Here is a 57,671-nt window from a genome sequence, read left to right on the forward strand (position 1 = left end):
CCTCCTTGACGTGCTTGCCGGCCTTCGGCACGGCCAGGAAGGAACCGCCCCAGTTGCCGACCTGCGGCGGCGTCGCGACGTCCCACTTGCCCTTGCCGGCGTCACCGGAGTTGTTCTGCACGAGGCCGACCATCCAGCTCGGGCAGGTCACGGTCGCGAACTTGCCGGTCTTGAAGGCCGCCGACCACGCGTTCTGCGGGTCCAGCTGCTGGTAGCCGGCGGTGATGCCGGCCTCCACGGCCTCCGTCGACAGGTTCCAGGCGGTCTTGACGCCGTCGCTGCTGTCGTAGATCAGCTTGCCGTTCTGGTCCGAGTACTGCGTCGACTGGCTGGCCAGGATCGCGTTGAACAGGCCGCTGCCGGAGTCGGAGAACTTCATCCCCTTGGGGGCCTTCTTCTGGAACTGCTTGCCCAGGTCGATGAACTTCTGCCAGTCGCCGTTCCACTGGGCCGCGAGCTGGTCGCGGTCGGTGGGCAGGCCGGCCTGCGCGAAGGCGGCCTTGTTGTAGCAGATCGCCGTCGGGCCGGCGTCCGTGCCCAGGCCGATGATCTTGCCGTCGCCGGTGGTGGCCTGCTTCTCCTTGTAGGGGAGCCACGCGTTGGCGTCGAAGCCCTGGACCGTCTTGAAGTCCACGAACTTGTTCGCCAGGTTCGGCTGGATCGCCAGACCGATGTAGCCGACCTCGATCGCCTGGATGTCGGCGAGGCCGCTGTTCTGGGTCAGGTGCAGCTTCAGCTTGTCCCAGTACTGCTGGCCGTCCGAGACGTTGTCCTCGACGATCGTGATGTTCGGGTGCAGCTTGTGGTACTCGGCGTAGAGAGCGGCGCCGTTCTTGTCGTCGTAGCCGAACGAGCCGAAGTCGCCGACGTGCAGCGTGATCTTCTCGTTGGACGAGCCGTCCTTCGAGTCGTTCTTGCTGCCGCTGTCGCTGTCGCTGCTGCAACCGGTGATCAGGGTCGCGCAGGCTGCGAGACCCGCGACCGCGATGACAGCGGCCTTGCGGGTTCTGCCGGAAGTGCGCATTCCACTCTCCTTGTCAGGGTGGGTCAGCGTGCTGGTGGTGCGTGGTCCCCGGGGTGTTACGAAAGTTGGCGCTGTGGGAGCGCTCCCACGTAGGCTTTCCGGAACATTCACGCCTCGGAGGGGTCAGTGTCAAGATGTGAAGTCCATTTCGTTGCCGGAACGTGTCCGGAGCTGAGTCGCGATTACTTCTTGAACGGAAGCCCCTGCCTGGGGCTTGTAGTGTGGGAGCGCTCTCAGGTACCGCTCCTACGGGGAAGGACCGGGCGCTAAGGTGGCGCGAAATGAGTACAGGAGGCGGCAGTGGCCATGAACGGACGGCACAGCGGACGTCCCACCCTTGAGGAGGTGGCGCTGCGCGCCGGAGTCGGGCGAGGCACGGTCTCCCGGGTGATCAACGGATCGCCCAGGGTCAGCGACCGCGCCAAGGCCGCCGTCGAGGCCGCCATCGCCGAGCTGGGCTACGTGCCCAACCGCGCGGCCCGCGCCCTGGCCGGCAACCGTACCGACGCGATCGCCCTGGTCATTCCGGAACCGGAGACCCGGCTCTTCGCCGAGCCCTACTTCTCCGACATCATCCGCGGTATCGGCGCCGAGCTGGCCGACACCGACATGCAGCTGCTGCTCACCCTGATCCGCACGCCCAAGGAGCGCGCCAGGTTCGCACAGTACCTGGCCGCCCACCGGGTCGACGGCGTGCTGCTGGTGTCCGTGCACGAGGACGACCCGCTGCCCGACCTGCTGGAGCAGCTGGAGATGCCGGCGGTGCTCAACGGCCGCCGCAGCGACCTGGAGTCCGTGTCCTACGTCGACGCCGACAACGTCGGCGGCGCCCGTGCCGCGGTCGCCCACCTCCTCGCCCGCGGCCGCCGCCAGGTCGCCACCATCACGGGCCCGCCGGACATGTACGTGGCCCGCAGCCGCCTCGACGGCTACCGGCAGGCGGTCGAGGCCGCGGCCGGCGGCTTCGACACCGCCCTCGTCGCGCGCGGCGACTTCACGGAGGAGGGCGGACGCCGCGCCATGCGCGAACTGCTGGTGCGCCGCCCGGAGATCGACGGTGTCTTCGCGGCCTCCGACGTGATGGCGGCCGGCGCCCGGGCGGTACTGCGCGAGGCGGGCCGCCGGGTGCCCGAGGACGTGGCGCTGGTCGGCTTCGAGGACTCCGCGATCGCCCGCCACATGGACCCGGCGCTCACCAGCGTCCGGCAGCCCACCGAGGAGATGGGCCGCACCATGGCCCGGGTGCTGCTGGAGGAGATCGCCGAGCGCAAGTCCGTGCGCCGGCACGTCGTGCTGTCCACGGAGCTGGTGCAGCGGGAGTCGGTGTGACCGCGCCGGCAGCGGTGGACGCGGCAGCGGCCGCCGGGCGCCGTGGGGGGCGTCCGGCGGCCGCGGGGCCGCGGGGCGGCCGGTAGGGCGCCCGGGACGGTCGGACCGCCGGGGGCGGGGACGGTGCGCATGGCGTGCGCACCGTCCCCGCCCCCGGCCTTTGTGGGGGGTGTGGGGGGTCCGGGGGACGTGGCGGAGGCCGCGGGTGGGGCGCCGGCTAGTAGCCGACGGCGATCTCCATCCACTGCGGGTTCTGCTGCGAGGCGTAGGCGGCCTGGCCCGCCACGTCGTCGTACGGGAAGCCGTAGGCGAGGTGGTTGATGCCGTGGTCGTGCCAGTACTTGGCGTACCAGTTGGCCGGGTCGCCGCCGTAGAACCTGGCCGGGTCCTGCTGCTGGTCGGTGGGCAGGGTGGCGGTGTGCCGGTTGAGCGCGGCGCACTTGGCGGCGTCGGCGGCCATGGAGCCGGCGCAGCCGAAGATGTTCGAGGTGGGCTCGTTGACGCCGACCGACTGGGCGTAGGCGGTGAAGTAGTTGGCGTTCACCCCGCCCTGACGGAAGCTCGGGTCGCTGCCCGGGGCGATGATCCGGTAGGGGGCCTGGGTCTGCGCGAGCACCTTGAACTGCGAGGGCACCGCGTTCTGGAAGGACTGGAAGACCTGGTCGCGGCTCATGGTGAACAGGTCCTGGCTGTCGCCGAGCTGGATGTCCTGGCCGTCGTGCGAGTGCAGCCGGATGGCCAGCGGCAGGCCCCAGGCGTCCACCCGGGTGGTGTTGCCGTTGAAGACGTTCGCGCCGATCGTGAACTCGATGAAGTCGTAGTACTGGCTGTTCGGCGAGCCGACGTAGAAGTACATCCGGCCCGAGGAGTTCGCCGGCATGTCGAAGTACGGCTGCTCGGCGATCGAGTGGACCTGGCCGTTGAAGCTCCAGTAGACCTGGCTGTCCGGGTAGGCGCCGTTGGTCCGGTTGAGGATCTTCAGCTCCATGACGTTGTGCGCGGCGGGGATGTCGCCGGTGGTGCCCCAGAAGTCGTCCGGCGGCGTCGTGCCCCCGGTCGTGCCGCCGGTGCTGCCGCCCCCGTCGGTCGTGCCGCCGGTGGTGGTGAAGACCTGGAACTCCCACAGGGACGCGCCGTACGCGGTGGCCCGCGCGGTGGTGTTGATCCGGACGTAGCGCCCGGTGCCGGTCACGTCCAGCTTCTGCACGCCGCCGGTTCCGGTCGTGGTGGAGTAGACGGCCGTCCACGGGCCGTCGGCGCTGTCGGAGACCTGGATCTGGTAAGCGGTCGCGTAGGCCGCCTCCCAGTTCAGCCCGATGCCGCACACCTGCTGCGACGAGCCGAGGTCGACCCGCAGCCACTGCGGGTCGCTGAAGGCGCTGGACCAGCGGGTGGAGGTGTTGCCGTCGACGGCCGCGGAGGCGGGGGTGCCGGCGTTCTCGGTGGACGACGCCGCGGCCGGCCTGCCCTGTGCGGCATCGGTGGTGGCGCAGGCGCCCGGCTGGGTGCCGCCACCGCCGTAGACCTGGAACTCCCACAGCGAGTAGCCCCACTGCGTGGCCCGTACGGTCCCGGTCATCCGGACATAGCGGCCGGAACCGTTTACGGCGAGCGTCTGCACGCCGCCCGTTCCGGTCGTGGTGGAGTAGACGGTGGTCCAGTCCGTCCCGTTGGCGGACGTCTGGATCGTGAACGCCCTGGCGTACGCCGCCTCCCAGGTGAGCGTCACCTGGCTGACGGACTGGCTGCTGCCGAGGTCCACCTGGAGCCACTGGGGGTCGGCCGCGGCGCTGGACCAGCGGGTGCCGGTATTGCCGTCGACGGCCGCGGAGGCGGGGGTGCCGGCGTTCTCGGTGGACGAGGCGGTGGCCGGCCTGCCCTGGGAGAGCAGGGTGCCCGCCGCGCGGGCCGGCGACTGCGAGCCGACCACCAGGACGAGCCCGCCCAGCAGTGCGAGCAGGGCGGTTAGGACGAGGTACGGCTGGTGCCCGCGGCGGTGCCCCGCGGGCCTGCGCACCAGCAGGGGTGTGCTGCCTGACATGTGTTCTCCTCAACCGGGTGGGGGTCCGTGCCGGAGGCCGGCGGAGCGGGATGAGAGCGCTCTCTCGGCGAGGTGATGTATACAAGGCGGCCCTGGGCGCGTCAATGAGTCGTTCAATAATGGCCGGTTGGCGCCTGCGAGGGGTACGAGACCCGAACGGACGCGCGCAGTCCGGGAGCAGGCGTCCGGCCCCAGCTCAGGCCCTGTCCGCCGGGCGGGGGACGCAGGAGGGGCGGGCCCGTGCACGCCATCCATGCACGGGACCGCCCCCGTTCCGGGGTGCCGCCGGCTCAGCCGAGCGACGCCAGGTGGTTCTTCAGGCCGAGGCCGTACGCCGTCGCGGTGCCGTCGTAGTTGGAGATCAGCGACGGGCCCGACGAGCAGTCCCAGGTGTTCCACGTCCAGCCGAGGTAGCCCACCTGGTGGCTGTCGAGCCAGCTCATGAAGCTGTCGACGAAGGAGTGCCCGCAGGTGTTCTCGCCGATCTCACCGGCCACCAGCGGCACCTTCGCGGCGACCGGTGCCAGCTGGGAGTCCCAGCAGGAACTGGCGGCGCATGAGTTGAAGTTGTAGACGTGCACGGCCGCCGCCAGGTTCCCCGTGGGGTCGGCCGGCTCGTGCGCCAGCCACCCCGTCAGGTCGTTGGAGTAGGCGAGGCCGCCCATCATGACGACGTTCTGCGCCCCGGTGCCGCGCACGGCGTCCAGCATGTCCTGCATCCCCGCGACCTCGTAGCCGATGCCGGGGCAGGTGCCGCCGTCCTTCCAGCAGGCCCACGCCTGGTCGGTGGAGGACGTCGCGCGGTCCGGGTAGGGCTCGTTGAACAGGTCGAAGACGATCGACGTGTTCGACTTGAAGGTGTTGGCCACGCTGGTCCAGAACGGGATCGCGTACTGCGCGTCCGGCATCGGCTTCTGGCAGGTGGCGTTGACGTCGGTGCAGCCCGCCGAGTTGCCGCTGTAGAGGCCGTGCGTCCAGTGCAGCTCGACGATCGGCGTGATGCCGTGCGCCACCAGCCGGTTCACCCAGCCGGTGATCGCCGCGACGTAGTTGGCACCGCCGTCGGCGGTGGGCACGTAGCTCAGGCCCTCCCAGCAGTCCTCGTTGAGCGGCACGCGGACGGCGTTGACGCCCTTCCAGCTGGTGATGGCGTTGATCGCGGTGTCGTCGACCGGTCCGTCGAAGATCCCCTTGCCCTGCGCGCAGGCGAATTCGGTGCCGGAGCGGTTCACGCCGTGCAGCACGACCTGCTTGCCGGTGGAGTCGACCAGCTTGTTCCCGGACACGTGCAGCTTGGGCGGTGCCGTGTCGCCGCCGGGCGGTGTGGTCGGCGGTGTGGTCGGCGGGGTCGTCGGGGGAGTGGTGGGCGGTGTCGTGGGAGGCGTCGTCGGCGGTGTGGTGGGGGGAGTGGTGCCGCCGCCCGTGGTGCAGGTGGTGCCGTTGAGCGTGAAGCCCGTCGGCGCCGGGTTGCTGCCCGACCAGCTGCCGAGGAAGCCGGCGCTCACCGTGCCGCCGGTGGGGATCACGCCGTTGTACGACTCGGATGCCGCGGTCACGGCGGTCCCGGACTGGGTCCAGGCGGCGTTCCAGCCCTGGGTGACCTTCTGTCCGCCGGTGAAGGTGAAGCCGAGCTTCCAGCTCGTGGTGGGCGCGGCGTTGTTGGTGATGACAACGTTGCCCTGGAAGCCGGAATCCCACTGGTTCGTCACCGAGTAGGACACGGCGCAGGCCGGTGCGGCTCCCGCCGCGGTCGCGCCGAGTGTGGGGAGCAGGGCGGCGGCGGCCGCCGCCGTGCTCACTGCCGCGACGGCGAGCGCCGCGGTGCGCGTGGGTCGTCGCATGAGCGACTCCTCGTGATGTGGGGGGATCGAGGAAGTGCCGCCCGCGGCGCCCCGGAGGGCGGCGGCGGGCGTCGACAAGAAGTGGACGCGCTCCCACTGGTCCGGCGAATGACCCTAGCGTCAAGTGCCGTCCAAGGGTAGGGGGACCGTACCGGCCATCCGCCACCCCTGCGCGGTGCACATCGACTCGTGCACATCGCAGGCCCTCCAGCAGGGCTTTGTGCTTCACCTCTTGACAGGTATTCGGCAAGGCCTTGATGGTGGGAGCGCTCCCATTGGTTCACAGCTTAAGAAGCACCACACCATCCCCCCACACACCAGCGCGAGGAGGACCTCCCGCATGGCAAGAGGAAGACCGATCCTGAGAAGGCCGGGACGGCGCGTCACGAAGCTGCTGACGGCCCTGGCCGCGGCACTCGCCCTGCCGCTCGGCATGACGGTGGCCGCCGGCGGCTCCGCGCACGCCGCGGGCCTGTCGTGCAGCGTCGACTACACGACCCAGGACTGGGGCTCCGGCTTCACGGCCAACGCCAAGATCACCAACCTCGGCAGCAGCTCGATCGACGGCTGGACGCTGACGTACTCCTACACCGGCAACCAGACGCTCCAGAGCGGCTGGAACGGCACCTGGTCGCAGTCCGGCAAGGCCGTCACCGTCAAGTCGCTGGACTGGAACAAGACGATCGCCGCCAACGGCAGCGTCACCACCAGCGCCAACTTCAACTACAGCGGCACCAACACCGCGCCGACGTCCTTCAGCGTCAACGGCACGGTGTGCGGTGGCGCGCACCAGCCGCCGCTGCCGGTGCTCACCAGCCCGTCGGCCGGTGCCACCTACAGCGCGGGCGCCACGATCCCGCTGGCCGCGACCGCGGTGGCGGCGGACAGCGCGACGATCACCAAGGTGGAGTTCTACAACAACACCACGCTGCTGGGCACCGACACCACCTCGCCGTACACGTTCGACTGGGCGAGCGTCCCGGCCGGCGACTACTCGGTCTACGCCAAGGCCTACGACAGCCTGGGCGCGTCCGCCGAGTCGACCCCGGTGGGCGTGCACGTCGCGAGCGGCCCGGCGATCGTGGCCTCGCCCACGACGCTGTCGGTCCAGCAGGGCAAGACCGGCACCTTCGGCCTGAAGCTGTCGGGTGCCCCGTCGGCCAACGTGACGGTCGCCGTCGCGCGGACCGCGGGCAACACCGGGCTGAGCGTCCAGTCCGGGGCGAGCCTGACCTTCACCCCGAGCAACTGGTCGACGGCGCAGAACGTGACCGTCGCCGCGGACGCCTCCGGCACCGGCGCGGCCACCTTCTCGGCCACCGCCACCGGCTACAGCACCGCGACGGTCTCGGTCAGCGAGATCGCCGCGACCGGTGACTACGCCGCGCGCTTCCTGTCGCTCTACAGCAAGATCACCGACCCGTCGAGCGGCTACTTCTCGCCCGAGGGCATCCCGTACCACTCGGTCGAGACGCTCATGGTCGAGGCCCCGGACTACGGTCACGAGACCACCTCCGAGGCGTATTCGTACATGATCTGGCTGCAGGCCATGTACGGGCAGGTCAGCGGCGACTGGAGCAAGTTCAACGCGGCCTGGGGCACCATGGAGAAGTACATGATCCCCACGCACGCGGACCAGCCGACGAACAGCTTCTACAACGCGAGCTCGCCGGCCACCTACGCCCCCGAGCACCCGCTGCCCTCGGACTACCCGTCGCAGCTGGACAGCAGCGTCAAGTCCGGGGTCGACCCGATCGCGAGCGAGCTGAAGTCGGCCTACGGGACCGACGACATCTACGGCATGCACTGGCTGCAGGATGTGGACAACATCTACGGCTACGGTGACACGCCCGGTGGCGGCTGCGAACTCGGCCCGTCCGCGCCCGGCCCGTCGTACATCAACACCTTCCAGCGCGGTGAGCAGGAGTCGGTGTGGGAGACCGTGCCGCAGCCGACCTGCGACGCGTTCAAGTACGGCGGCAAGAACGGCTACCTGGACCTCTTCACGGGCGACTCGTCCTACTCCCAGCAGTGGAAGTACACCGACGCCCCCGACGCCGACGCGCGTGCGATCCAGGCCGCGTACTGGGCCGACCAGTGGGCCACCGCGCAGGGCAAGAAGTCGGACGTCGCGGCGACCGTCGCCAAGGCCGGCAAGATGGGCGACTACCTGCGGTACTCGTTCTTCGACAAGTACTTCAAGAAGATCGGCAACTGCACCAGCCCGACCACCTGCCCGGCCGGCACCGGCAAGGACAGCGAGCACTACCTGCTGTCGTGGTACTACGCCTGGGGCGGCTCGTCCGGCTCCGGCGGCGGCTGGGCCTGGCGCATCGGTGACGGCGCCTCGCACTTCGGCTACCAGAACCCGCTGGCGGCGTACGCGCTGACCAACGACGCGGCCATGGCCCCGAAGTCCACCACCGGCAAGCAGGACTGGACCACCAGCCTCAGCCGGCAGCTGGAGTTCTACCAGTGGCTGCAGTCCTCCGAGGGTGCCATCGCCGGTGGCGCCACCAACAGCTGGGGCGGCGCCTACGCCCAGCCCCCGGCCGGCACGCCCACCTTCTACGGGATGGCGTACGACTGGGAGCCCGTCTACCACGACCCGCCGTCGAACCAGTGGTTCGGCATGCAGGCCTGGTCGATGGAGCGGGTCGCGGAGTACTACCAGCAGACCGGTGACGCCAAGGCCAAGAAGATCCTCGACAAGTGGGTCACCTGGGCCATGTCCGAGACCACCGTCAACGCGGACGGCACCTTCAAGATCCCGTCCGACCTCCAGTGGACCGGCCAGCCGGACACCTGGAACGCGTCCAGCCCGGGCAGCAACTCCGGCCTGCACGTGACGGTCTCGGCCTACGGCAACGACCTGGGCGTCGCGGCGGCCTACGCCAAGACGCTGTCCTACTACGCCGCCAAGTCCGGCAGCACGGCCGCCAAGACCATGGCCAAGCAGCTGCTCGACGGCATGTGGACCAACTACCAGGACCCGCTGGGTATCGCGACCCCGGAGACCCGGACCGACTACAACCGGTTCGACGACCCGGTCTACGTGCCGTCCACGTTCTCCGGCACGATGCCCAACGGCGACAAGATCAACTCCAGCTCGACCTTCATCGAGCTGCGGTCCTTCTACAAGAACGACCCGAACTGGTCGAAGGTGCAGGCCTACCTCAACGGCGGCGCCGCGCCCAGCTTCACCTATCACCGCTTCTGGGCCCAGGCCGACATCGCGATGGCGATGGGAGCCTACGGTCTGCTCTTCGGCGCGTGATCCGAACTCCCGGTGGGAGCCGGGGCGGGAGATGACCCGGGTTACCTGACAGTTGCCCGGCCCCCCCCGCTCCCACCGGGACCCCGGCCGCGGCCCCGCACCTCCCTGGGCACTGGGAGGGCGCGGGGCCGCGGTGCCGTCCCGCGGCCTGCGCGGGCTGTACGCCGCCGGGAGCGCACGGGGAGCGCCCCTGGCGGCCGCCACGCCCCCGCCGCGGCCCGTCGCCGCGGCAGGACGGGCCGGCGCCCGCGAAGCCCGGCCGGCCGGACTCCGGCCGCCCCTCGCCGCGGCGGTCAGTCCAGCAGCCCGGCGTCCCTGAGGTCGTCGAAGAGCAGCTGGTCGACGGGCGGTACGAGGTGCCGGTCGGCGTAGCCGAACCAGGCGATCTCCTCGATCTCGCTGCTGGGCCTCAGCTCTCCCCGGTAGTCCGCGGTGTAGCAGGCCATCCGCACGACAGCGCCCTCCGCCTCCGCCTCGTACGTCCCGGTGTGCGCGGCCGATCCCGGGTCCAGGGCGACGTCCAGCTCCTCGCGGATCTCCCGCACCAGCGTCTCCAGGTCGCTCTCCGCGCCCTCCCGCTTGCCGCCGGGCACGTAGAAGACGCCCTTCCCCTGCGGCCGCGCGCACAGCACCCGCCCGCCCTCGGCCCGTACCCACGCCACCGTGTCGATCAGCACCGCCGCGCCCTCTCTCCCGTCGTACGCCGACCGTACGCCCGTCGCCCGGCACCGGTCCGCGGGCGGCCCGCGGGCCCCCTGAGGGCCGCCGGCACCCCCCTAGCTCCTCCGGCCCCGTACGGCGACCGCCGGGGGCGTTTTCCGGTCCTTTTCGGCAGGCCCGGAGGCCATGCGCGGCCGGCGCCGGAAGGGGGAGGTGCGGGGGTCCGGGTGTATACGGCGAGGCCCCGGACCGCTTGCGCGGGCCGGGGCCTCGGTGGGGTGAGTGACGGGACTCGAACCCGCGGCATCCTGGACCACAACCAGGTGCTCTACCAGCTGAGCTACACCCACCATCAGCGGCACTCCGCCCCGTGACCTTCCCGGGGTGGCGTCGCCTCGAAAAGTGTACAGGGTGGCGGGGGGTGGTCGCGCCCGGCTTTCGCGCGGGTCCGCGGGGGGCGCGGGTCAGTGCGCCGCCGGGCCGTCCGCCGGGAGGACGTGGCGGGCGGCGATCGCCCGCGCGGTGTCCGAGTCGGGGCCGGGCTGGGGGACGAAGACGGCCTCGCGGTAGTAGCGCAGCTCGGCGATGGATTCGCGGATGTCGGCGAGGGCGCGGTGGTTGCCCTTCTTCTCGGGGCTGTTGAAGTAGGCCCGCGGGTACCAGCGGCGGGCCAGCTCCTTGACCGAGGAGACGTCCACGATCCGGTAGTGCAGGTGCTGCTCCAGCGTGGGCATGTCGCGCGCCAGGAAGCCGCGGTCGGTGGACACCGAATTCCCGCACAGCGGCGCCTTGCGCGGCTCGGCGACGTGCGTGCGCACGTAGTCGAGCACGATCTGCTCGGCCTCGGGCAGGGCGATGCCGCCGGCCAGCTCGTCCAGCAGGCCGGAGGCGGTGTGCATGGTCCGGACCACCTCCGGCATGGTGTCGAGCGCCTCGGCGGGGGGGCGGATCACGACGTCCACCCCCTCCCCGAGCACGTTCAGCTCCGAGTCGGTGACGAGGGCCGCCACCTCGACGAGCGCGTCGTGCGCCAGTGACAGCCCCGTCATCTCACAGTCGATCCACACCATCCGGTCGTTCATGCGTCTCACCCTACGGGGCGGTCACGCGGTCCCGGCAGTGCGGCTCCCAGACCGCGTGCACCGCGCAGCCGGGAGCGGGCGGGACCGTCCGGCGGCTCGCCCCGGCCCGTTTGGTCGGGGACCCGCGCGGCATAGGTGTCGCTCTCCGGTTTGCCCGGCGGCGCGAGCAGCTGCGAGACCGGCCCGTGGTGCCCGGCGATCGTCGCCGCCCCGGCCGCCACGGGGCCCCGGCGCAGCGCGGCGAGGTCGGCGGGCACCGACGGCCGCTCCGGCTCGTCCTGCGGCCTGCGGGCCCGGTAGGCGGCCCGGTAGGACGCGGGGGAGGAGCCGAGCTGGCGCCGGAAGTGGCCGCGCAGCGCCACCGGGGAGCGGAAGCCGCAGCGGCCCGCGACCTCGTCCACCGAGTAGTCCGACGTCTCCAGCAGCCGCTGGGCCTGGAGCACCCGCTGGGTGATCAGCCACTGCAGCGGCGCGCTGCCGGTGAGCGAGCGGAAGCGGCGGTCGAAGGTCCGCCGGCTCATGTACGCGCGCGCGGCCAGCGCCTCCACGTCGAACTGCTCGTGGAGGTGCTCCAGCGCCCAGGCGACGACCTCGGCCAGCGGGTCGGCGCCGATCTCCTCCGGTAAAGAGCGGTCCAGGTGCCGCTGGCCGGTCTGCCAGTCGGAGCGGCGCGGCGGCACGACCAGCCGCCGGGCGAGCGCCGCGGCCGCCTCGCCGCCGTGGTCGGTGCGCACGACGTGCAGGCACAGGTCGATACCGGCGGCGGTGCCGGCCGACGTGAGGACGTCGCCGTCGTCGACGAACAGCTCGCGCGGGTCGACGTGCACGGACGGGTAGCGCTTGGCGAGCGTGGGCGCGTACATCCAGTGCGTGGTGGCGGGCCGGCCGTCCAGCAGCCCGGCCGCGGCCAGCACGAAGGCCCCGGTGCACAGGCCGATGATGCGGGCGCCCTCCTCGTGGGCCCGGCGGATCGACTCCAGCGCCTCGGGCGGCGGGGCCTGCGAGATCGACCGCCAGGTCGGCACGACGACCGTGCCGGCCCGGGAGAGCGCCTCCAGGCCGTAGGGGGCGGTCAGTTCGAGACCGCCGGTGGTACGCAGCGGCCCGTCCTCGCCGGCGCAGACCAGGAGCCGGTAGCGGGGCACCCCGGCGTCCTGGCGGTCTATCCCGAAGACGGACAGCGGTATGGAACTCTCGAAGATCGGGCCACCGCTGAACAGCAGCACCGCGACGACTTCCGGTCGCCGGCGCGCGGAGAGCTTACGGATGGCGCGAGGCGATGCCGATGGTGCCTGCGACGGGCTCTCCGTCGCCGTACCGGAACCGGACTCCTGGCTCATGGAGCTCAAGCCCCCCTCGAATCGACGCGTCGTCACCTCGGTCCTGCACGTTCCCCCCGCGCGGCCACCCAAGATCAAACCTACTGTGTCAGGTGGGGCGTCAGTGACGTCATTGTCATCTGACGGTAAATCGACAAGACAACGTGGCGTAAAGCATTCGATCACGAAGCGTTTCACTCGTTGCGCGCTGAGGGAAGTACGCCTCCCGTCACTTCGGCCACGCAGCGCGTCACCCGCGACACGCCGCATCGTAGAACCGCAGGTGACAGAGGTGTTAGCGGGCGGTGATCCGAACTTCGGTGACCGGCCCAGAAGTTGGCCGAAAATCGACGTTGAGGAGCGAGGGGCGCGTACAAGGCGGCGGGACGTGCGCGGGGCGGCTCCCGGGCGCGCTGCCAACCGCCGCACGGAACGGGCGAATCCGGTGGATATCCCGTGGCAGCAGCGGGTATGACCGCTTCACGGCGCGCGGCCGCCCGCGGATGAACCGGTGCGCCCCCGGGGTGCTCCGGTGCGCCGCGCCGTGCCGCCGGTTGGCGGGATGGCGTTGCGCTCGCGGCGCCGCTCCGGCATTCTCCTGGGAACTCCGGGTACGCCACCGGTGAAGACTCTGCCGAACCTGTGCAGGCCGCCCTTACGGCCGTACTCTGGAGAGAGCGGGACGGGAAGTGCCGAACTGGCCCAAACCGGCCGGTCCGCCGGACCGACCCGCACGACCCGTCCTGTCCGCTGCTCGGCGCGTCAGCGCCGCCCTCGCCGAGAATCCGCATCATGGCCGGTCATGACTTCCCCGAGCCCGCCGATCGCAGGCCGCTAGCCGAATCGGCCGCGGCGCTGCCCGAACAGGCGCCCGCCCGGCATCCTTGCGATCCGGCCTTCCGGCACGGCGTCGTCGTCGGGTTCGACGGGTCCGTCTCCAGCGAGCGCGCTCTCGCGTACGCCGTCGGCATGGCGCGCAGGACGGCGTCCGCCCTGATCATCGTGCACGTGGCCAACCGGCTGCCGGCCACGGTGTGGGCGGGCTGCGAGCCGCCGGTCTTCGTCGACGTCCCCGACCACCGCACCGAGGTGCTCGGCCTGGAGCTGGCGTGCGCGGACCACCTCGCCGAGATCTCCTGGGTGCTGGTGGAGCGCGGCGGCGACATCTGCCACGAGCTGGAGGAGGTCGGCCGCGAGTACGAGGCCGACGCCATCGTGGTCGGCGGCACGCACGGACTGGCCGGACGGATCTTCGGATCGGTCGCGGGCCGCCTCGCCCGCCGGGCGCAGCGCCCGGTCGTCGTCATCCCGTAGCGCCCGCTCCCGCCGGGCACACCCCCGCAGCCGTCACCCGTACGGCCGTCATCCGTACGGCCGTCACCCGTACGGCCGTCACCCGTACGGCCGTCACCCGTACGGCCGTCACCCGTACGGGTGGGGCCCGCGTGCGCCGGGGGCCGCGCGCCCGGGAGCGCGCGCGGGGACGTACGCGTCCGTACGCCCCCGCGTCCCGTGCGGCTACTCCACGGTGACGGACTTCGCCAGGTTGCGCGGCTTGTCGATGTCGCGGCCCAGCGCCAGGGCGGTGTGGTAGGCGAAGAGCTGGAGCGGGATGCCCATGAGGATCGGGTCCAGCTCGTCCTCGTTCTTGGGCACCACGATCGTGTGGTCCGCCTTCGGCTGCACCTGGTGCGCGACCGCCAGGATCCGGCCGTTCCTGGCCTTGATCTCCTCCATCGCCGCGCGGTTCTTCTCCAGCAGGTCGTCGTCCGGCACGATCGCGACGGTCGGCATCGACGGGTCGATCAGCGCCAGCGGCCCGTGCTTGAGCTCGGAGGCCGGGTAGGCCTCGGCGTGGATGTAGCTGACCTCCTTGAGCTTCAGCGACGCCTCGCGCGCGACCGGGTAGCCGCGGACCCGGCCGATGAAGAGCATCGAGCGCGCGTCGGCGTAGGCCTTGGCCAGCTGCTTGATGTCCTGCTCGGTCTTGAGGATCTCCTCGATCTGCGCCGGCAGCCGGCGCAGCCCCTCGATGATCCGCCGCCCGTCGGTGACCGACAGGTCGCGCACCCGGCCCAGGTGCAGGGCCAGCAGCGCGAAGGCGACGACGGTGTTGGTGAAGCACTTGGTGGACACCACGCACACCTCGGGCCCGGCGTGCACGTACGTGCCGCCGTCCGCCTCGCGGGCGATCGCCGAGCCCACCACGTTGACCACGCCCAGCACCCTCGCGCCCTTGCGCTTGAGCTCCTGGACGGCGGCCAGCACGTCGTAGGTCTCGCCGGACTGCGACACCGCGACGTACAGGGTGTCGGGGTCGACCACCGGGTTGCGGTAGCGGAATTCCGAGGCGGGCTCGGCGTCCGCGGGGATGCGGGCCAGCTCCTCGATCAGGCCCGCGCCGATCTGCCCGGCGTGGTAGCTGGTGCCGCAGCCGAGGATCTTGATGCGGCGCACGCTGCGCGCCTCGCGCGCGTCCATGTTGAGGCCGCCGAGGTGCACGGTCGCGAAGCGGTCGTCGATCCGGCCGCGCAGCACCCGGTCGACGGCCTCGGCCTGCTCGAAGATCTCCTTGTGCATGTAGGTGTCGTGGCCGCCCATGTCGTACGACTCGGCCTCCCACTCCACCGTGGTCGGCGTCGCCGTGGTCTGCGAGCCCTCGGTGGTGTAGGTGCGGAAGTCGTCGGCCTTGAGGGTGGCCATCTCGCCGTCGCCGAGGGTCACGACCTGGCGGGTGTGGGCGACGAGCGCGGCCACGTCGGAGGCGACGAACATCTCCTTCTCGCCGATTCCCAGCACCACGGGCGAGCCGTTGCGGGCCACGACGATCCGGCCGGGGAAGTCCTGGTGCAGCACCGCGATGCCGTAGGTGCCCTCGACCGACCGCAGTGCCTCGCTGACCTTCTTCTCCAGCGTCGAGGCGGCCGAGCGGGCGATCAGGTGGGCCAGCACCTCGGTGTCGGTCTCGGAGGCGAAGACGACACCCTCGGCCGTGAGGCGGATGCGCAGCTCGGAGGCGTTGTCGATGATGCCGTTGTGGACGACGGCGACCTTCTCGTCGGCGTCCAGGTGCGGGTGCGCGTTGAGGTCGCTGGGCGCGCCGTGGGTGGCCCAGCGCGTGTGGGCGATGCCGGTGGTGCCGGCGAAGCGCTTGGGGACGCGCGACTCCAGCTCGCGTACCCGGCCCTTGGCCTTGACCGTCCGCAGCTCGCCCGACTTGCCGGTGATGACGATGCCGGCCGAGTCGTAGCCCCGGTACTCCAGCCGCTGCAAGCCCTCCAGCAGCAGCGGGGCCACGTCACGCTTGCCGATGTACCCGACGATTCCGCACATGAGCCGTCCGTCCCTCTCCGTCGTCCTGTGCCTGTCCGCATGCCCTGCGGGTCCTGCCTGCCCTGGTGTGTGCCCGGGGTCCTCAGCCGTAGACGATGCGGCGCAGCTGGCGCTGGGAGAGCGTGGCGGGGGCGACCGCCCGGTGCGGCAGCTCCTCGCCGATCCGCTCGAAGATCTCCGCGTTGACCAGGCCCTTCGCCTGGAGCTCGCGGTGTCTGCGGCGGACGAACTCCTCCGTCGTCTCGTCGAAGTACGCCAGGACGTCCAGGACGACCCGGGACGCCTCGCCGCGGTGCAGCGGCGTGGTGCGCACCAGGTGGTCGATCAGGTCGTCGTACGGGGTCCGGCGTTCGAGCACCCGTTGATACTGGTGTGATGATCTTCGCTTTGCAAGAATCCTGCCCGATTCCGGGCAGGAAGACGGGTCAGGAACGGCCAAAGGGGTGACGGTAGCGCGCTAAACATGACATTGCGGTTAATTCGGTGAAGCGTGTCAGCGGGGTCGGCGGGGGCGGTGGGGTGCGAGGGGGTTCGGCAGGGTGCCGGCGAACTGGAGCGCGGCCGACGGGTCGTCCAGGTCGACCATCCGCCGGTTGTTCCTGAGCTGGAGCCGGTTGAGGCAGGACAGCGCGAAGCGCTCGGCGAAGAGGTCGTGCCGCGCGAAGCGGGCGGCCAGGTGCGGGTGCGCGCGCTGGTAGTCCGTGACGCATCCGGCGACCGTGCGCCAGAAAACGGTTTCGTCGAGCACCCCGCGGGTGTGCAGGACGGCGCTCAGGAAGCGGAGGAAGCTGTCGAAGACGTCGGTGAAGACCGCGAGGACGAGCTCCTCGCCGGGCACGTTCGCCGCCCGGACCCGCTCGGCGGCCGGGGGCAGGGGCAGATCCGGGTCCATGACCACGATCTCCTCGGCGATGTCCTTGAAGACGGCACGCCGGACGGTGCCGCCGTCCGCGCCCAGGACGAGGATCACGTTCTCGCCGTGCGGCATGTAGGCCAGGCCGTAGGCGTAGAGGCTGTGCAGGACAGGGACGAGGTAGGCGTCGAGGTAGCCGCGCAGCCAGCGGGCCGGGGGCAGGCCGGAGCGGGCGATCAGGGCGGCGGCGAAGGAGTCCGCCGCACGGTCCGCGCCGCCGGGGGCCCGCGGGCCGGTGCGGCCCTCCCGGGCCCGCGTGCCGTCGTCGCCGGCGTGGCCGTCCGTGTGCAGCAGGGCCGCCATCGTCACCGGGGACTCGCCCGGCGCCAGCCCGGGCACCGGGCTCTCCCGCCACAGCGCGGCCAGCATCGTCCGGTACGGCGAGCCGTGGGCGGTCGCGGCCTCGTAGCCGCGGTGGTGGTAGCCGACCGCGGCGCGCTCGCGGATGATCGAGAAGCGCGCCGCCCGCAGCGTCGGATCGGCGGCGACCAGGCCCGCGAGCCAGTCGTTGATCGCCGGGGTGCCCGCCATGTACGCGGCGGACAGGCCGCGCATGAAGCCCATGTTGAGGACGGACAGCGCCGTCTTCACGTAGTGCCGCCCGGGGTGGGAGGCGTTGAAGAACGTCCGGACGGACTGCTGCGCGAGGTAGTCGTCGTCCCCGGGCCCGAGGGGGACCAGCCGCCCGGCCGCGACCTCCCCGGCGAAGCTCACCGCGAGCTTGTGCTCCCACTGCCAGGGGTGCGCCGGGAGCAGGACGTACGCGGCCGGGTCCAGGCCGCGCGCGGTGAGCGTGCCGCGCAGCCGGGCGTATTGCGCGGGGCCCAGCTCGGCGGCCATGAAGTCCTGCTCGGACACGCCCTCGCCCGCGCTGAAGACCGCGTGGTCGCGGTGGGCGGCGAGCCAGAAGAGCCGTACGGGCGCGGCCGCCTCGGGCGTGTAGCGGCGGTGGTCGCGGGCGCCGAAGCCGAGCCGGCCGCTGTTCGCGACGAAGCAGGGGTGGCCCTCGGTCATCGCCGCCTCGACGGCCTGGAAGCCGGCGGCGGGCAGCTCGGCGGCGGTGAGGGCGCGGGGCGCGCGCGGACGGGCCCGGAAGGCGGCGGAGGAGAGGGTGGCGGTGATCTCCTCCAGGTAGACGGGGAGGACGTCGTCACTCAGGCCGAGGGTGCGGCGCAGGCCGGTGAAGAAGGCGAGCGCGTCGGGCTCGCCTTCTTCACCGGACCCGGGGGAGCGGCGGGTGACGGAGGCGGGGTCGACCTGCCAGTGGCCCAGGGCGAGGCGGCGGGCGGTGAAGCGGTGGGCGGTGCGGCCGTCGTCGGAGGTGACCTCGTAGCGGGCCGGCCCGTCCGGAGCGGCGGGGCCGGGGCCGATCCGGACGGGCTCCAGCAGGCGCTCGTGGGCGAATTCGCCGAGGGCCTTCGCCAGCAGCCGCCGGGTGGCGCGCTGCCAGGCGGCGGGCGTGAGGTGGTCCACGGCGGCGGGGACGGGGGCGGGGGCGGGGGCGGGGACGGCGGGCCCGCCGTCCGTCGCGGGAGCGGTCATCGGGTCGCCTCGAAGCGCTCGCGGGTGCAGATGCTGAGCAGCGCGTCCTTCTCCGGTTTGGCGACCTTCCCGGCGACCTCGAAGCCGACGCTCTCGTTGAGCCGGTGCACGGCGGTGTTGCGTACGTCCGGCTCGACGACCACCCGGCGGGTCGCCGGATCCGCGAAGAGCTCGGCCATGACGGCCCTGAGCACCGCGCGGGAGAAACCGTGCACGGGGGTCCCGGCGGGCGCGACGAGGAAGTGCATGCCGACGTCACCGGGCTCGGCCGGGTAGAGCCCGGCGAGTTCGACCCGCGCGGGGTCGTACCGCTCCATGAGGCACACCGGCTCGCCGCCGTACAGGCCGAGGAAGGCCTCCTCGTACGGGGCCGCGGCGATCTCGGTGTACGCGCGCTCGACGTCCTCCCGGGTCGCGTCGCCCATCAGCCAGAAGGACGCCTTGGGGTGCAGGACCCAGCGGTGCAGCAGCGTCGCGTCGGCGGCCGGGTCGACGGGGCGGAAGGTGAAGCGGGCGGGGTCGGGACCGCCGGGCCCGGTTCCGGCGGCGGCGGAGGGTTCGGGGGTCGTCATGCGGTGAACTCCTGGAAGGCGATCGCGGTCTCCACCCGGTAGTGCTCGCGGCCGAGCAGCTGCCGGATGATCCGCGAGTTGCGGTAGGCGGCCATGCCGAGGTCGGGGGCGGCGAAGCCGTGGGTGTGCAGCTCGGCGTTCTGCACGAAGACGCCGTTGCCGGTGACGTCGACGGCGTAGTCGCGGGTGACGTCGTAACGGCCCCGCGCGTCGAGCCGGATGCGGTCGCGGACGGGCGCGAGGAAGCCGGGCACGCGGTAGCGGTAGCCGGTGGCCAGCACCAGCCCCTCGGTCGTGAGGGTGTGGTCGACGCCCTGCTCGTCCTGGCGCAGTCCCAGCGTGTACGCGCCGGGTGCCTCCGGCGTGTCGTACGCGGCGTGCACGAGGGAGGTGTTGGTGAGCAGCCGGGTGGGGACCTTGCCGCGCCGGCTCTTGACGTAGAGCAGGTCGAAGATGGCGTTGATCAGCTCGGAGTCGATGCCCTTGTAGAGGTTCCCCTGCGCGGCGTTGAGCCGGTCGCGGGTGGCGGGCGGCAGGGCGTGGAAGTAGTCCACGTATTCCGGGGAGGTCATCTCCAGCGTGAGCTTGGTGTATTCGAGCGGGAAGAAGCGCGGGGAGCGGGTCACCCAGGTGAGGTGGTAGCCGTGGGTGTCGATGTCCCGGAGGAGGTCGTGGTAGACCTCCGCGGCGCTCTGCCCGCTGCCGACGACGGTGACGCTGCTCTTGCGGCGGAGCTGCTCGCGGGCCGGGAGGTAGCCGGAGGTGTGCACGGCGTCGCCGCCCAGGCCCTCGCAGGCGGGCGGGAGGTAGGGGGGCGTGCCGGTGCCGAGCACGAGGCGCGGGGCGCGGAAGGCCTCGCCGGTGCCGGTCACGACCGTGTAGAGGCCGTCGGCGTCGTCGTACGTGACCTCGGTCGCCGTGCGGCCGAAGCGGATCGTGGGGAGGCGGGCGGCGGCCCAGCGGCAGTAGTCGTTGAACTCCTCGCGCAGCGGATGGAAGCTCTCGCGGATGGAGAAGGCGTAGAGCCGGCCGGACTCCTTGAGGTAGTTGAGGAAGCTGAAGGGGGAGGTCGGGTCGGCGAGGGTGACCAGGTCGGAGAGGAAGGGCGTCTGGAGGGTGCTGCCCTCCAGGAACATCCCGGAGTGCCAGTCGAAGTCGGGCTTGCTCTCCAGGAAGACGCCGTCGAGACCGTCGATGGGCTCGGTGAGGCAGGCCAGGCCCAGGTTGAAGGGGCCGAGCCCGATCGCGACGAAGTCGGCGGTGGCGCCGCGGCGGGCGTCAGGACGCGTGGACAAGGGTCTCTCCTCCCTGGGCGGCGTGGCCGCCCGCCGTGCGCCCGGCTGCGTGGTCGGCCGCGTGGCCGGCCAGCAGGTCGAGGACCTCGGCGATGTCGGCGGGCGTGGTCAGCGGGTTGAGCAGGGTGAACTTGAGGTGGTGGCGCCCGGCGACGGTGGTGCCGGCCACGACGGCCGCACCGGAGGCGGACACCGCCCTGCGGGCGTGCAGGTTGGCGCGGTCGACGGTCCCGGGGTCCGCCGGTCCGGGTGGCAGCCAGCGGAAGACCAGGGTGGAGAGGGCGGGGCGGGCGGCCACCTCGAAGCGCGGGTCGGCGTCCAGCAGCTCCCAGCCGCGCCGGGCCAGGTCGAGGACGTCGTCGAAGAGCGCGCCGACACCGTCCGCGCCCATCACCCGCAGGGTCATCCACAGCTTGAGCGCGTCGAAGCGGCGGGTCGTCTGGAGGGACTTGTCCACCTGGTTGGGGATGCGCTCGGCGGCGGCGTGGCGCGGGTTGAGGTAGTCGGCGTGGTGGGTGGCGTGCCGCAGGACGGTCCGGTCGCGGACCAGCAGGGCGCTGGAACTGACCGGCTGGAAGAAGGACTTGTGGTAGTCGACGGTCACCGAGTCGGCGTGCTCGATGCCGTCGAGCAGCCGGCGGTGGCGGCGGGAGACCAGCAGGCCGCAGCCGTACGCGGCGTCGACGTGCAGCCGGCTGCCGTACCGGGCCGCCAGCTCGGCCAGCGCGGGGAGCGGGTCGATGGAGCCGAAGTCGGTGGTGCCCGCGGTGCCGACGACCGCCATCGCGGTGAGGCCGGTGCGGCGGCAGCGCTCCAGCTCCGCTTCCAGCGCCGGGACGACGAGGCGCTTGGCGTCGTCCGCGGGGACGGCGACGACCGTGTCCGCGCCGAGGCCGAGCAGCCGGGCGGCCTTCTGGACGCTGAAGTGCGCGCATTCGGAGGTCAGCACGCGCAGCCGGCCGGGGGTGGCGCCGCGGGCCAGCGCCTCCTCGCGGGCCAGCAGCAGCGCCTGGAGGTTGGACTGGGTGCCTCCGCTGGTGAAGACGCCGTCGGCGTCCGGGCCGAGACCGAGCCGCCCTGCCGTCCAGTCGATCAGGCGGCGCTCGATCAGGGTGGCGCCGGCGCTCTGGTCCCAGGTGTCGAGCGAGGAGTTGACCGCGCTGAGCACCGCCTCCGCCGCCACGGCCGGGATGACGACGGGACAGTTCAGGTGGGCCAGATAGCGGGGATGGTGGAAGTAGACGGCGTCCCGGAGGTAGACCGATTCCAGCTCCTCCAGCGCCGCGGCCGTGTCGCCGAGCGGCCGTTCGAGGTCGATCGCGTCGACACGCGGCGCGAGCGCGTCGGGGTGGACACCGGTGAACGGCCGGTCGGCCGCAACCAGGGCCGCCGCCACCTGCTCGACGCCCTGGAGCACGGAGGTGCGGTAGTGCCCGGTGGTGGTGCCGTTGAGCAGGTGCGCGCGCATGGGAGGCCTCCTGATGGATCGTGAGTAAGGTAAGGCTAACCTAACTCATCCTCGATCAGCTCGCCGTTGCGCGGATCCGGCCGGGCCCGCTACCCGGCCCGGCCGGATCCCGCCTGCTCCGCCTTCCCGCTTGTTCCGTGGGCCCGCGCCGCCCCGTCTGCCGCCGCTCCACCTGTCCCGCCCACACCTCCGGCCGGGGTGCTGCCTCCGGCCGGGTGCTGCCCCCGGCCCGGTGCGCGCGGGCCCGAGGTCAGCCGGTGAGTCCCAGCTCCCTCGCGATCAGCATCCGCTGCACCTCGCTCGTGCCCTCGCCGATCTCCAGGATCTTGGCGTCCCGCCACATACGCGCCACCGGATAGTCGTTCATGAAGCCGTAGCCGCCGTGGATCTGGGTGCCCTCGCGGGCGTTGGTGACCGCCACCTCGGAGGAGTGCAGCTTGGCGAGCGCGGCCTCCTTCTTGAACGGCTCGCCGTGCACCAGCCGGGACGCCGCGTCCCGCCACGCGAGCCGCGCGGTGTGCGCGCGCATCTCCATGTCGGCGAGCTTGAACTGGATGGCCTGGTTGGCGCCGATCGGCCGTCCGAAGGCCTCCCGCGTCCGGGCGTACGCCAGCGATTCGTCGACGCAGCCCTGCGCCAGTCCCGTCGCCAGCGCGGAGATCGCGATCCGCCCCTCGTCGAGGATGCGCAGGAACTGCGCGTAGCCGCGCCCCTGCTCGCCGAGCAGATTCGCGGCCGGCACCCGGCAGTCGGTGAAGGACAGCTCCCGGGTGTCCGAGGCGTTCCACCCGACCTTGCTGTACTTCTTCGACACCGTGAAGCCCGGCGTGCCCGAGGGCACGATGATCGAGGAGATCAGCGGCCGGCCGTCCTCCGTCCGCCCCGTCACCGCGGTCACCGTCACCAGTCCGGTGATGTCGGTGCCCGAGTTGGTGATGAAGCTCTTCGTGCCGTTGATCACCCACTGGTCGGTGCTCTCGTCGAGCCGGGCGGTGGTGCGCGTGCCGCCCGCGTCCGACCCGAAGTCCGGCTCGGTCAGGCCGAAGGCGCCGAGCATCTCGCCCGAGCACAGCTTGGGCAGCCACTCCCGCTTCTGCTCCTCGGTGCCGAACCGGAAGATCGGCATCGCCCCCAGCGACACCCCGGCCTCCAGCGTGATCGCGACCGACGAGTCCACCCGGGCGATCTCCTCCAGCGCCAGGCACAGCGCGAAGTAGTCCCCGCCCATCCCGCCGTACTCCTCGGGGAAGGGCAGCCCGAACAGGCCCATCCGTCCCATCTCCCGCACGATCTCGTACGGGAACTCCTCCTTCTCGTAGAAGTCGCCGATCGCCGGTGCGATCACCTCGCGGGCGAACTCCGCGACGGTGCCGCGCAGTTCCTCGTACTCGTCGGACAGTCGGTGGTCGATGGCCATGGCTACTGCTCCCGGTGGGTGAGGGCGCGGACGGTACGGGACGGGCTCGGCCGTCCCAGCTGCTCCGCCATCCAGACGCTTGTGGCGCTGAGGCGGTCGAGGTCGACCCCGGTGTCGATGCCGAGCCCGTGCAGCATCCACACCAGGTCTTCGGTGGCGAGATTGCCGGTGGCGCTCCTGGCGTACGGGCAGCCGCCGAGCCCGCCGGCCGAGGCGTCCACCACGGTCACCCCCCGCTGGAGGGCGGCCAGTGTGTTGGCCAGCGCCTGCCCGTAGGTGTCGTGGAAGTGCACGGCCAGCCGCTCCACCGGAACCGCTCCGTCCGCCCCCGGGCGCCCGCCGGGCCCCTCCGCTCCGCCGCCGGTCGCGCCGGGGCCCCCGGCGCCCGTCAACTCGTCCAGCAGCGCCGTCACCTGGCCGGGCGTCGCCACCCCGATCGTGTCGCCGAGGCTCAGCTCCGTGCAGCCCATCGCGTACAGCTGCCGGGCCACCGCGGCGACCTGCCCCGGCGGCACCGGGCCCTCCCACGGATCGCCGAAGCACATCGACAGGTAGCCGCGCACCGCGAGCCCTTCCTTCCGGGCCCGTGCCACCACCGGCTCGAACATCGCCAGCGACTGCGCCACCGTGCGGTTCAGATTGGCCCGCGCGAAGGACTCCGTGGCGCTGCCGAAAACCGCGATCTCCCGCACCCCCAGATCGAGCGCCCGCTCCAGGCCCCGCTCGTTGGGCACCAGCACCGGCAGCCGCACCGCCGGATCCCGCTCCGCCAGATCGGCCAGCAGCGGCATCAGCTCGGCGGCGTCGGCCAGTTGGGGCACCCAGCTGGGCCGTACGAAACTCGTCGCCTCGACCGTCCCCAGCCCCGCGTCCGCGAGCCGGTGGACGAACTCCGCCTTCACCGCGGTCGGGACCACCGCCTTCTCGTTCTGCAGCCCGTCCCGCGCCCCCACCTCGTGGATACGCACCCTCCGCGGCAGTCCGGGCGCCGGCACCGCCATCGGCAGCCCCAGCTCCAGCACCCCGGCCCCGCCCGGGCCCGCCTCCCGGGACGGCTCCGCTCCGCCGCCCGCCGCCACGGGGCCGCCACCGGCGGCCGCGTCCGCCGCCCTCACGCCGCACCCCCGGCCGCCGCGTCCCCCGCCGCCGGGCCCCCCGCGTCACCGGGGTCCCGCCCCTGGCCCGTGGGGGTCACGACGGCGAGCACCTGGTCCATGGCCACCGCCGTGCCCACGGCGACGTCGATCTCGGCCACCGTGCCGTCGTGCGGTGCGGTGATCACGTGCTCCATCTTCATCGCCTCCACCACCAGCAGGCTCTGGCCCGCCACCACGTCGTCGCCCTTGGCGGCTTTCACCACCGTGACCGTCCCCGGCATCGGTGCCGTCAGCGCCCCGCCGCCCGCACCCAGCGCCGCGCCCCGCAGCGCCTCCGCCACCGGGTCGTACGGCCGTACCCGCCAGCTGTCGCCCTCCCTGCCCAGCCACTCGCCCGCACGGGAGAAGGTCACGATCCGCTCCGCGAGCTCCAGCCGCACCCGCGGGCCGTCGGCCGTGACGCGCGCCGGCACCGCGGGCCCGTCGCCGATCCGCACCTCGCCCGGACGGACCCGCACCTCCACCGGATCGCGGCCCGGCACCCGCAGACGGTGCACCGTCCAGGCACTCTCGCCGCCGAGCCGCCAGCCGCTGGGCACCGAGAAGGGGTCCGTCCACCCCTCCGGGCCGGTCGGTGGCACCAGGGCCTCGTGGCGCAGCAGCGCCGCCACCGCGTACACCTCCTCCGGCACCCCGGACGGCACCAGCGCGGCCGCCTCCCGGTCGATCAACCCGGTGTCCAGATCCCCCGCCACCACCGCCGGATGGCCGAGCAGCCGCCGCAGGAAACCGGCGTTGGTGTCCAGGCCCAGCACCGTCGTCTCCGCGAGCGCGGCCCGCAGCCGCCGCAGCGCCGTCTCCCGGTCCGGGCCGTGCGCGATGACCTTGGCCAGCATCGGGTCGTAGGCCGTGCCCACCTCCGTGCCCTCCGCGAGCCCCGAATCCACCCGCACCCCGGGCCTTCCCACCGGCTCGTGCAGCGCCAGGACCCGTCCTGCCGAGGGCAGGAAGTCGACCCGGCCGTCCGCCGGACGCGCCGTCTCCGCGCACAGCCGCGCCTCCACCGCGTGCCCGGTGAGCGTCACGTCCTCCTGCGCGAGGTCCAGCCGCTCGCCCGCGGCCACCCGCAGCTGCCAGGCCACCAGGTCCAGCCCCGTCACCAGCTCCGTGACCGGGTGTTCCACCTGGAGCCGGGTGTTCATCTCCATGAAGTAGTAGGCCGACGGATCGGCGCCCGGCACGATGAACTCCACCGTCCCCGCACCCGTGTAGCCGCAGGACCGGGCCGCCTGCACCGCGGCCTCGCCCATCGCCGCCCTGGTCGCCGCGTCCAGCAGCACCGAGGGCGCCTCCTCGACGACCTTCTGGTGCCGCCGCTGGAGGGAGCACTCACGCTCGCCCAGATGTACGACCGCGCCGTGCCCGTCGGCCAGCACCTGGATCTCGATGTGCCGCGGCCGGTCGATCCAGCGCTCCACCAGGAGCGTGTCGTCGCCGAAGGAACCGCGCGCCTCCCGCCGGGCCGCCGCGATCTCGTCGGCCAGCAGCGCCGCGTCCCGCACCAGCCGCATGCCCTTGCCGCCGCCGCCCGCGGACGGCTTCAGCAGCACCGGCATGCCGATCTCCCGCGCGGCCTCGGCCAGCTCGGCGTCGGTCAGGCCGCTGCCGTGGCTTCCGGGCACCACCGGCACCCCGGCCGCCCGCACCGTCTCCTTCGCCCGGATCTTGTCGCCCATCAGCTCGATCGCGTCGGCGGGCGGTCCCACGAAGACCAGCCCCGCCTCGGCGCAGGCCCGGGCGAAGGCGGCGTTCTCCGCGAGGAACCCGTAGCCGGGGTGCACCGCCTCGGCCCCGGCGGCCAGCGCCGCGCGCACCAGGTCGGAGGCGGACAGATAGCTCTCCACCCGGACCGCGGTGTCGGCCTCACGCACGTGCCGCGCCCCGGCGTCCGCCGCGGTGAAGGCGGCGGCCGAGCGCATCCCCAGCTCGCGCAGCGTGCGGATGATCCGGACGGCGATCTCGCCCCGGTTGGCGACCAGCACGGTGCCGAAGGTGACGGATCCGGCGTGCTCCGCGCGGCCGTGACCGGCGGTGGAATCGACTGTGCTCATCTCGGCCTCACATCCGGAAGACGCCGTAGCCGGGCGCGGCGGGATCGGCGGCGGGCAGTGGCGCGTTCGCGCAGGCGGTGAGCGCCAGGCCCAGCACCGTGCGCGTCTCCAGCGGGTCGATCACCCCGTCGTCCCAGAGCCTGGCGGTGGCGTAGTAGGCGTTTCCCTGCGTCTCGTACTGCTCGCGCACGGGTTTCTTGAAGGCCTCCTCGTCCTCCTCGCTCCACTTCTCGCCCTTCGCGGCGAGCTGGTCGCGCTTGACCGTCGCGAGGACGGACGCCGCCTGCTCGCCGCCCATCACCGAGATCTTGGCGTTGGGCCACATCCACAGGAAGCGCGGGCTGTACGCCCGGCCGCACATCGAGTAGTTGCCCGCCCCGTACGATCCGCCGATCACCACGGTGAGCTTGGGGACCCGCGCGCAGGCCACCGCCGTGACCATCTTGGCGCCGTGCTTGGCGATGCCGCCCGCCTCGTACTGCCGGCCGACCATGAAGCCGGAGATGTTCTGCAGGAAGAGCAGGGGGATGCCGCGCTGGTCGCACAGCTGGATGAAGTGCGCGCCCTTCAGGGCCGATTCGCCGAAGAGGATGCCGTTGTTCGCCACGATCCCCACCGGGTGGCCCGCCAGGTGGGCGAAGCCGGTGACCAGGGTCGTCCCGTACTCCGCCTTGAACTCGGCGAACCGGCTGCCGTCGATCAGCCGGGCGATCACCTCGCGCACGTCGTAGGGGGTGCGGGAGTCGACCGGCACCACCCCGTAGAGGCCGGCGGGATCCACGGCCGGCGGCTCGGCCGGCCGCAGCGTCCAGGGGGCGGCGCCGCGCGCGGGGAGGGTCCCGACGATGTCCCGCACGATGCTCAGCGCGTGCGCGTCGTCCTCGGCGAGGTGGTCGGTGACCCCGGAGATCCGGGAGTGCACCTCGCCGCCGCCCAGCTCCTCGGCGGTGACGACCTCACCGGTGGCGGCCTTCACCAGCGGCGGCCCGCCCAGGAAGATCGTGCCCTGCCCCCGGACGATCACCGCCTCGTCGCTCATCGCCGGGACGTAGGCGCCGCCCGCAGTGCACGAGCCGAGGACCGCCGCGATCTGAGGGATCCCGCGGGCGGACATGGTGGCCTGGTTGTAGAAGATCCGGCCGAAGTGGTCGCGGTCGGGGAAGACCTCGTCCTGCCGCGGGAGGAAGGCGCCGCCGGAGTCGACCAGGTAGACGCAGGGCAGCCGGTTGTCGAGGGCGACCTCCTGGGCGCGCAGGTGCTTCTTGACCGTCATGGGGTAGTAGGTGCCGCCCTTGACCGTCGCGTCGTTGGCCACCACCACGACCTCGCGCCCGGCCACCCGGCCGATCCCCGCGATCACCCCGGCGGCGGGCGCCTGCCCGTCGTACATCCCCTCCGCGGCCAGCGGCGCCAGCTCCAGGAAAGGTGAGCCGGGGTCGAGCAGCCCGTCCACCCGGTCCCTGGGCAGGAGTTTCCCCCGCGCGGTGTGTCGGGCCCTGGCCCGCTCCCCGCCCCCCAGGCGCGCGGCCGCGAGCGTGTCGCGCAGGCGTGCGGAGAGCGCGGTGTGGGCTGCCGTGTTGGTGCGAAACGCCTCGGATGCCGGATCCGCGGCGCTGGTGAGGACGGGTGCTGCCATGGTTCTGCCCCCCGGGCCACGAGCGAGGTGTTAGCGGTCGTTAACTTGATGACCCTACGTTAACGCTCGCTAACCGGATTGTCTAGACTCGACCTCATGAACTCGACGAATGCGGCGCTCAGCCGGCGGGACCAGATCCTCAGGGAGGCCGCACGGCTCTTCGCCGAGCGCGGCTTCCACGGCGTGGGGGTGGACGAGATAGGCGCCGCGGTCGGTATCAGCGGCCCCGGGCTCTACCGGCACTTCGCGGGCAAGGACGCGATGCTCGCCGAGCTGCTGGTCGGGATCAGCGGCCGGCTGCTGACCGCCGGCCGGCGCCGGGTCGCCGAGGCCGCCGGTCCGGAGCAGGCGCTGAACGCGCTGATCCGCGGGCACATCGACTTCGCGATCGACGACCGGCCGCTGATCACCCTGCACGACCGCGAGCTGGACCGGCTGCGCGAGTCCGACCGCAAGCTCGTCCGCCAGCTCCAGCGCCAGTACGTGGAGGTCTGGGTGGGGGTCGTGGGCGCGGTCCATCCGGACGCCACGGAGCGTGAGGTCCGGGCGGCCGTCCACGCCGTCTTCGGCCTGCTGAACTCGACGCCCCACCTCGGCGCCCAGGCCGTCCTCGCGAGCCGTGCGGGCATGTCCGAACTGCTCCGCAAGCTCGCCCTCGGGGCCCTGGCCGCCCTGGACAGCGCGCAGGACTGGCGGGTAACTTACTGAGCGCTTGCTTATTCCTTCCGCCGTTCCCCTGCGAAGCGGCGCGGGATCGCGGGCGGGTCAGCCAGTTCAGTCGTCACCACTCGCCGACGGGAGGCGCGCTGTGCGTCGTACGGTGTTCAACGAGGACCACGAAGCATTCCGCGAGACCATACGCGCCTTCATCGAGGCCGAGGTCGTCCCGGTCTACGACGAGTGGCTGGCCGCCGGCCAGGCGCCGCGCGACTTCTACCGCAAGCTCGGCGAGCTGGGCGTCTTCGGTATCGAGGTGCCCGAGGAGTTCGGCGGCGCCGGCGAGAAGAGCTTCAAGTTCCAGGCCGTCATCACCGAGGAGTGCGCCCGCGCCGGGGTCAGTTTCGGCGGCAGCAGCGTCCACACCGGCCTGTGCCTGCCCTACGTGATGGCCTACGCCACCGAGGAGCAGAAGAAGCGCTGGCTGCCGGGCTTCGCGAGCGGCGAGACGATGTTCGCCATCGCGATGACCGAGCCGGGCACGGGCTCCGACCTGGCCGGCATGAAGACCACCGCCAGGCTCGCCGACGACGGCAGCCACTACGTGCTCAACGGCGCCAAGACCTTCATCACCGGCGGCGTCCACGCCGACCGCGTCATCGTCTGCGCGCGCACCGCGCCGGCGACGAAGGAGGATCGCCGCGCGGGCATCTCGCTCTTCGTCGTCGACACCAGGTCCCCCGGCTACGCGGTCGGCCGCAAGCTCGACAAGCTCGGCCTGAAGACCTCCGACACCGCCGAGCTGTCCTTCACCGACGTGAGGATCCCGCTGGAGGACCTGCTGGGCGAGGAGGGCAAGGGCTTCTCCTACCTCGGCCAGAACCTGCCCCAGGAGCGGCTGGCCATCGCGGTCGGGGCCTACGCGCAGGCCGCCGCCGCGATCCGTTTCACCAAGGCGTACGTCCAGGACCGCACGGTCTTCGGCCAGTCCGTCGCGTCGTTCCAGAACACCAAGTTCGAGCTGGCCGCCTGCCAGGCCGAGGTGGACGCCGCCCAGGCCGTCGTCGACCGCGCCCTCGACGCCCACGACGTGCGCGAGCTGACGGCGGCGGACGCGGCGTCCGCGAAGCTGTTCTGCACCGAGGTCGCCGCGCGGGTGATCGACCGCTGCCTGCAGCTCCACGGCGGGTACGGTTACATGAACGAGTACCCGATCGCGCGCCTGTACGCCGACAACCGCGTCAACCGCATCTACGGCGGCACCAGCGAGGTCATGAAGACGATCATCGCCAAGTCGATGGGCCTGTGAGCGAACTGAACGAGCCCCTGGAAGCACTGCTGGCCCTGCTCGATCTCGAACCGATCGAGCAGGACATCTTCCGCGGTGTCAGCCGTCCGGCGGTCGTGCCGCGGGTCTTCGGCGGCCAGGTCGCCGCGCAGGCCCTCGTCGCCGCCGGGCGCACCGTCCCCGCGGACCGCGGGGCGCACTCCCTGCACGCGTACTTCCTGCGGCCGGGCGACCCCGGCGCGCCGATCGTCTACCAGGTCGACCGGATTCGCGACGGCCGCTCCTTCACCACCCGGCGGGTCGTCGCGATCCAGCACGGCCAGCCGATCTTCCACCTGTCGGCCTCGTTCCAGGCGGCGGAGGAGGGGCTGGAGCACCAGGAGCCGATGCCGCAGGCGCCCGATCCGGAGTCGCTGCCGGACGCGGCGGAGCTGCTGCCCGCCCACGCCGACAAGTTCCCCGACCCCAGGGTCGTCGACCGGCTGCTGGAGGCACGGGCGGCCGTCGACCTGCGCTACGTCGAGGACCCGCCGTTCCTGACCGCCGGCACGGCGCGCGAGCCGCGCTCCCAGGTCTGGTTCCGCACCCGCGGCAAGCTCGCCGACGACCCGCTGCTGCACGTGTGCCTCGCGACCTACGTGTCCGACATGACGCTGCTGGATTCCGTGCTGCTCGCACACGGGCGCGGGGGATGGGCGGTGGGGGACGTCGTCGGCGCGAGCCTGGACCACGCCATGTGGTTCCACCGGCCCTTCCGCGCCGACGAGTGGCTGCTCTACGACCAGCACAGCCCTTCCGCCTCCGGCGGCCGCGGGCTGGCCTCGGCCCGGATCTGGACGCAGGACGGCCGCCTCGCCGTCTCGGTCATCCAGGAAGGCCTGGTCCGCATCCCCCGGGCCTGACCCTGACGGCCGCTCCGCGGCTCACTCCGTCCGGCCGCCCGGGAGGAGGGGCAGCCTGGCCCGCACCAGGAAGCCGCCCGACGGCACCGGCCGCGCCTCGAACCGCCCCCCGAGCTGGACCGCGCGCTCGCGCAGACCGGAAAGGCCGTGGCCGCCGGAGGGGAGTGCGGGCGGCGGCTGGGTGCCCGGGCCGTTGCGCACCTCCACCAGCAGTTCGTCGCCGTGGCGCCGCACCCGTACCCCGGTGCGCGCGCCCGGAGCGTGCTTGCGCACGTTGGTCAGGGCCTCCTGCACGATGCGGTAGGCGGCCTGCTGCACCTCGGCCGGCGGCTGGCCGTCCACCCCCTCCGCCTCCGCGGACACCTCCCCGTGCGTCCACGGCCCCGCCGCCGCGACGAGCGCGGGGATCCCGGCCAGACCCGGGCCCGCGGCCAGCTCCTGCGCCGTGGCGGCGGGCAGCCGGAGCAGGCCGACCATCGTGCGCAGCTCGTCCAGCGCGTCCCGGCTCAGCCGGCGTACGGCGCCCGCGGCGGCCTGGGCCTGCGGTCCCTTCGCCGTCGCCTCCAGCGCACCGGACTGCACCGCGATCAGGCTGATGTGGTGGGCGACGGTGTCGTGCATCTCGCGGGCCAGCCGCGCCCGCTCGCGCACCACCGCCTGCTCCGCCGCGAGCGCGTGCTCCCGCTCCCTGCTGGCCGCCAGCTCCGCCAGCCGCCGGGTCAGCTCGCGGCGGGACGAGGCCAGCAGCCCGAGCGCCGTCGGTGCCACGGCCAGCAGCGCGGACAGCATGACCGCGAGGATCGTGTCGGACAGCGACCAGGCGACCGGCTCGCGGAAGGGCCAGGGCACCAGGTTCACCACCGTGGCGACCAGCGCGCAGCCGCCGATCAGCAGGGCCCGGCCGGACAGCCACCCGTCCGCCGCCGGGCGGCGCGTACGGCGCGGCAGTAGGCGGCGGACACGTGCCGCTCCGCCCGCCGAGATCTCGTAGAGGGTGCCCATCGGCGAGAACCAGATGTAGCCGAGCGCGAGGGCGGGCAGCGTCGCCGTGTACGCCGTCAGGGGGAAACGGCGGCGCAAAGGAAGAGCCGCCGTGCCGAGGCAGGCGAAGGCCAGCGCGACGGGCCCGCCGAAGGACCGGGTGGCCCACACCTCGGTCGCGGACAGGGCCAGCAGCGCCGCGTCGGGGGCCGTGGCGCGGAATCTCACCTGCGCCCCGGAGGCCGCGCCAGCCCCGCCTGGTGCGCGATCACCGCGGCGGCCACCCGGTTGGGGGCGCCCAGTTTCCGCAGCACCGCGCGGACGTGGTCCTTCACCGTGCCCACGGAGATGCGCAGCTCCGCCGCGATCCCCGCGTTGGGCTCGCCCGCGGCGAGCAGTGCCAGCACGTCCCGCTCCCGCCCGGTGAGAGCGCCCACGGCGGCGTCGGGCCCCTCGTCCGCCCCGCCCGGTTCCGTGCCCGGGGCGCCGAGGAAGCCGTCGACGACGGCCCGCCCCACGGTCGGGGTGAAGACCGTGCCCCCGGAGGCGAGGATGCGCACGGCGTCGATCAGGGTGCCGACCGCGGTGTCCTTGAGCAGGAAGCCGCCGGCCCCCAGCGCCATGGCGGCCCGCAGGTGCGCGCTGGTGTCGAAGGCGGTCAGCATGGCCACGGCCGGCGGTTCCGGCAGCGACCGCAGCGCGCGCAGCACGCTCAGGCCGTCGTGGGGCGCGGGCATCACGGCGTCGAGGAGCACGAGGTCGGGGCGTACCGCGGCGATCGTGTCCAGCGCCTGGTGGCCGTCACAGTCGGCGACGACGCGGATGTCACCGGAGGATTCGAGGATGCTCCGCAGGGCGGCCCTGACCAGCGCTTCGTCGTCGACGATCGCTACATTCACCACGCTGCCGCCTGCCTTCCTCACCCTCCTTCACAGATCGTAACGAGGGATCGGGGAGGCGTCAGGTCCGCGCGGAGGGCCGCGGGGCCTCAGACGGGCTGCGGGAGCCCGGCCTGCGCCAGCAGGTACGCCGTCATCGGCGCGTACAGGTGCGGCGGCACGTTGTCGTCCAGCGGGACCGTCACCAGGACTTTTCCCTCGGCCTCGCCCACGAAGAGGGCCGGGTCGTTGCTGTCGGCGAAACCGACCGTGTCGATGCCGCGGGAACCCGCGCAGCCCGCCCAGCCGTGGTCGGCGACCACCAGATCGGGCGGTGCCTCGCCCTGGCGCTCCAGCCCCGTCAGGATCTCGCGCATCGGGTCGGGGGAGTGGGTGTGCACCAGGCCGCCGGCCCGGTGCAGCATCGCGACCGACCCGATGTGCCGGACCTCGCCCCCGTCGGCGTAGAGCCGGTCGGCGGGCAGGACCAGGGTGCAGCCCGCCGCCCGCAGCGCCCGGCCCAGCGTGTGGTGGACCTCGTACAGCCCCGCCGGGTGGCCGGTGGCCAGCAGCACCCGGGAGCGGTTCTCCGCCGCCTTGTGCAGCGCGACCGCCATCCGGTCCAGGCCGTCGACCGTCAGCTCGGGGTCGATCGTGTCCTGCCCGACGATGTGTCCGGCGTCGGCCACCACGCCGCAGCGCTCCGCCATCAGCTCCAGGACGGCGGACCGGTCCGTCCAGCGGTCCCCGAGGTCCAGGCCGAACCAGTAGTAGCGGTTGCCCTGCGCCAGCTCGCGGTAGTGGTCGAGGTTGTTCTCCCGGCTCGTGGCGACGTCCCCGGCTATCCGGGTGCGTATCAGGTGGGAGACGAGGGCGCGGCGGGTGGGCGCGGCGGCGCCGGAATGCTTGGGCATGGGGACATTGTCGCGCCCCGCGGCTCGCCCGTGCGATGTCCTGTGGATCGACGCCGAGGCGTAATAGAGGGCCCCGTTCCGCGGGAACGTACAACTCGGGGACCTCCCGCGGCGGCGTACGGTCGCCGGGACCCGCACCGCGTGCGCCCTGCACGCAGAAAGGCAGTCAGCATGAGCAGCGCACAGCCGCGCGGCCCCGTCGACTCCTCGCGCACCCCGCGCTTCGCAGGCCCGGCGACCTTCGCCCGGCTCCCCCGGCTGGACGAGGTGGGCGGCGCCGACATCGCCGTCGTCGGCGTCCCGTTCGACAGCGGGGTCTCCTACCGTCCCGGGGCGCGCTTCGGCGGCAACGCGATCCGCGAGGCCTCCCGCCTGCTGCGGCCCTACAACCCCGCGCAGGACGCGTCGCCCTTCGCGCTCGCCCAGGTCGCCGACGCCGGCGACATCCCCGTCAACCCCTTCGACATCGCCGAGGCGGTGGAGGGCGTGCAGGCGGGCGCCGACGAGCTGCTGGGCACGGGAGCCCGGCTGATGACGCTCGGCGGCGACCACACCATCGCGCTGCCGCTGCTGCGGGCCGTCGCCGGCCGCCACGGTCCGGTCGCGCTGCTGCACTTCGACGCGCACCTGGACACCTGGGACACCTACTTCGGTGCCCCGTACACCCACGGGACGCCTTTCCGCCGGGCGGTCGAGGAGGGCCTGCTCGACACCTCGGCCCTCTGCCACGTCGGCACGCGCGGCCCGCTGTACGGGCGCCGCGACCTGGACGACGACGAGCGGATGGGCTTCGGCATCGTGACGTCGGCCGACGTCATGAGGCGCGGTGTCGACGAGGTGGCGCAGCAGCTCAGGGAGCGGATCGGCGACCGCCCGCTGTACGTCTCGATCGACATCGACGTCCTCGACCCCGCCCACGCACCCGGCACCGGCACCCCCGAGGCCGGCGGTCTGACCTCGCGCGAGCTGCTGGAGATCCTGCGCGGGATCGCGGACTGCACGCTGGTCTCGGCGGACGTCGTCGAGGTCGCCCCTGCCTACGACCACGCCGAGATCACCTCGGTCGCGGCCTCCCACACCGCCTACGAGCTCACCACGATCATGGCCCGGCAGATCGCCGCGGGCCGCGACGCCTCCTGACCGACCGCGCCGGCGCCCGCTCGCACGCTGTCCGGAATCACTCGAAGGGATTACGACCAAGGTCGCACTCCTGTGCGACCTTGGTCGTTGGTTCTGTTGCGGGAGGATGAAATGCGCGGCGGGACGTGTTGGATTCGCGGGGTGGACGGACGGAACGGTGGGAGGACGGCGTGACGACGGCGAAGCCGATGACAGCGGCGGAGGACGGCACGGGGCAGGGATGGCTCCGCCGGCTGTCCGCGTACTGCTGGCGGTACAGGCGCAGCGTCCTGCTGTCGCTCGGGGCCTCGCTGCTCGGCATGGCGGTCACCGCGCTGGTGCCGCTCGTCCCGCGGCTGATCATCGACGACGTGATCGTCAAGCACGACAAGCCGCTCGCCCCGTGGGCGTTCGCCCTGGTCGCGGCGGCGGTCGTGGTCTACGGGCTGACGTACTTGCGCCGCTACTACGGCGGCCGGCTCGCGCTGGACGTGCAGCACGACCTGCGGACCGAGATGTTCGGCTCGATCATGAAGCTGGACGGCAGGCGCCAGGACGAGCTGAGCACCGGGCAGGTCGTCGGCCGGGCCACGAGTGACCTCCAGCTCATCCAGGGCCTGCTCTTCATGCTGCCCATGGTGATCGGCAACCTGCTGCTCTTCCTGCTGTCGCTCGTGGTCATGCTGGTGCTGTCCCCGCTGCTGACCCTGGTGGCGCTGGCCGTCGCGCCGGCACTGTGGATCATCGCCAACCGCTCGCGCCACCGGCTCTTCCCCGCCACCTGGTACGCCCAGGGACAGGCGGGCGCGGTCGCGGGGATCGTCGACGGCTCCGTCACCGGTGTGCGGGTGGTCAAGGGCTTCGGCCAGGAGCAGCAGGAGATGGGCAAGCTGACGGAGGTCAGCCGCAGGCTCTTCGCCGGCCGGCTGCGTACGGTCCGGCTCAGCGCCCGCTACACCCCGGCCCTGCAGGCGGTCCCCTCGCTCGGGCAGATCGGCATGCTCGCGCTCGGCGGCTGGATGGCCACCCGGGGCCAGATCACGCTCGGCACGTTCGTCGCCTTCTCCACCTACCTGGCGCAGCTCACCGGGCCGGTCCGGATGCTCACGATGGTGCTGACGGTCGGCCAGCAGGCCAGGGCGGGCGTCGAGCGGGTCTTCGAGCTGATCGACACCGAGCCCACCATGGAGGAGGGCACCGGGGAGCTGCCCGCGGAGGCGCCCGCCACCGTCGAGTTCGACCACGTCACCTTCGGCTACAGCGCCGAGCGCCCGGTCCTGGACGGCTTCGACCTCCGCATCGCCCCCGGCGAGACGGTCGCCGTCGTCGGCGCATCGGGCTCGGGCAAGTCCACCGTGTCGCTGCTGCTGCCCCGCTTCTACGACGTCACCGGCGGGGCGGTGCGCGTCGGCGGCGTCGATGTACGGGAGCTGACCTTCGAGTCGCTGCGGTCGCGCATCGGCATGGTGCCCGAGGACAGCTTCCTGTTCTCCGACACCGTGCGCGCCAACATCGCCTACGGCCACCCCGAGGCGACCGAGGAGCAGATCCTCGCCGCGACCCGGGCCGCCCAGGCGCACGACTTCATCAGCGCCCTCCCGGACGGTTACGACACCGTGGTCGGCGAGCAGGGCCTCACCCTGTCCGGCGGCCAGCGCCAGCGCGTCGCCCTGGCCCGGGCGATCCTCACCGACCCGGGGCTGCTGCTGCTCGACGACGCGACCTCCGCCGTCGACGCCCGGGTCGAGGCCGAGATCTTCGACGCGCTGCGCGAGGTGATGCGCGGCCGCACGACCCTGCTCATCGCCCACCGGCGCTCCACCCTGGCCCTCGCCGACCGCATCGCCGTCCTCGACTCCGGGCGGCTGTCCGACATCGGCACGCACGAGGAGCTGCAGGAGCGCAGCGCCCTCTACCGCGCGCTGCTGACCGACCCGGACGCCCTCGGCGCCGACGTCGTCGACATCGACCCCGTCGCCGCCCTCGGCCACGAGGACGCGGCGGCCGCCGAGGACGTCCCGGCCGCCGCGGACGCGCCCGCCGGGGTGACGCCCGAGCTGTGGCCGGCGGACCGGCGCCGTCCGGAGGAGGATCCGGACGCTCCCGGCGCGCCGCGTGCAGCGGCTGCCGCGGCCCGGCCCGGTGGCGGCCCCGGCGCGATGGCGGGCGCCCTCGCCGGCATGCCCGCCACGCCGGAGCTGCTGGCCAAGGTGGCCGCGCTGCCGCCCGCCCTCGACACCCCGCAGGTCGACGAGGAGCAGGCGCGGGCCGCCGACGGGTCCTTCGGCCTGCGCGCCCTGCTGCGCGGCTTCCGCTCCCCGCTGCTGGTGAGCCTGCTGCTGGTGGCGGTCGACGCCCTCGCCGGGCTGCTGCTGCCGGTGCTGATCCGGCACGGGATCGACGCGGGTGTGCGCCGCCAGGCGCTGGGCGCGGTGTGGGCCGCGTCGCTGCTCGGCCTCGGGCTGGTGCTGGCGCAGTGGGCCGCCGAATGGGGTTCCGCGCTGCTGACCGGCCGCACCGGGGAGCGGGTGCTCTACACGCTGCGGCTCAAGATCTTCGCGCACCTGCACCGGCTGGGCCTGGACTACTACGAGCGCGAGCTGACCGGCCGGATCATGACGCGGATGACGACCGACGTCGACGCGCTGTCCACGTTCCTGCAGACGGGCCTGGTGACCGCGCTGGTCAGCGTGCTCACCTTCGGCGGCATCCTGGTCGCGCTGCTCCTCATCGACGTCGAGCTGGCCCTGCTGGTCTTCGCCACGCTGCCCCTGCTGATCGTCGGCACGTGGGCCTTCCGCCGGACGTCGGTCCGCGCCTACGAGCTGGCCCGCGAGCGGGTCGCGGTCGTCAACGCCGACCTGCAGGAGCACGTCGCCGGGCTGCGCGTGGTGCAGGCCTTCCGGGGCGAGCGGGGCGGCGCCCAGCGTTTCGCGCGGCGCAGCGCCGAGTACCGCCAGGCGCGGGTGCACGGCCAGTTCCTGATCTCCGTCTACTTCCCCTTCGTGCAGCTGCTGTCCAGCGTGGCCGCGGCGCTGGTCCTGATCGTGGGCGCGCACCGGGTCGGCTCGGGCACGCTGACCGCGGGCGCCCTGGTGGCGTACCTGCTCTACATCGACCTCTTCTTCTCCCCGGTGCAGCAGCTCTCCCAGGTCTTCGACGGCTACCAGCAGGCCTCGGTGTCGCTCGGCCGGATCGGGGAGCTGCTCCGCGAGCCCACGAGCACCCCTGCCGCCGCCGCGCCGCGGCAGGTCGGGCCGCTGCGCGGCGAGATCGCCTTCCGCGACCTGCACTTCCGCTACGGCGGGCCGCAGGCGGACGGGAGCGAGGCACTCTCGGGGATCGACCTGCGCATACCGGCGGGCCAGACCGTCGCCTTCGTCGGCGAGACGGGCGCGGGCAAGTCGACGCTGGTCAAGATGGTCGCCAGGTTCTACGACCCGACCGGAGGCGCCGTTCTCGTGGACGGCCACGACGTGCGCGAGCTCGACCTCACCGGCTACCGCCGGCAGCTCGGCGTCGTCCCCCAGGAGCCGTACCTCTTCCCGGGGACGGTCCGCGACGCCATCGCGTACGGCCGGATGGACGCCACCGACGCCGAGGTCGAGGCCGCGGCGCGGGCGGTGGGTGCGGACGCGATGATCGCCACCCTGGACGGCGGCTACCTGCACCAGGTCGCCGAGCGCGGGCGGAACCTGTCCGCGGGGCAGCGGCAGCTGATCGCGCTGGCCCGCGCCGAGCTGGTCGACCCGGCGATCCTGCTGCTGGACGAGGCCACCGCGGCGCTCGACCTCGCGTCCGAGGCCCTGGTCAACCAGGCCGCCGACCGGCTGGCGACGCGCCGGACGACGCTGGTGGTCGCCCACCGGCTGAGTACGGCCGCGCGCGCCGACCGGGTCGTCGTCCTGGACCACGGGCGGGTCGTCGAGGACGGGCCGCACGAGGCGCTGCTGGCCCGCGGCGGGCGCTACGCCGAGCTGTGGCGGACCTTCACCGGTGAGGTGCGGGCGGCGGCCTGACCGGCCGTCCGCCCGCACCACGGGGCCGTGCCGCCGCGTGGCGGCTCAGTAGTCCAGGCCGTAGCCGATCGGGAGCAGCGGTGTGGCCGGGTCGTCCGCACGCGGCACCGCGACCGGCAGCCGGCCGGCCGGTGACGCCTTGCCGGCGATGACCCGCGCCACCGCGCGCATCGACACGTCCGTCCAGCCGTAGGTGGCGAGCGACGCCGCCACCGGCGGCAGGTAAGCGATGTCGTAGGGGTTGCGGATGGCCACCTGCACGACGGGCACCGAGGTGGCGGCGAGGGCCGCGACGAGCGCGATCTGCGCGGCCGAGGCGCCCGTCACGTTGTAGGTGCACACCACCACCGCGTCCTTGCCGGCGGCCGCGGCCACGGCCTGCTCGATCAGCGCCTGCCCCGGCGCGGTGCCGGTGGACAGCGCCTGTGCGGGATGGCCGAGGTCGGACAGGGCCCGCGCGAGGACGGCGGTGGGCGGTCCGCCGGTGCCCGAGGGCGCCGCCGGGTCGGCGCCGACCACCAGCAGGTCGCGGTGCGAGCGGCGGCGCAGCGGCAGCACGCCCGCGTCGTTGCCGAGCAGGGTGATGCCGCGGTCGGTGATGCGGTCGGCGGTCGCGAGATGGGACCGGGTGCCGACCGCCCGGTCGACCCCGGCGTGGCTGACGTACGGATCGCGGAAGAGGCCCAGGCGCAGCTTGAGGGCCAGGATGCGCTCCAGCGAGACCGCCAGCCGCTCCTCCGTCAGTTCGCCCGAGGCCACGGCGTCGAGGACCCCGCGGTAGGCGACGTCCAGCAGCGGCGGGTTGAGCAGCTGGTCGGCGCCCGCCTTGAGCGCGAGGACCGGCACCCGGTCGTCGCCGTACTTCTCCCGCACCCCCGCCATGTCGAGCGCGTCGGTGACCACCACCCCGTCGTAGCCGAGCTGCTCGCGCAGGACGCCGGTCAGGATCGGGTGCGAGAGCGTCGCCGGGTCGCCGGAGTTGTCCAGGGCGGGCACCAGGATGTGCGCGGTCATGATCGAGTCGATGCCCGCCGCAATGGCGGCGCGGAAGGGCGGGGCGTCGGTGGTCTGCCACTGCTCCAGCGTGTGGGTGATGACGGGCAGCGAGAAGTGGCTGTCGGTTCCGGTGTCGCCGTGGCCGGGGAAGTGCTTGGCGGTCGAGGCGATACCGGCGCTCTGGTAGCCCCGCACCTGGGCGGCGGCGAGCGCGGAGACGGCGGCGGGGTCGGCGCCGAAGGAGCGCACGCCGATCACCGGGTTCGCCGGATTGATGTTCACGTCCGAGACGGGGGAGTAGTTCTGGTTGACGCCCATGGCGGCGAGCTCGGTGCCGATCACCCGCGCCGCCGTGCGGGCGTCCGCGGGGCTCCCGTCGGCGCCCAGCGCCATGCCGCCGCCGAAGAGCGTGGCGGGCGCGCCGATGCGTGCCACCGCGCCCTGCTCCTGGTCGGTGGAGATCAGCAGCGGCACGGGGGTGCCCTGCGAGAGCGCCGCGCGCTGGAGACCGTTGGACAGGTCGGCGATCTGGTGCGGATTCTGCGTGTTGTGGGCCCAGGCGAAGTAGATGATGCCGCCGACGTGGTATTTCGCCAGCAGTTCCGCGCCGGTGGCGACGCCGATCTCTTTCCGGTTGGCGGCCGCGTCCGCGGGGTCGGGCTCGGTGGCCGAGGCCCCGTAGACCCGCATCACGAACAGCTGGCCGACCTTCTCCTCCACACTCATGCGCTGGATGAGGGAACGGATCGTACGGCGCTGCGCGCTGCTGAGCGCGGAGCGGCCGCCGGCCGCGGCCGCGGGGGCCGCGCCGGCCAGGACGGCGGAGCCGGCCGCGGCCGCTGTGAGCAGGGAACGGCGGGACGGGTGATGGTGCACGACGAACTCCTTCTGACGGAGGAGGAACGCGCTGAAGGAAATTTGCAGGTGTACACGGATAGCGTGGAAGTTTTCGCCAGTCAATGGCCTGGCCGAACTCCCGCCCCAGGTCCTCCGGACGGCCGCCCGCCGCCCGCCGTGCCCGACACGCCGTCAGGCGAACTCCGGCCGCGCCGGCATGCGCTCACGCGGCACCCGGAAGACCACCGAGACCCGGAAGGCCACCACGCACTCCGGCAGCGGCTCGGGCTGGCTGACGTGCAGCTCCAGCCGGCCGCCCGCCAGGCGCAGCGCCGCCGCGGTGGCCGTGCTGCACCCGGTCGGCCGCGTCCAGCCGACCAGCACCTGCCGGGTGAAATCCGTGCCCCGCGCCACGGCGGTGAGCCGCACCCGGTCCTGGGCGTCGGTGAAGGCCGCGGCGTACCGCTCGGCGCCGGCCCGGCTGCCGAGCACCTCGTGGCCGTCCAGGGGGCCGCGGGGAGCCGGGGTGAAGAAGACCACCTGGCCCACGGACGCCCCGTCACCCGCCGTGCGGGAGGCGCTCGCCGGCCTCCCCGGTGCGTCCTTCCGGCCGCCGGAAGCGGCCTGCGTCCCGCACCCGCCGCCCACCAGGGCGAAAGCCACCGCCAGCACCACGGCCGCCGCCGCCCTGCGCGAAGTCGTCGTCACCGTCATGCCGGTGGGACGGGCCGCCCACCCCACCGGTTCCGCCCTCCGGCGGTTCAGGCAGCCGTGGGCCAGTGGGCGCGCAGCGTGGCCACCGCCACCTCGATCGACGGCCTGCGCGCGGCGCCCTGCCGCCACAGGGCGTAGAGCCGCCGCACGGGTGCGGGCTCCAGCGGCAGCACCCGCACCCCCTCGGGTATCGCCCCGCGCCCGAGCCGGGGCACCAGCGCGATGCCGAGCCCCGCCGCCACCAGCGCCACCTGCGTGCCGTACTCGCCCACCTGGAAGGCCATGTCCGGCTCCCTGCCGGCCTCCCGCAGCGTCCGCACCAGCCAGTCGTGGCAGACCGAGCCCGGCGGCTGGCAGATCCACCGTTCGGCCGCCACGTCGGACCGCACCAGCCGCTCCCGTCCCGCCAGCCGGTGCCCCGCGGGCACCAGCACGTCGCACGAGTCGTGACCGATGACGCAGCGCTCCACGCCCTCGGGCGCCGGCAGCGGCGCGATGTCCCAGTCGTGGGCCACCGACAGGTCCACCACGCCGCGCGCCACCAGATCCACCGACAGGTGGGCGTCCACCTCCACGAGCCGCAGCTCGAGCGCGGGGCACGTCGCCGCCAGCTCCGCCAGTACGCCCGGCAGCAGCCCGCAGGCCGCCGTGGGGAACGCCGCCAGCGTCAGCCGCCCCGACGGCTTGCCCCGCTGCTCCTCCAGCGCCACCTCCGCCTGCTCCACGATCGCCATCAACCGCTCGGCCGTCGCGACCAGCATCTGCGCCGCGTCCGTCAGCGTCACCCCGCGGCCCTGCCGCTCGAGCAGGATCGTCCGCGTCTCCCGCTCCAGCTTCGAGATCTGCTGCGACACCGCAGAGGGCGTGTACCCCAGCGCGGTCGCCGCGGCACCGATGGAGCCGTGCGCGTGCACCGCGTGCAGCGCCTTCAACCGCCCCAGATCGAGCATGCGCCCTTCCTCCGCTCCCCGCCCCGCGCGCCGGGCGCCGTGGCCACTCGTAGGTCAGGCCGACTCCGTCAGCAGCCGGTCCAGGTGCTCCCGCCCGGCCCCCAGCAGCGCCGGCAGCTCCGGGGCCCCCGGATACCACCGCTTCTCGTACTCCCAGCACAGCCAGCCGTCCCACTCGGCCCGGCTGAGCACCTCGACCGTCTCCGCGAGCGGCAGCACACCGGCGCCCAGCGGCAGCGGGGCGGTGTCGTCCGCCGAGGCGATGTCCTTGACCTGGAGGTACCCCAGGTACGGAGCCAGGGCCGCGAAGCTCGCCGCGGGCTGCTCTCCCGCGAGCCAGGTGTGCATGACGTCCCAGAGCGCGCCGGCGCCCGTGTGCCCGACCCGCCCCACCACGCGTGCGACGTCCGCCCCGGCGCGATGCGAGTCGTGGGTCTCCAGCAGCACCCTGACGCCCCGGTCCGCCGCGGCCGGAGCCGCCGCCGCGAGCCGCCGGGCGGCCAGCGCGTCCGCCTCCTCGGAGGGCACGCCCTCACCCCCCGGGAAGACCCGAAGGAACGGGGCCCCGAGGTCGTGGGCCAGGGCCACGCCCGCGGCGATCTCGTCCAGCACCGGCTGGTCGTCCCCGGCGGCGGCCACCTTGGCGTACCCGGCCACCGTGAGGATCTCGACACCGGCCCCGCTGAACACCGCGGCCACCTCGGCTCTCTGATCCGCGGACAGGCCGGTGTGCACCGGGCCCTCGGGGCTCGCGCGCAGTTCGACGCCGTGGAAGCCGTTGTCCGCGGCAAGCCGGGCGACCTCGTCGACGGGCAGTTCGGGAACACCGAGGGTGGAGAACGCGAATCTCATTGGCCGGACACTAGGCACCCGATCCGGCCTGGTCAACCGTGTTCAGGCGGCGTCGGCCGGGTGCGCGGCGCGCGGCGGCGGCCCGGCGGGTGGTACCCCTAGAGGGCGAGATGCCAGTCCTGGCCGACGAGATCCTTGCCGAAGCTGTGGTGCGGCTGCTCCCGGACGAGCCGGAATCCGGCCCGCTGGTAGATCGAGCGGGCATGGCCGAGCACGTCGTTCGTCCACAGAACCATGTCGCGGTACTGCGCCGAACGGGCGAAGGCCACGCACTCGTCGACGAGCCGCCTGCCTATGCCGTGGCCGCGCGCCGACGGGTCGACGAGCAGCAGCCGCAGCCGCGCCGTGGCGGGAGCGTCGTCGCGTACGCAGAAGACGCAGCCGGCGCGCCGCCCGTCGAGTTCGGCTATCCACACGGCCTCGCACGCCGGGTCCCGCGTCTCGGCGAAATCCGCGACGATGCGTGCGACCAGCGTTTCGTAGCCCTCGTTCCACCCGAACTCCTCGGCGTAGACCGCCGCGTTGCGCTCCACGACCCATCCCAGGTCACCGGGGCGGGGCCCGCGCAGCGTGACCCGGCCTTCCGCCGGGGTCCTGGCGCTGTCCCGGAGGATCTCCCGTACCGTCCGCATGGCCTCGGCCAGCCGCTGGCGGTCTTCCGGCGCCATCCGGTCGACCAGCGTCGCCACGGCTTCCTGCGACCGCTCCTCCAGCAGTCCCGCGGCCTTCCGGCCCTCCTCGGTCAGCTCTATCCGCTGCCTCCTGGCGTCCTCGGCGGACGGGCCGCGGGTGACGAGCCGCTGCTCCTCGAAGCGGCCGAGCATCCGGCTGAGGTACCCGGCGTCCAGCGACAGTTCGAGCCGCAGGTCGGCGGCGTCGGTGCGCGGTGCGTGCGCCAGCTCGTACAGCACGCGCGCCTCGGTGAGAGTGAAGGGCGTGTGCAGGTGGCGGCTGTAGTCGAGCGCGCCGATGAGGTTGGTGTAGAAGCGGTTGAACTCGCGGATCTCCCTGACGGCCATGATCTGTCCCCCGTCCTGCCGTTGAGCCGGCCGGTGTGCGACCGGCCGAACCTTGACTGAGTCAAAGGTATGCCCGTGCGAGACCCCGGAGGAAGGGGCCTCGGCGGCCTGTGGACAACTTTCAGGCGCGCCCGGCGGCAGGGGGTGCGGTCGACCCGCGGACCATCAGCTCGGTCCCGATCGTGGTCACCCCGCCGGGCGGGGGCGCGAGCCGTCCCATCACGAGCCGGCCGGCCCGCGCGCCCGCCTCCTGGAGCGGGATGCGGACCGTGGTCAGCGCGGGCGAGGCGTCGGCGCTGAAGGGCAGGTCGTCGAAGCCGGCGACCGACACGTCCGCCGGGATGCGCAGGCCCCGGTCGCGCAGCGCGGCGCAGACGCCGAGCGCGACGGTGTCGTTGGCCGCGACGATCGCGGTGACGTCCGCGTTGCGGCGGAGCAGTTCGAGGGTCGCGTCGTAGCCCGCGTTCCGGTCGTAACCGCCGTGCACGGTCAGCAGGTCGTCCGCGGTCTCCGGCTTTCCGGCACCGGCGGGCCCGCCGGCCGCCCGGTGGTGCGGCCCGAGTCCCTGGGCGGCGAGCGCCGCGCGGTGACCGGCCAGCCGGTCACCGGTGGTGCTGCGTTCCGCGGGGCCCGTCACGTACCCGATGCGGCGGTGGCCCAGCGAGAGCAGATGCTCCGTCAGGCGCCGCGCCCCGCCGAAGTTGTCGAAGGCGAGGGTGGTCAGCGGCGCCGTCTCGCCCGGGAGGGTGAGCGGCGGGCGTCCGCACAGCACGATGCGGGTGCCGGACGCGGCCAGGCGCGCGAGGCGGGCGCTGACGGAGTCGGTGTGCGCCGTGCTGTCCACGGCGCCGCCGGTGAGGACGACGCCCGCGGCCCGCTGGCGCTCCAGCAGGGTGAGGTAGGTGAGTTCGGCCTCCGGCGATCCGCCGGTGTTGCACACGACGGTCAGTTTGCCGCCCGGCTCGGCCGCGCTCACTCCGACCTCGGCCTGGAGCGCGCTGGCGATGATCCCGAAGAAGGGGTCGGCGACGTCGTTGACGAGCACGCCCACGAGGTCGGAGGTGGCGGCGGCCAGCGCGCGCGCCTGGCCGTTGACCACGTAGTCCAGCTCGGCCACCGCGCGCTGCACCCGCTCGCGGGTGCTTCCGGCCACCGGGTAGTTGCCGTTGAGCACCCGGGAGACCGTGGCGGACGACACCCCGGCGCGTGCCGCGACATCGGCCAGAGTCACTGCCATCTCGCTGCCGTCCTCCGTCTTCCGGTCCTCGGCGCCGGCCGGGCGCGTCGGTGGTGACCGGCCGTGTGCGCCGTGTGCGCGAGCGCGCGGTCCCGCCGGTCATGCTCTCATCCCCGCAGCCCGGGCGTCATCGGGAGTGCACATCAGAGCCGCAGCAAGCGCTTTCTCGGCGTGTGGCGACCCTTGCTCGAAACGGGACTCGCGGGTTAGCGTGAGACCGAAAGAAAGCGCTTGCTGTACGCCTTGCTGCGGCGCTCGCCATCAGTTGCCGCCGTGGGCTCCGCACCGGCCGGGCCCGCCGAACCACCGAGAAGAGGACCCCACGTGACACGCAGGACTGTGCGGATCGCCATGAACGGCGTCACCGGACGCATGGGATACCGGCAGCACTTGGTCCGCTCGCTCCTCAGCCTGCGCGAGCAGGGAGGGCTGGATCTGGGCGACGGCACCACACTGTGGCCGGAACCCGTCCTCGTCGGCCGGCGGGAGCACGCGCTGCGCGCCATCGCCGAGCGGCACGGGCTCGAGCACTGGACGACGGACCTGGACGCGGTACTGGCCGACCCGTCGGTCGAGATCTACTTCGACGCCCAGGTGACCTCCGCGCGTGAGGGCGCGGTCAAGCAGGCCATCGCGGCCGGCAAGCACATCTACTGCGAGAAGCCCACCGCCACGTCGCTGGACGGCGCACTGGAGCTGGCCAGGCTCGCGGAGGAAGCGGGCGTCAAGCACGGTGTCGTCCAGGACAAGATCTTCCTCCCCGGCCTGCTGAAGCTCAAACGGCTCGTCGACGGGGGCTTCTTCGGCCGGATCCTCTCCGTCCGCGGCGAGTTCGGCTACTGGGTCTTCGAGGGCGACTGGCAGAGCGCGCAGCGCCCGTCGTGGAACTACCGCACGGAGGACGGCGGCGGCATCACCGCGGACATGTTCCCGCACTGGGACTACGTCCTGCACGAGATCTTCGGCCGGGTGCGCACGGTGCAGGCGCTCACCACCACCCACGTCCCGCAGCGCTGGGACGAGCGCGGCAAGCCGTACGACGCCACCGCCGACGACGCCGCCTACGGCATCTTCGAGCTCGAAGGCGGAGCCGTCGCGCAGATCAACTCCTCCTGGGCCGTGCGCGTCAACCGGGACGAACTGGTGGAGTTCCAGGTCGACGGCACCCACGGTTCGGCCGTGGCGGGTCTCCGCAACTGCCGCGTCCAGCACCGGTCCGCCACCCCCAAGCCGGTGTGGAACCCCGACCTGCCCGCCACCGAGGTCTTCCGCGACCAGTGGCAGGAGGTCCCCGACAACGCCGACTTCGGCAACGGCTTCAAGGCGCAGTGGGAGCTCTTCCTGCGCCATGTGGTCCTCGACGAGCCCTGGCGCTGGGACCTGCTGGCCGGCGCGCGAGGTGTCCAGCTCGCCGAACTCGGCCTGCGGTCCTCCGCGGAGGGCCGCCGGCTCGACGTGCCGGAGCTGTCCCTGTGAGCATCGAGCTGCCCGACGAGTCGGGAAGGACCCGCCGCTACGTGCCCCGCGCGGAAGCCGTGGCCGTGGCCGCCGATCCGCCCCTGCGCAGCCGCGTCGTCTATTCGGCGGCCCATGTGGTGGCCGATCCGCTGCGGGCCGCGGCGGACGCCCCGGCGGCGGTGGACTGGGACGCGACGCTCGCCTTCCGGCGCCACCTGTGGGCGCACGGCCTCGGTGTCGCGGAGGCCATGGACACCGCCCAGCGCGGTATGGGCCTGGACTGGGCCGGGGCGGCCGAGCTGATCCGCCGCTCCGCGGCCGAGGCGCGATCGGTGGGCGGCCGGATCGCCTGCGGGGTCGGCACCGACCAGCTGACCGGCCCCACCCCGACCCTCGCCGAGGTGACGGCGGCGTACGAGGAGCAGCTCGCGCTCGTCGAGGCCGCCGGAGCACAGGCCGTGCTGATGGCCTCGCGGGCGCTGGCGGCCGTCGCGAAGGGCCCGGAGGACTACCTGCGGGTCTACGGGCACCTGCTGCGGCAGGCCGCCGAGCCGGTGATCCTGCACTGGCTCGGGCCGATGTTCGATCCGGCGCTCGACGGCTACTGGGGCAGCGGCGACCTGGACGCGGCCACCGGGACCTTCCTGGAGGTCGTCGCGGCGCACCCGGACAAGGTCGACGGCGTGAAGATCTCGCTGCTGGACGCACGGCGCGAGGTGGAGCTGCGCCGCAGGCTTCCCGGCGGGGTGCGCTGCTACACCGGCGACGACTTCAACTACCCCGGACTGATCGCGGGGGACGAGCAGGGCTTCAGCCACGCGCTGCTGGGGATCTTCGACCCGCTGGCGCCGCTGGCCTCCGCGGCGGTGAGCGTCCTGGACACCGGGGACACGAGCGGCTTCCGCCGGATCCTGGACCCCACCGTCGAGCTGTCGCGGCACCTGTTCTGCGCCCCGACGCGCTTCTACAAGACGGGCGTGGTCCTCCTCGCCTGGCTGGCCGGCCACCAGCAGCACTTCACCATGGTCGGTGGGCTGCAGTCGGCGCGCTCGCTGCCGCATCTGGCGCGCGCGTACGAACTCGCCGACCGCGTCGGGCTCTTCCCCGACCCCGCACTCGCCGAGGACCGGATGCGCCGGCTGCTGACCCTGCACGGAGTGGACGCATGACCGACACCGGACGGGCCGAGCCGTACGACCTGACGCGGCTGAGCATCAACCAGGAGACCGTCAGGCAGTGGTCGCTGCCCGACCTGGCCGAGGGCTGCCGGGCCGCCGGCATCGGCAAGGTCGGGCTGTGGCGGGCCCCCGTGCAGGAGTACGGCGTGGAACGCGCCGCCCGCCTGATGCGCGACAGCGGGCTGACGGTGACCTCGCTGTGCCGCGGGGGCTTCTTCACCGCGACGGACCCCGGGCTGCGCGCCGGGGCGCTGGACGACAACCGTGCCGCGATCGACGAGGCCGCCGCTCTGGGCACCGGCACACTCGTGCTGGTGTCCGGGGGCCTCCCGGCCGGCGACCGCGACATCGCGGCCGCGCGCGAGCGGGTGGCCGACGCGCTCGCGGAACTCGCCCCTTACGCCGGGGAGCGCGGTGTGCGGCTGGCGATCGAACCGCTGCACCCGATGTTCGCGTCCGACCGGTGCGTGGTCTCCACGCTCGGCCAGGCGCTGGAGATCGCCGAGCGCTTCCCCCCCGAGCAGGTCGGCGTCGTCGTGGACACCTACCACCTGTGGTGGGACGACCGGGCGCCGGCGCAGGCCCGGCGCGCCGGGGAGGGCGGCAGGATCGCGGCCTTCCAGCTCGCCGACTGGGTCACCCCGCTTCCGGAGGGGGTGCTCCTGGGGCGCGGCCAGCTCGGCGACGGGTGCATCGACCTGCGCGGGTGGCGGGAGACGGTGGACGCGGCGGGCTACCGGGGCGCCGTCGAGGTGGAGATCTTCAACCCGGAGCTGTGGGAGCGGGAGGGGGCCGAGGTCGTCGCGGAGATCGCCGAGCGGTACGCGGCGCACGTCAGCTGAAAAAATCTTGAAAAGTATGGCCGCCGTAGGACAACCCTGACGGCCTGTGGGATGTCGTACTGGGCGTCACGGCTTCCGGGAGGGCTTCCGGCAAGCCGGGAGGGTAATGCGCCCGAGGGGGGCTTCGGGGGGATCAGGACGCGAGCGGGGTCCGGCGGTGCCGGGCCCCGCTCCCGTCTTTCGCCGTCGCGTGCCCTGCCCTCGCCCGGAGTTGTCCACAGGCGGCGGACGCCGTGTCCTTCCCGGCCGGTACCGTCGGATCGGATCGGATCGGCTCCGGGGAGGGAGGTCGGCATGACGGACAGGCCACTCGCGGTACTGGAAGGTGTTCTGGAGAGGATCACCTACGCCAACGAGGACAACGGCTACACGGTGGCCCGGGTGGACACCGGGCGCGGCGCGGGCGACCTGCTGACGGTCGTGGGCGCGCTGCTGGGCGCCCAGCCCGGTGAGTCCCTGCGCATGCACGGCCGCTGGGGCTCGCATCCGCAGTACGGCAAGCAGTTCACGGTCGAGAACTACACGACGGTGCTGCCGGCCACCATCCAGGGGATACGCCGCTACCTGGGATCAGGGCTGATCAAGGGCATCGGCCCGCGGATCGCGGAGCGGATCGTGGACCACTTCGGCGTCAGCACACTGGAGGTCATCGAGGGGGAGCCCGAGCGGCTGATCGAGGTGCCCGGCCTCGGGCCCAAGCGCACCAGGAAGATCGAGGCCGCGTGGGAGGAGCAGAAGGCCATCAAGGAGGTCATGGTCTTCCTGCAGGGCGTGGGGGTGTCCACCTCCATCGCCGTCCGGATCTACAAGGAGTACGGCGACGCGTCCGTGTCGGTCGTGAAGGGGCAGCCCTACCGGCTGGCGGCCGAGGTGTGGGGGATCGGCTTCCTGACCGCGGACCGCATCGCGCAGGCCGTCGGCATACCGCACGACAGCCCCGAGCGCGTGAAGGCGGGCCTGCAGTACGCGCTGTCGCAGGCCACCGACGGGGGCAACTGCTTCCTGCCGCAGGAGCGCCTGATCGCCGACGCCGTGAAGCTGCTCCAGGTCGACACCGGTCTGGTGATCGACTGCCTGGGTGAGCTGGCCGACGAGGAAGGCGTCGTCCGCGAGAGCCTCCCGGCCCCGGACGGGGACGGCGAGCCGGTCACGGCCGTGTACCTGGTGCCCTTCCACCGCGCCGAGATCTCGCTGGCCGCGCAGGTGGTCAGGCTGCTGCGCGGACCCGAGGAGCGGCTGCCGGCGTTCCGGGACGTGGACTGGGACAAGGCGCTGTCCTGGCTGGCCGGGCACACGGGCGCGGATCTCGCCCCCGAGCAGCAGCAGGCCGTCCGGCTCGCGCTGACGGAGAAGGTCGCCGTCCTGACCGGCGGTCCGGGCTGCGGCAAGTCCTTCACGGTGCGCTCCGTGGTGGCGCTGGCGCGGGCGAAGAGGGCGAAAGTGGTGCTCGCCGCCCCGACGGGGCGCGCGGCCAAACGGCTGGCGGAACTGACCGGGGAGGAGGCGTCCACCGTCCACCGCCTGCTGGAGCTGAAACCGGGCGGCGACGCCGCCTACGACCGCGATCGCCCGCTGGACGCGGATCTCGTGGTCGTCGACGAGGCCTCCATGCTGGACCTGCTGCTCGCGAACAAGCTGGTCAAGGCGGTGCCTCCGGGGGCGCACCTGCTCTTCGTGGGGGACGTGGACCAGCTGCCCAGCGTCGGCGCCGGAGAGGTGCTGCGCGATCTGCTCGCCGCGGACAGCCCGGTGCCGGCCGTGCGGCTCACGAGGATCTTCCGGCAGGCCCAGCAGTCCGGGGTCGTCACCAACGCGCACCGCATCAATTCCGGGCTGCCGCCGGTGACGCAGGGCCTGCCCGACTTCTTCCTCTTCGCCGAGGAGGACACGGAGGAGGCCGGCCGCCTCACGGTGGACGTCGTCGCCCGCCGCATCCCGGCCCGCTTCGGCCTGGATCCGCGGCGGGACGTCCAGGTCCTCACTCCGATGCACCGCGGCCCGGCGGGGGCCGGCACGCTCAACGGGCTCCTCCAGCAGGCCGTCACCCCGGCCCGCCCCGACCTGCCCGAGCGCCGGTTCGGCGGCCGGACCTTCCGCGTGGGCGACAAGGTGACCCAGATCCGTAACAATTATGACAAAGGCGCCAACGGTGTCTTCAACGGCACGGTGGGTGTGGTCACGGGCCTGGACTCCGTAGAGCAGCGGCTCACCGTGCGCACCGACGAGGACGAGGAGGTCGGCTACGACTTCGACGAGCTCGACGAGCTGGCGCACGCCTACGCCGTGACCATCCACCGCTCCCAGGGCAGCGAGTACCCGGCGGTGGTGATCCCGGTCACCACGGGCGCCTGGATGATGCTCCAGCGCAATCTGCTCTACACCGCGGTCACCAGGGCCAAACGCCTGGTCGTCCTGGTCGGCTCGCGGCGGGCGATCGGGCAGGCCGTACGCACGGTCTCGGCAGGCCGACGCTTCACGGCTCTCGACCACCGGCTGTCCAGGGGCGCAAAATAGGCACTCCGTGCCACTTTTCGGCCCGATGGCCGACCCCGAGTGCACGCACCAGTGCCAAATGGGGGACAGTGGACGTAGTCAGGGCACCTCGAAGAAGAGGCAAAACCGTCGGTGAGGGAATGACGTGAGCGACAACTCTGTAGTACTGCGGTATGGGGACAGCGAGCACAGCTACCCGGTGGTTGAGAGCACTGTCGGTGACAAGGGCTTCGACATCGGCAAGCTGCGCGCCGACACGGGCCTGGTGACACTGGACAGCGGTTACGGCAACACCGCGGCCTACAAGTCCGCGATCACCTTCCTGGACGGCGAGGAAGGCATCCTGCGCTACCGGGGCTACCCGATCGAGCAGCTCGCCGAGCGCGGCACGTTCCTGGAGACCGCCTACCTGCTGATCAACGGCGAGCTGCCGACGGTCGACGAGCTGGCGGAGTTCAAGGGCCAGATCACCCAGCACACCCTGCTGCACGAGGACGTCAAACGGTTCTACGACGGCTTCCCGCGCGACGCCCACCCGATGGCCATGCTGTCGTCCGTGGTCAGCGCGCTGTCGACGTTCTACCAGGACAGCCACAACCCGTTCGACCCCGAGCAGCGCTACCTCTCCACGATCCGGCTGCTCGCCAAGCTGCCGACGATCGCGGCGTACGCGTACAAGAAGTCCGTCGGCCAGCCGGTGGTGTACCCGCGCAACGACCTCGGGTACGTCGAGAACTTCCTGCGGATGACGTTCTCCGTCCCCGCCGAGGAGTACCAGCTCGACCCGGTCGTCGTCAGCGCGCTGGACAAGCTGTTCATCCTGCACGCCGACCACGAGCAGAACTGCTCGACCTCCACCGTCCGCCTGGTGGGTTCGTCGCAGGCCAACCTGTTCGCCTCGATCTCGGCCGGCATCAGCGCCCTGTGGGGCCCCCTGCACGGCGGCGCCAACCAGTCGGTGCTGGAGATGCTCGAGGGCATCCAGGCCACCGGCGGCGACGTGGACTCCTTCATCCGCAAGGTGAAGAACAAGGAGGACGGCGTCAAGCTGATGGGCTTCGGCCACCGCGTCTACAAGAACTTCGACCCCCGGGCGAAGATCATCAAGGCGGCGGCGCACGACGTCCTCTCGGCGCTCGGCAAGTCCGACGAGCTGCTCGACATCGCGCTGAAGCTGGAGGAGCACGCGCTCAGCGACGACTACTTCGTGTCGCGCAAGCTCTACCCGAACGTGGACTTCTACACCGGCCTGATCTACCGCGCGATGGGCTTCCCGACCAGCATGTTCACCGTGCTGTTCGCCATCGGCCGGCTGCCCGGCTGGATCGCCCAGTGGCACGAGATGATCAAGGAGCCCGGTTCCCGTATCGGCCGTCCGCGGCAGATCTACACCGGCGTCGAGATCCGCGACTACGTCTCGGTCGAGGCCCGCTGACACTCGGCGTCCACCGCGCGCCCGGACGTACGCCTCGGCGTCGTCCGGGCGCGCTGCATGTGCCGGCAGTACAAGGAAGCGCCCCGCGCAGGATCCCCCCACGGGTCCGGCACGGGGCGCTCCCCTTTCCCGGAACGGATCCCCCCACGGGTCCGACCGGGCGTTCATTGGCGGCTGTGCGCCGTTGCCGGGACGAAAACGGCCCGGGAGGGCCGCTCAAGCTCCCCGGGCGTCGCCCCGGCGACGCCTTCCGGACCGTCCCCCAAGACGATCCGATCCACAGCCCCCCGACCGGCTCCGCCGGGAGCACGGTACTCAAGACATAAGACCCGCCAACCACTGTAATGGTTACGTTCTCCGCCGTGTGATCTACGTCTCTTCGAGAAGGCTGTTTCCGCAGGCTACCCCGCTCGCGCCCGGTTCGGGGGCATCCCGTACCGTGCTGTCTCTCCTGGAGGGGCGGAGTTCATGGCACAGAGCGCGGCAGCGGTGCGCAACATCGTGGTGACCGGAGGCGGTACGGGCATCGGGCGGGCCGTTTCGGTGCGATTCGCCGAGGAGGGCCACCGGGTCACGATCGTCGGCCGCCGCCGGGAGGTCCTGCACGCCACGGTCGAGGAGATCCGGGCCGAGCGCGGGCTGGACATCACCCCCGTGGTCTGCGACCTCGCGGACCCCGACGACGTGGAGGCGGCGCTCGCGCACCTGCCGGAGCGGGTGGACGTGCTGGTCAACAACGCCGGCAGCCGGGAACTGGCGGTGGGTGCCGGGCCGCACGGGGTGCTGGCCCGCTGGCGCGGTGACTTCGAGCGCAACGTGCTCACGGCCGTTCTGATCACCGAGTCGCTGCGGGACCGCCTCACCACGGACAGCGGCCGCGTGGTCACGGTGACGTCGGTGGCCGCGCTGCGCGGCGGCGGCTCCTACGGAGCCTCCAAGGCAGCCCTGCACGCCTGGAACCACTCGCTCGCCGCGCAGCTCGGCCCGCAGGGCGTGACGTGCAACATCGTGGCGCCCGGCACCGTCGCCGGCACCGAGTTCTTCGGCTCGCGGCTCAACGAAGCCGAGCTGACCCGCCGCGCGGGCCGGACCCTGGTCGGCCGGGTCGGCCGCCCCGCGGACGTCGCCTCCGCGGTGCTCTTCCTCGCCTCACCCGAGGCCGGATTCATCACCGGCGAGATCCTCCAGGTCAACGGCGGCGAACTGCTCGGCCGCTGACCCCCTCGCTCCCCAACCGCCGTCGCAACTCCCGGGCGGCGGCGTACTACCTGGGGAGTACCGCCACTGGACCCTCAGGATGACCTTCCCTGGGAATCGGCCGCGGCGCGGTCAATGCGCTTGCCGACCCCGCCCCGCGCTGTCAGCGTTGAATAAGGGGACGGGGAAGAGGGGCGGTGGGATGGACGTTGCACTGAACGTGTCGTCACTTGACTTCACCTCCGGACTCGCCGAGTTCCTGAGGGGCGGCCACGTCATCTGGGCGTACGCGATACTGGCCGCGACCACTGCTCCACCGCTGGTGCCCAACTCCGTACTCCTCGTGACGGGCGGCGTGATGGCCGCGGAAGGCCATCTGAACCTCGCCCTCGTGCTGCTCGTGGTCGCCGCCAGCGCGGTGCTCGGCGACCTCGCCATGCACCGGACCGGGCGGGCGCTCAGCGCCCGTGTGCTGGAGCGGATGCACCGCAGGCCGCGCCGCGAGGCGCTGCTGAAGTGGGCGGCGCTGCGGATCCAGCGGCACGGCGTCCCGTTCGTGATCGGCGTGCGCTTCCTGCCCAGCGGCCGGGTGATCGGCGGCCTGGCGGCGGGGATCATGCGCTATCCCGTCCGCCGCTACGCGGTCGGCGCCGGCGTGGCCGAGTCCGTCTGGGCCACGTATTCGGTGGGCGCCGGGTACGTCAGCGGCGAGGCCGCCTCCAACTCCTTCTACGCCCTGTCCCTGGGGCTCGGGATCTCCCTGCTGGTCGCCGCGCTCGGCACGGGCGCGCAGTGGCTCTCACGGGCCAGGGAGCGCCGCCAGGCGGGCGGTGCGCCCCGTCCCTCGGCGGTGATCGCGGCCTCGCTGGCGGGGGAGAGCCGGACCGTCCCCGGGCCGCCCGGGCCCGCGGGCACGGTCGGGCCGCAGGCGGGACCCAGGGACGGCCACGACGGGACGTTCACCTGCTCGTCGGCAGGCCGGGGGAAGTAGCCGCTCCCGCTGCCGTGGGATCCTCCTGCCCGCTGCCGTTCCCGGGCGCAGGGCGGTAGGCGACGTCCTGCGGCGGACCGTCGAACCAGAGCGCTCCTCCCGCCGCCAGCGAGGACCGGGCGGCGGCCTTCTCCTCCTCGCCGATCTCCACCGGCCCCGTACCCACGTGGGGTCCGAGGTAGCGGTAGAGCACGGCCTTCAGCTCCGTCGCGTACGCCGCCCGCGCGGTGGCGTCCTCGGTCAGCAGGATGAGTTCGAGCCCCGCCTTGAACATCGCGAAGCTCATCTGCGCGATCACCGTGCGCTCCGTGGGCGAGAGCGACGGGCGGCGCAGTGCCAGCACCCATGTCACCCGGTCGAGCAGCGTGGCGTGCAGTGTGTCGTGCTCCTCCGCGATCCGCCCCGGCGTGTCGGAGCCCTTGATGAGGGAGAAGAAGGCGGGGTTGGCGCAGTTGAACTCGATGAAGGGATCCGCCACCGCGTCCACCAGCCGATCGAGCGGGAGGCGGGCGTTCTCCGCGGTGAAGACCCTCCCGTGGGTCTCCTCCATCTCCCTGATCAGCCGGCTTCCCAGTTCGACGGCGATGGCCTCCTTGTTCGGGAAGAACTGGTAGAGCGTGCCGGGCGACACGCCCGCCTCGCGCGCGATCGCGTTGGTGCTCGACGCCGTGTAGCCGACCGTGCAGAAGACGCTTGCGGCAGCCTCCAGCAGTTGCGTGACCCGGCGCTCGCCGCGCGCCTGACGCCGTCTCGGTTTTTCGTCCGCCTCGGACACGTGTACTCCCAGAGGGGGATTGACAAACGCGAGTCATCACTCGCATTCTGAGAATGCGAGTGATCATTCGTGTTTGCGATTCTAGTCGTTCTAGGGGGAGAGGACACCTCTGCCATGGCTGATGTCAACCGTGCAGATGCGGTCGGGGGCTGGACGCGGGTCGTGACCGCCAGGCCGCGGCTGACCCTGCTGCTCGCGCTGCTCTTCACCGCTCTCGCCGTCGTGGCGGGCAGCGGGGTCGGCGACCGGCTGTCCAGCGGCGGCTTCGAGGCCCCGGGATCCCAGTCCTCCTACGCCACGAAGGCACTCGCCGAGAACTTCCCCGACTCGCAGCCCAACCTGGTGCTGCTGGTCGACACCCGTGGTGCCGGTCCTGACGCGCCGGCCGTCGCGGCCGAAGGACGCCGCCTCGCCGCCGGACTCGCGGCGGATCCCGGCGTCTCCGGCGTCAGCTCGTACTGGGACACCCGTGCTCCCGTGCTGCGCGCCGAGGACGGCAGTTCGGCGATGATCGCCGCACGGCTGCGGGGGGACGACGACGCGGTGGCCGCCGAGATCAAGCGCATCGCACCCGCCTACCGCGGCACCCACGGACCGGTGAGCGTCACCGTCGGCGGCACCGCGGAGGTGCTGCACGAGATGCAGACGACCATCCAGCAGGATCTGCTGCGTGCCGAGATGATCGCGCTGCCGATCACCCTGGTGCTGCTCGTCATGGTCTTCGGCAGCGCGGTCGCCGCGCTGCTCCCGCTGGGCATCGGCATCATCGCGATCCTGGGCACGAGCGCGGTGCTGCGCGGTGTCACGGGATTCACCGACGTCTCGGTCTTCGCCGAGAACCTGACCACCGCCCTGGGGCTCGGTCTGGCCATCGACTACTCACTGTTCATCGTGCGCCGCTTCCGCGAGGAGCTGTCCGCGGGCGCCGCCCCGCGCGGCGCGGTGGCGACGACCCTGCGGACGGCCGGCCGCACGGTGCTCTTCTCCGCGCTCACGGTGGCGGCCGCGCTCGCGGCGATGCTCGTCTTCCCGCAGTACTTCCTTCGCTCCTTCGCCTACGCGGGCGTGGCCGTGGTGCTGCTCGCCGCCGCGGCCGCGCTCGTGGTGCTGCCCGCCGCCCTGGTGCTGCTGGGCGGGCGGGTCAACGCGCTGGACCTGCGGCGACTGCTGCGCCGACGGGAGCCGGCCGGGGAGGCGGCGGCCGAGCCCGGTTCCCGCTACGCCGCGCTGGCCCGGCTGGTGATGCGCCGGGCGCCGGCCTTCGCGGTCGGTGCGGTGGCGGTGCTGCTGCTGCTCGGGCTGCCCTTCCTCAAAGTGCAGTTCGGCTCGGCCGACGACCGGCAGCTGCCCTCGGGGGCCGAGTCCCACGTCGTGCAGCAGCACATCCGGCAGGACTACGCCGCAAGCCCGGTGGGGGCGATCACCGTGCTCGCCGAGGGGGCCGACGCCGAGGCGCTGGCGGAGTACCGTGCCCGCGTCGCCGGTCTGCCGGGCGTGGTGCGGGTGGAGGGGCCCGTCCCCGGCAAGAAGTCCGGCACCGCCTATCTGACGATCGTGCCCCAGGGGGCCGCCGTGGACTCCGGTCCGCAGCACCTGGTGGGCGAGATCCGCGGCCTGCGGACGGACTTCCGGGCGTCGGTCACGGGCCAGTCCGCGGTGCTCGTGGACAGCAAGCACGCCATAGCGCAGCGGCTGCCCTGGGCGGCGGCCGTCGTCGGAGTGGTCACCCTGCTGCTGGTGTTCCTGCTGACGGGCAGCGTCATCGTGCCGGTGCAGGCGGTGCTGCTCAACGCGCTCAGCCTGACGGCGATGTTCGGCGCGGTGGTCTGGGTCTTCCAGGACGGGCATCTGTCCGGGCTGCTGGGCTTCACCGCGACCGGCAGCATAGAGACCAGCCTGCCGGTGCTGATGTTCTGCGTGGCCTTCGGACTGTCCATGGACTACGGGGTGTTCCTGCTCTCCCGCATCAAGGAGGAGTACGA

The 57,671-nt window shown here is 72.7% G+C and carries 42 protein-coding genes and 1 tRNA gene (2 of these 43 running past the window's edge); 16 read left to right on the forward strand and 27 right to left on the reverse strand.

Annotated elements, in window-relative coordinates; genetic code table 11:
- Nucleotides 1-1,024: the 5' portion of an extracellular solute-binding protein gene (locus tag ACH4SE_RS09875; protein WP_398542815.1), read on the reverse strand. 326 nt of this gene lie to the left of the window's left edge; the window shows 1,024 of its 1,350 coding nt (coding positions 1-1,024); its start codon is at nucleotides 1,022-1,024; its stop codon lies off the left edge, out of view.
- 306 nt (nucleotides 1,025-1,330) lie between these two features.
- On the opposite strand from ACH4SE_RS09875, the gene ACH4SE_RS09880 reads away from it, so the two are divergent.
- On the forward strand, nucleotides 1,331-2,353 hold the full coding sequence (locus ACH4SE_RS09880) for a LacI family DNA-binding transcriptional regulator (RefSeq protein WP_398543187.1): 1,023 nt from the start codon (nucleotides 1,331-1,333) through the stop codon (nucleotides 2,351-2,353).
- 217 nt (nucleotides 2,354-2,570) lie between these two features.
- On the opposite strand, the gene ACH4SE_RS09885 is transcribed toward ACH4SE_RS09880, so the two are convergent.
- A complete protein-coding gene (locus tag ACH4SE_RS09885) occupies nucleotides 2,571-4,394 on the reverse strand; it encodes a discoidin domain-containing protein (RefSeq protein ID WP_398542816.1) in 1,824 nt (607 codons plus the stop codon).
- Nucleotides 4,395-4,684: 290 nt separating this feature from the next.
- Entirely contained in the window at nucleotides 4,685-6,235 is a 1,551-nt protein-coding gene (locus ACH4SE_RS09890) for a cellulose binding domain-containing protein (protein WP_398542817.1), read from the reverse strand.
- Nucleotides 6,236-6,575: 340 nt separating this feature from the next.
- Between ACH4SE_RS09890 and ACH4SE_RS09895 the strand changes: the two genes are divergently transcribed.
- Nucleotides 6,576-9,512: a glycoside hydrolase family 48 protein gene (locus ACH4SE_RS09895; RefSeq protein WP_398542818.1), complete on the forward strand. Its 2,937-nt coding sequence runs from the start codon at nucleotides 6,576-6,578 to the stop codon at nucleotides 9,510-9,512.
- 293 nt (nucleotides 9,513-9,805) lie between these two features.
- On the opposite strand, the gene ACH4SE_RS09900 is transcribed toward ACH4SE_RS09895, so the two are convergent.
- The 4 genes from ACH4SE_RS09900 to ACH4SE_RS09915 all read right to left on the reverse strand — a co-directional run bounded on the left by ACH4SE_RS09900 (nucleotide 9,806) and on the right by ACH4SE_RS09915 (nucleotide 12,594).
- Complete coding sequence (locus ACH4SE_RS09900; protein ID WP_398542819.1) at nucleotides 9,806-10,189, reverse strand: NUDIX domain-containing protein; 384 nt, start codon at nucleotides 10,187-10,189, stop codon at nucleotides 9,806-9,808.
- 257 nt (nucleotides 10,190-10,446) lie between these two features.
- Nucleotides 10,447-10,522 (reverse strand) — tRNA-His (locus ACH4SE_RS09905).
- A 114-nt stretch (nucleotides 10,523-10,636) separates the two neighbouring features.
- On the reverse strand, nucleotides 10,637-11,254 hold the full coding sequence (orn, locus tag ACH4SE_RS09910) for an oligoribonuclease (protein WP_398542820.1): 618 nt from the start codon (nucleotides 11,252-11,254) through the stop codon (nucleotides 10,637-10,639).
- Between the two features lie 5 nt (nucleotides 11,255-11,259).
- The gene (locus tag ACH4SE_RS09915) at nucleotides 11,260-12,594 is read right to left on the reverse strand and encodes a helix-turn-helix domain-containing protein (RefSeq protein WP_398542821.1); all 1,335 of its coding nucleotides are present in this window, start codon (nucleotides 12,592-12,594) and stop codon (nucleotides 11,260-11,262) included.
- Nucleotides 12,595-13,365: 771 nt separating this feature from the next.
- Here ACH4SE_RS09915 and ACH4SE_RS09920 point away from each other — a divergent pair.
- The gene (locus ACH4SE_RS09920) at nucleotides 13,366-13,887 is read left to right on the forward strand and encodes a universal stress protein (RefSeq protein ID WP_398542822.1); all 522 of its coding nucleotides are present in this window, start codon (nucleotides 13,366-13,368) and stop codon (nucleotides 13,885-13,887) included.
- Between the two features lie 204 nt (nucleotides 13,888-14,091).
- Here ACH4SE_RS09920 and glmS read toward each other — a convergent pair whose 3' ends face one another.
- The 10 genes from glmS to ACH4SE_RS09970 all read right to left on the reverse strand — a co-directional run bounded on the left by glmS (nucleotide 14,092) and on the right by ACH4SE_RS09970 (nucleotide 27,957).
- The gene (glmS, locus tag ACH4SE_RS09925; RefSeq protein ID WP_398542823.1) at nucleotides 14,092-15,906 is read right to left on the reverse strand and encodes a glutamine--fructose-6-phosphate transaminase (isomerizing); all 1,815 of its coding nucleotides are present in this window, start codon (nucleotides 15,904-15,906) and stop codon (nucleotides 14,092-14,094) included.
- A gap of 82 nt (nucleotides 15,907-15,988) precedes the next feature.
- Nucleotides 15,989-16,264 carry a hypothetical protein gene (locus ACH4SE_RS09930; RefSeq protein WP_398542824.1) on the reverse strand — a complete coding sequence of 92 codons (276 nt, stop codon included), beginning with the start codon at nucleotides 16,262-16,264 and terminating at the stop codon, nucleotides 15,989-15,991.
- 135 nt (nucleotides 16,265-16,399) lie between these two features.
- The gene (locus ACH4SE_RS09935) at nucleotides 16,400-18,361 is read right to left on the reverse strand and encodes an IucA/IucC family protein (RefSeq protein ID WP_398542825.1); all 1,962 of its coding nucleotides are present in this window, start codon (nucleotides 18,359-18,361) and stop codon (nucleotides 16,400-16,402) included.
- Entirely contained in the window at nucleotides 18,358-18,933 is a 576-nt protein-coding gene (locus ACH4SE_RS09940; protein ID WP_398542826.1) for a GNAT family N-acetyltransferase, read from the reverse strand. The genes ACH4SE_RS09935 and ACH4SE_RS09940 overlap by 4 nt, the downstream gene beginning before the upstream one ends.
- On the reverse strand, nucleotides 18,930-20,228 hold the full coding sequence (locus ACH4SE_RS09945; protein WP_398542827.1) for a lysine N(6)-hydroxylase/L-ornithine N(5)-oxygenase family protein: 1,299 nt from the start codon (nucleotides 20,226-20,228) through the stop codon (nucleotides 18,930-18,932). Before ACH4SE_RS09945 ends, ACH4SE_RS09940 begins: the two co-directional genes overlap by 4 nt.
- On the reverse strand, nucleotides 20,212-21,696 hold the full coding sequence (locus ACH4SE_RS09950) for a pyridoxal phosphate-dependent decarboxylase family protein (RefSeq protein WP_398542828.1): 1,485 nt from the start codon (nucleotides 21,694-21,696) through the stop codon (nucleotides 20,212-20,214). The genes ACH4SE_RS09945 and ACH4SE_RS09950 overlap by 17 nt, the downstream gene beginning before the upstream one ends.
- A gap of 250 nt (nucleotides 21,697-21,946) precedes the next feature.
- Complete coding sequence (locus tag ACH4SE_RS09955; RefSeq protein ID WP_398543188.1) at nucleotides 21,947-23,107, reverse strand: acyl-CoA dehydrogenase family protein; 1,161 nt, start codon at nucleotides 23,105-23,107, stop codon at nucleotides 21,947-21,949.
- A gap of 8 nt (nucleotides 23,108-23,115) precedes the next feature.
- Nucleotides 23,116-24,114, reverse strand: a complete 999-nt coding sequence (locus tag ACH4SE_RS09960) for a hydroxymethylglutaryl-CoA lyase (protein WP_398543189.1) — start codon at nucleotides 24,112-24,114, stop codon at nucleotides 23,116-23,118.
- A gap of 110 nt (nucleotides 24,115-24,224) precedes the next feature.
- Nucleotides 24,225-26,321 (reverse strand): acetyl/propionyl/methylcrotonyl-CoA carboxylase subunit alpha, encoded by a 2,097-nt coding sequence (locus ACH4SE_RS09965; protein WP_398542829.1) that lies wholly within the window; start codon nucleotides 26,319-26,321, stop codon nucleotides 24,225-24,227.
- A gap of 7 nt (nucleotides 26,322-26,328) precedes the next feature.
- On the reverse strand, nucleotides 26,329-27,957 hold the full coding sequence (locus tag ACH4SE_RS09970; protein WP_398542830.1) for a carboxyl transferase domain-containing protein: 1,629 nt from the start codon (nucleotides 27,955-27,957) through the stop codon (nucleotides 26,329-26,331).
- A gap of 96 nt (nucleotides 27,958-28,053) precedes the next feature.
- Here ACH4SE_RS09970 and ACH4SE_RS09975 point away from each other — a divergent pair, with 96 nt between their 5' ends.
- From ACH4SE_RS09975 to tesB, 3 genes are all read left to right on the forward strand, one after another.
- The gene (locus ACH4SE_RS09975) at nucleotides 28,054-28,665 is read left to right on the forward strand and encodes a TetR/AcrR family transcriptional regulator (protein ID WP_398542831.1); all 612 of its coding nucleotides are present in this window, start codon (nucleotides 28,054-28,056) and stop codon (nucleotides 28,663-28,665) included.
- A 100-nt stretch (nucleotides 28,666-28,765) separates the two neighbouring features.
- Nucleotides 28,766-29,923 carry an acyl-CoA dehydrogenase family protein gene (locus tag ACH4SE_RS09980; RefSeq protein WP_398542832.1) on the forward strand — a complete coding sequence of 386 codons (1,158 nt, stop codon included), beginning with the start codon at nucleotides 28,766-28,768 and terminating at the stop codon, nucleotides 29,921-29,923.
- A gap of 5 nt (nucleotides 29,924-29,928) precedes the next feature.
- Nucleotides 29,929-30,804 carry an acyl-CoA thioesterase II gene (gene tesB / locus ACH4SE_RS09985; protein ID WP_398543190.1) on the forward strand — a complete coding sequence of 292 codons (876 nt, stop codon included), beginning with the start codon at nucleotides 29,929-29,931 and terminating at the stop codon, nucleotides 30,802-30,804.
- A gap of 21 nt (nucleotides 30,805-30,825) precedes the next feature.
- Here tesB and ACH4SE_RS09990 read toward each other — a convergent pair whose 3' ends face one another.
- The 3 genes from ACH4SE_RS09990 to ACH4SE_RS10000 form a co-directional block, all read right to left on the reverse strand.
- Nucleotides 30,826-32,013: a sensor histidine kinase gene (locus tag ACH4SE_RS09990; protein WP_398542833.1), complete on the reverse strand. Its 1,188-nt coding sequence runs from the start codon at nucleotides 32,011-32,013 to the stop codon at nucleotides 30,826-30,828.
- On the reverse strand, nucleotides 32,010-32,708 hold the full coding sequence (locus tag ACH4SE_RS09995) for a response regulator (protein WP_398542834.1): 699 nt from the start codon (nucleotides 32,706-32,708) through the stop codon (nucleotides 32,010-32,012). The genes ACH4SE_RS09990 and ACH4SE_RS09995 overlap by 4 nt, the downstream gene beginning before the upstream one ends.
- 65 nt (nucleotides 32,709-32,773) lie before the next feature.
- Nucleotides 32,774-33,577, reverse strand: a complete 804-nt coding sequence (locus ACH4SE_RS10000) for a phosphatase (protein WP_398542835.1) — start codon at nucleotides 33,575-33,577, stop codon at nucleotides 32,774-32,776.
- A gap of 171 nt (nucleotides 33,578-33,748) precedes the next feature.
- Between ACH4SE_RS10000 and speB the strand changes: the two genes are divergently transcribed.
- Both speB and ACH4SE_RS10010 read left to right on the forward strand, forming a co-directional pair.
- On the forward strand, nucleotides 33,749-34,717 hold the full coding sequence (gene speB / locus ACH4SE_RS10005; protein ID WP_398542836.1) for an agmatinase: 969 nt from the start codon (nucleotides 33,749-33,751) through the stop codon (nucleotides 34,715-34,717).
- Between the two features lie 188 nt (nucleotides 34,718-34,905).
- A complete protein-coding gene (locus ACH4SE_RS10010; RefSeq protein ID WP_398543191.1) occupies nucleotides 34,906-38,715 on the forward strand; it encodes an ABC transporter ATP-binding protein in 3,810 nt (1,269 codons plus the stop codon).
- Nucleotides 38,716-38,760: 45 nt separating this feature from the next.
- Here the strand turns inward: ACH4SE_RS10010 and ACH4SE_RS10015 are convergent, their stop codons facing one another.
- The 6 genes from ACH4SE_RS10015 to ACH4SE_RS10040 form a co-directional block, all read right to left on the reverse strand.
- Entirely contained in the window at nucleotides 38,761-40,587 is a 1,827-nt protein-coding gene (locus ACH4SE_RS10015; protein ID WP_398542837.1) for a glycoside hydrolase family 3 protein, read from the reverse strand.
- A gap of 153 nt (nucleotides 40,588-40,740) precedes the next feature.
- Nucleotides 40,741-41,256, reverse strand: coding sequence for a hypothetical protein (locus tag ACH4SE_RS10020; protein WP_398542838.1), 516 nt, complete (start codon nucleotides 41,254-41,256; stop codon nucleotides 40,741-40,743).
- Between the two features lie 53 nt (nucleotides 41,257-41,309).
- On the reverse strand, nucleotides 41,310-42,212 hold the full coding sequence (locus tag ACH4SE_RS10025; RefSeq protein WP_398542839.1) for a LysR substrate-binding domain-containing protein: 903 nt from the start codon (nucleotides 42,210-42,212) through the stop codon (nucleotides 41,310-41,312).
- 54 nt (nucleotides 42,213-42,266) lie between these two features.
- Entirely contained in the window at nucleotides 42,267-43,064 is a 798-nt protein-coding gene (locus ACH4SE_RS10030; protein WP_398542840.1) for a sugar phosphate isomerase/epimerase family protein, read from the reverse strand.
- 98 nt (nucleotides 43,065-43,162) lie between these two features.
- Nucleotides 43,163-44,083 (reverse strand): GNAT family N-acetyltransferase, encoded by a 921-nt coding sequence (locus tag ACH4SE_RS10035; protein WP_398542841.1) that lies wholly within the window; start codon nucleotides 44,081-44,083, stop codon nucleotides 43,163-43,165.
- Nucleotides 44,084-44,204: 121 nt separating this feature from the next.
- Nucleotides 44,205-45,320 (reverse strand): LacI family DNA-binding transcriptional regulator, encoded by a 1,116-nt coding sequence (locus ACH4SE_RS10040; RefSeq protein WP_398542842.1) that lies wholly within the window; start codon nucleotides 45,318-45,320, stop codon nucleotides 44,205-44,207.
- 324 nt (nucleotides 45,321-45,644) lie between these two features.
- On the opposite strand from ACH4SE_RS10040, the gene ACH4SE_RS10045 reads away from it, so the two are divergent.
- The 7 genes from ACH4SE_RS10045 to ACH4SE_RS10075 all read left to right on the forward strand — a co-directional run bounded on the left by ACH4SE_RS10045 (nucleotide 45,645) and on the right by ACH4SE_RS10075 (nucleotide 54,914).
- A complete protein-coding gene (locus ACH4SE_RS10045; protein ID WP_398542843.1) occupies nucleotides 45,645-46,796 on the forward strand; it encodes a Gfo/Idh/MocA family protein in 1,152 nt (383 codons plus the stop codon).
- The gene (locus ACH4SE_RS10050; protein WP_398542844.1) at nucleotides 46,793-47,947 is read left to right on the forward strand and encodes a dihydrodipicolinate synthase family protein; all 1,155 of its coding nucleotides are present in this window, start codon (nucleotides 46,793-46,795) and stop codon (nucleotides 47,945-47,947) included. Before ACH4SE_RS10045 ends, ACH4SE_RS10050 begins: the two co-directional genes overlap by 4 nt.
- Complete coding sequence (locus ACH4SE_RS10055; RefSeq protein WP_398542845.1) at nucleotides 47,944-48,798, forward strand: sugar phosphate isomerase/epimerase family protein; 855 nt, start codon at nucleotides 47,944-47,946, stop codon at nucleotides 48,796-48,798. Before ACH4SE_RS10050 ends, ACH4SE_RS10055 begins: the two co-directional genes overlap by 4 nt.
- Before the next feature lie 294 nt (nucleotides 48,799-49,092).
- On the forward strand, nucleotides 49,093-51,312 hold the full coding sequence (locus tag ACH4SE_RS10060) for an ATP-dependent RecD-like DNA helicase (RefSeq protein WP_398542846.1): 2,220 nt from the start codon (nucleotides 49,093-49,095) through the stop codon (nucleotides 51,310-51,312).
- 124 nt (nucleotides 51,313-51,436) lie between these two features.
- Nucleotides 51,437-52,726, forward strand: coding sequence for a citrate synthase (locus tag ACH4SE_RS10065; protein ID WP_398542847.1), 1,290 nt, complete (start codon nucleotides 51,437-51,439; stop codon nucleotides 52,724-52,726).
- A gap of 468 nt (nucleotides 52,727-53,194) precedes the next feature.
- Nucleotides 53,195-53,944, forward strand: coding sequence for an SDR family NAD(P)-dependent oxidoreductase (locus tag ACH4SE_RS10070; protein WP_398542848.1), 750 nt, complete (start codon nucleotides 53,195-53,197; stop codon nucleotides 53,942-53,944).
- Nucleotides 53,945-54,125: 181 nt separating this feature from the next.
- Nucleotides 54,126-54,914 (forward strand): DedA family protein, encoded by a 789-nt coding sequence (locus tag ACH4SE_RS10075; RefSeq protein ID WP_398542849.1) that lies wholly within the window; start codon nucleotides 54,126-54,128, stop codon nucleotides 54,912-54,914.
- Here the strand turns inward: ACH4SE_RS10075 and ACH4SE_RS10080 are convergent.
- A complete protein-coding gene (locus tag ACH4SE_RS10080; protein ID WP_398542850.1) occupies nucleotides 54,883-55,689 on the reverse strand; it encodes a TetR/AcrR family transcriptional regulator in 807 nt (268 codons plus the stop codon). The genes ACH4SE_RS10075 and ACH4SE_RS10080 overlap by 32 nt on opposite strands.
- A gap of 114 nt (nucleotides 55,690-55,803) precedes the next feature.
- On the opposite strand from ACH4SE_RS10080, the gene ACH4SE_RS10085 reads away from it, so the two are divergent.
- On the forward strand, nucleotides 55,804-57,671 hold the 5' portion of the coding sequence (locus tag ACH4SE_RS10085; protein ID WP_398542851.1) for an MMPL family transporter. The gene runs 367 nt beyond the window's last position; 1,868 of the gene's 2,235 nt are visible here — the first part of the coding sequence; the start codon lies at nucleotides 55,804-55,806; the stop codon falls past the right edge of the window.

Origin of the sequence: Streptomyces sp. NPDC020983 (assembly GCF_044333485.1) — a bacterium.
Taxonomy (GTDB): domain Bacteria; phylum Actinomycetota; class Actinomycetes; order Streptomycetales; family Streptomycetaceae; genus Actinacidiphila.

Bases quoted from the DNA above. Each gene is read 5' to 3' on its own strand.
- ACH4SE_RS09880 (WP_398543187.1), top strand. From the start codon at position 1,331: ATGAACGGACGGCACAGCGGACGTCCCACCCTTGAGGAGGTGGCGCTG.
- ACH4SE_RS09885 (WP_398542816.1), bottom strand. From the start codon at position 4,394: ATGTCAGGCAGCACACCCCTGCTGGTGCGCAGGCCCGCGGGGCACCGC.
- ACH4SE_RS09890 (WP_398542817.1), bottom strand. From the start codon at position 6,235: ATGCGACGACCCACGCGCACCGCGGCGCTCGCCGTCGCGGCAGTGAGC.
- ACH4SE_RS09895 (WP_398542818.1), top strand. From the start codon at position 6,576: ATGGCAAGAGGAAGACCGATCCTGAGAAGGCCGGGACGGCGCGTCACG.
- orn (WP_398542820.1), bottom strand. From the start codon at position 11,254: ATGAACGACCGGATGGTGTGGATCGACTGTGAGATGACGGGGCTGTCA.
- ACH4SE_RS09915 (WP_398542821.1), bottom strand. From the start codon at position 12,594: ATGAGCCAGGAGTCCGGTTCCGGTACGGCGACGGAGAGCCCGTCGCAG.
- ACH4SE_RS09920 (WP_398542822.1), top strand. From the start codon at position 13,366: ATGGCCGGTCATGACTTCCCCGAGCCCGCCGATCGCAGGCCGCTAGCC.
- glmS (WP_398542823.1), bottom strand. From the start codon at position 15,906: ATGTGCGGAATCGTCGGGTACATCGGCAAGCGTGACGTGGCCCCGCTG.
- ACH4SE_RS09935 (WP_398542825.1), bottom strand. From the start codon at position 18,361: ATGACCGCTCCCGCGACGGACGGCGGGCCCGCCGTCCCCGCCCCCGCC.
- ACH4SE_RS09940 (WP_398542826.1), bottom strand. From the start codon at position 18,933: ATGACGACCCCCGAACCCTCCGCCGCCGCCGGAACCGGGCCCGGCGGT.
- ACH4SE_RS09950 (WP_398542828.1), bottom strand. From the start codon at position 21,696: ATGCGCGCGCACCTGCTCAACGGCACCACCACCGGGCACTACCGCACC.
- ACH4SE_RS09960 (WP_398543189.1), bottom strand. From the start codon at position 24,114: ATGGCGGTGCCGGCGCCCGGACTGCCGCGGAGGGTGCGTATCCACGAG.
- ACH4SE_RS09965 (WP_398542829.1), bottom strand. From the start codon at position 26,321: ATGAGCACAGTCGATTCCACCGCCGGTCACGGCCGCGCGGAGCACGCC.
- ACH4SE_RS09970 (WP_398542830.1), bottom strand. From the start codon at position 27,957: ATGGCAGCACCCGTCCTCACCAGCGCCGCGGATCCGGCATCCGAGGCG.
- ACH4SE_RS09975 (WP_398542831.1), top strand. From the start codon at position 28,054: ATGAACTCGACGAATGCGGCGCTCAGCCGGCGGGACCAGATCCTCAGG.
- ACH4SE_RS10000 (WP_398542835.1), bottom strand. From the start codon at position 33,577: ATGCCCAAGCATTCCGGCGCCGCCGCGCCCACCCGCCGCGCCCTCGTC.
- speB (WP_398542836.1), top strand. From the start codon at position 33,749: ATGAGCAGCGCACAGCCGCGCGGCCCCGTCGACTCCTCGCGCACCCCG.
- ACH4SE_RS10010 (WP_398543191.1), top strand. From the start codon at position 34,906: ATGACAGCGGCGGAGGACGGCACGGGGCAGGGATGGCTCCGCCGGCTG.
- ACH4SE_RS10025 (WP_398542839.1), bottom strand. From the start codon at position 42,212: ATGCTCGATCTGGGGCGGTTGAAGGCGCTGCACGCGGTGCACGCGCAC.
- ACH4SE_RS10030 (WP_398542840.1), bottom strand. From the start codon at position 43,064: ATGAGATTCGCGTTCTCCACCCTCGGTGTTCCCGAACTGCCCGTCGAC.
- ACH4SE_RS10035 (WP_398542841.1), bottom strand. From the start codon at position 44,083: ATGGCCGTCAGGGAGATCCGCGAGTTCAACCGCTTCTACACCAACCTC.
- ACH4SE_RS10040 (WP_398542842.1), bottom strand. From the start codon at position 45,320: ATGGCAGTGACTCTGGCCGATGTCGCGGCACGCGCCGGGGTGTCGTCC.
- ACH4SE_RS10055 (WP_398542845.1), top strand. From the start codon at position 47,944: ATGACCGACACCGGACGGGCCGAGCCGTACGACCTGACGCGGCTGAGC.
- ACH4SE_RS10060 (WP_398542846.1), top strand. From the start codon at position 49,093: ATGACGGACAGGCCACTCGCGGTACTGGAAGGTGTTCTGGAGAGGATC.
- ACH4SE_RS10070 (WP_398542848.1), top strand. From the start codon at position 53,195: ATGGCACAGAGCGCGGCAGCGGTGCGCAACATCGTGGTGACCGGAGGC.
- ACH4SE_RS10075 (WP_398542849.1), top strand. From the start codon at position 54,126: ATGGACGTTGCACTGAACGTGTCGTCACTTGACTTCACCTCCGGACTC.